This is a genomic window from Actinophytocola xanthii (assembly GCF_001921205.1).
Taxonomy (GTDB): Bacteria; Actinomycetota; Actinomycetes; order Mycobacteriales; family Pseudonocardiaceae; genus Actinophytocola; species Actinophytocola xanthii.
The window spans coordinates 1-46,396 of record NZ_MSIE01000038.1 but is presented as its reverse complement, the minus strand read 5'-3'; the positions used below and the strand labels follow the sequence as shown (position 1 = coordinate 46,396).

The 46,396-nt window shown below is 72.2% G+C and carries 49 protein-coding genes and 1 pseudogene; 34 read left to right on the top strand and 16 right to left on the bottom strand.

Annotated elements, in window-relative coordinates:
* Both BU204_RS20845 and BU204_RS20840 read left to right on the top strand, forming a co-directional pair.
* Window positions 1-1,102, top strand: a 1,102-nt coding sequence (locus BU204_RS20845) for an ABC transporter permease (RefSeq protein ID WP_075127397.1), incomplete at its 5' end; no start/stop codon positions are given.
* Window positions 1,102-2,142, top strand: a complete 1,041-nt coding sequence (locus tag BU204_RS20840) for an ABC transporter ATP-binding protein (protein WP_075127384.1) — start codon at window positions 1,102-1,104, stop codon at window positions 2,140-2,142. The genes BU204_RS20845 and BU204_RS20840, both read left to right, overlap by 1 nt.
* Here BU204_RS20840 and BU204_RS20835 read toward each other — a convergent pair.
* Genes BU204_RS20835 through BU204_RS20825 form a run of 3 tightly spaced genes read right to left on the bottom strand, consistent with a single transcriptional unit; the run spans window position 2,126 to window position 5,147 of the window.
* Window positions 2,126-3,019 carry an ABC transporter permease subunit gene (locus BU204_RS20835; RefSeq protein WP_332888583.1) on the bottom strand — a complete coding sequence of 298 codons (894 nt, stop codon included), beginning with the start codon at window positions 3,017-3,019 and terminating at the stop codon, window positions 2,126-2,128. The genes BU204_RS20840 and BU204_RS20835 overlap by 17 nt on opposite strands.
* On the bottom strand, window positions 3,016-4,035 hold the full coding sequence (locus tag BU204_RS20830) for an ABC transporter ATP-binding protein (protein WP_075127395.1): 1,020 nt from the start codon (window positions 4,033-4,035) through the stop codon (window positions 3,016-3,018). The genes BU204_RS20835 and BU204_RS20830 overlap by 4 nt, the downstream gene beginning before the upstream one ends.
* A gap of 14 nt (window positions 4,036-4,049) precedes the next feature.
* Window positions 4,050-5,147: a LolA family protein gene (locus BU204_RS20825; RefSeq protein WP_075127383.1), complete on the bottom strand. Its 1,098-nt coding sequence runs from the start codon at window positions 5,145-5,147 to the stop codon at window positions 4,050-4,052.
* 149 nt (window positions 5,148-5,296) lie between these two features.
* On the opposite strand from BU204_RS20825, the gene BU204_RS20820 reads away from it, so the two are divergent.
* Genes BU204_RS20820 through BU204_RS20810 form a run of 3 tightly spaced genes read left to right on the top strand, consistent with a single transcriptional unit; the run spans window position 5,297 to window position 8,114 of the window.
* Window positions 5,297-6,013 carry a response regulator transcription factor gene (locus tag BU204_RS20820; RefSeq protein WP_075127394.1) on the top strand — a complete coding sequence of 239 codons (717 nt, stop codon included), beginning with the start codon at window positions 5,297-5,299 and terminating at the stop codon, window positions 6,011-6,013.
* The gene (locus tag BU204_RS20815) at window positions 6,010-7,356 is read left to right on the top strand and encodes a sensor histidine kinase (RefSeq protein WP_332888582.1); all 1,347 of its coding nucleotides are present in this window, start codon (window positions 6,010-6,012) and stop codon (window positions 7,354-7,356) included. The genes BU204_RS20820 and BU204_RS20815 overlap by 4 nt, the downstream gene beginning before the upstream one ends.
* Window positions 7,353-8,114 (top strand): (deoxy)nucleoside triphosphate pyrophosphohydrolase, encoded by a 762-nt coding sequence (locus BU204_RS20810; protein ID WP_083661480.1) that lies wholly within the window; start codon window positions 7,353-7,355, stop codon window positions 8,112-8,114. The genes BU204_RS20815 and BU204_RS20810 overlap by 4 nt, the downstream gene beginning before the upstream one ends.
* Before the next feature lie 22 nt (window positions 8,115-8,136).
* On the opposite strand, the gene trpS is transcribed toward BU204_RS20810, so the two are convergent.
* On the bottom strand, window positions 8,137-9,114 hold the full coding sequence (gene trpS / locus BU204_RS20805) for a tryptophan--tRNA ligase (protein WP_075127382.1): 978 nt from the start codon (window positions 9,112-9,114) through the stop codon (window positions 8,137-8,139).
* A 169-nt stretch (window positions 9,115-9,283) separates the two neighbouring features.
* On the bottom strand, window positions 9,284-9,460 hold the full coding sequence (locus BU204_RS40820; protein ID WP_198942936.1) for a hypothetical protein: 177 nt from the start codon (window positions 9,458-9,460) through the stop codon (window positions 9,284-9,286).
* 161 nt (window positions 9,461-9,621) lie between these two features.
* Here BU204_RS40820 and typA point away from each other — a divergent pair, with 161 nt between their 5' ends.
* From typA to BU204_RS20760, 9 genes are all read left to right on the top strand, one after another.
* Entirely contained in the window at window positions 9,622-11,526 is a 1,905-nt protein-coding gene (gene typA, locus BU204_RS20800) for a translational GTPase TypA (protein WP_075127381.1), read from the top strand.
* A 144-nt stretch (window positions 11,527-11,670) separates the two neighbouring features.
* The gene (locus BU204_RS20795) at window positions 11,671-13,365 is read left to right on the top strand and encodes an ABC transporter family substrate-binding protein (RefSeq protein WP_075127391.1); all 1,695 of its coding nucleotides are present in this window, start codon (window positions 11,671-11,673) and stop codon (window positions 13,363-13,365) included.
* A 422-nt stretch (window positions 13,366-13,787) separates the two neighbouring features.
* Window positions 13,788-15,515 carry a peptide ABC transporter substrate-binding protein gene (locus BU204_RS20790; RefSeq protein ID WP_233160438.1) on the top strand — a complete coding sequence of 576 codons (1,728 nt, stop codon included), beginning with the start codon at window positions 13,788-13,790 and terminating at the stop codon, window positions 15,513-15,515.
* A gap of 70 nt (window positions 15,516-15,585) precedes the next feature.
* Window positions 15,586-16,518 (top strand): ABC transporter permease, encoded by a 933-nt coding sequence (locus BU204_RS20785; RefSeq protein ID WP_075127380.1) that lies wholly within the window; start codon window positions 15,586-15,588, stop codon window positions 16,516-16,518.
* A gap of 10 nt (window positions 16,519-16,528) precedes the next feature.
* Complete coding sequence (locus tag BU204_RS20780) at window positions 16,529-17,509, top strand: ABC transporter permease (RefSeq protein WP_083661477.1); 981 nt, start codon at window positions 16,529-16,531, stop codon at window positions 17,507-17,509.
* A 12-nt stretch (window positions 17,510-17,521) separates the two neighbouring features.
* Window positions 17,522-18,592 (top strand): ABC transporter ATP-binding protein, encoded by a 1,071-nt coding sequence (locus tag BU204_RS40815; protein WP_075127379.1) that lies wholly within the window; start codon window positions 17,522-17,524, stop codon window positions 18,590-18,592.
* Window positions 18,589-19,650 carry an ABC transporter ATP-binding protein gene (locus tag BU204_RS40810; protein ID WP_075127378.1) on the top strand — a complete coding sequence of 354 codons (1,062 nt, stop codon included), beginning with the start codon at window positions 18,589-18,591 and terminating at the stop codon, window positions 19,648-19,650. The genes BU204_RS40815 and BU204_RS40810 overlap by 4 nt, the downstream gene beginning before the upstream one ends.
* A 30-nt stretch (window positions 19,651-19,680) precedes the next feature.
* Window positions 19,681-20,526 carry an N-acetyl-1-D-myo-inositol-2-amino-2-deoxy-alpha-D-glucopyranoside deacetylase gene (mshB, locus tag BU204_RS20765; RefSeq protein ID WP_075127377.1) on the top strand — a complete coding sequence of 282 codons (846 nt, stop codon included), beginning with the start codon at window positions 19,681-19,683 and terminating at the stop codon, window positions 20,524-20,526.
* Window positions 20,526-20,975 (top strand): hypothetical protein, encoded by a 450-nt coding sequence (locus BU204_RS20760; RefSeq protein ID WP_233160437.1) that lies wholly within the window; start codon window positions 20,526-20,528, stop codon window positions 20,973-20,975. Before mshB ends, BU204_RS20760 begins: the two co-directional genes overlap by 1 nt.
* Here BU204_RS20760 and BU204_RS20755 read toward each other — a convergent pair.
* Window positions 20,970-21,500 (bottom strand): hypothetical protein, encoded by a 531-nt coding sequence (locus BU204_RS20755; protein WP_143229622.1) that lies wholly within the window; start codon window positions 21,498-21,500, stop codon window positions 20,970-20,972. The genes BU204_RS20760 and BU204_RS20755 overlap by 6 nt on opposite strands.
* Before the next feature lie 328 nt (window positions 21,501-21,828).
* Between BU204_RS20755 and BU204_RS20750 the strand changes: the two genes are divergently transcribed.
* The 4 genes from BU204_RS20750 to dapC all read left to right on the top strand — a co-directional run bounded on the left by BU204_RS20750 (window position 21,829) and on the right by dapC (window position 24,439).
* Window positions 21,829-22,671: a helix-turn-helix domain-containing protein gene (locus tag BU204_RS20750; RefSeq protein ID WP_075127387.1), complete on the top strand. Its 843-nt coding sequence runs from the start codon at window positions 21,829-21,831 to the stop codon at window positions 22,669-22,671.
* Window positions 22,672-22,684: 13 nt separating this feature from the next.
* Window positions 22,685-22,864, top strand: coding sequence for a DUF397 domain-containing protein (locus BU204_RS20745; protein WP_075127375.1), 180 nt, complete (start codon window positions 22,685-22,687; stop codon window positions 22,862-22,864).
* Window positions 22,865-23,027: 163 nt separating this feature from the next.
* Window positions 23,028-23,354 (top strand): ferredoxin, encoded by a 327-nt coding sequence (fdxA, locus tag BU204_RS20740; RefSeq protein WP_075127374.1) that lies wholly within the window; start codon window positions 23,028-23,030, stop codon window positions 23,352-23,354.
* On the top strand, window positions 23,351-24,439 hold the full coding sequence (gene dapC, locus BU204_RS20735; protein WP_075127373.1) for a succinyldiaminopimelate transaminase: 1,089 nt from the start codon (window positions 23,351-23,353) through the stop codon (window positions 24,437-24,439). The genes fdxA and dapC overlap by 4 nt, the downstream gene beginning before the upstream one ends.
* Window positions 24,440-24,443: 4 nt before the next feature.
* Here dapC and dapD read toward each other — a convergent pair whose 3' ends face one another.
* The 3 genes from dapD to BU204_RS20720 are packed head-to-tail and all read right to left on the bottom strand — an operon-like array spanning window position 24,444 to window position 26,845.
* Window positions 24,444-25,433 (bottom strand): 2,3,4,5-tetrahydropyridine-2,6-dicarboxylate N-succinyltransferase, encoded by a 990-nt coding sequence (gene dapD / locus BU204_RS20730; protein ID WP_075127372.1) that lies wholly within the window; start codon window positions 25,431-25,433, stop codon window positions 24,444-24,446.
* Between the two features lie 10 nt (window positions 25,434-25,443).
* Window positions 25,444-26,340 (bottom strand): hypothetical protein, encoded by an 897-nt coding sequence (locus BU204_RS20725; protein ID WP_075127371.1) that lies wholly within the window; start codon window positions 26,338-26,340, stop codon window positions 25,444-25,446.
* Window positions 26,341-26,350: 10 nt separating this feature from the next.
* Window positions 26,351-26,845: a SigE family RNA polymerase sigma factor gene (locus BU204_RS20720; RefSeq protein ID WP_075127370.1), complete on the bottom strand. Its 495-nt coding sequence runs from the start codon at window positions 26,843-26,845 to the stop codon at window positions 26,351-26,353.
* A gap of 82 nt (window positions 26,846-26,927) precedes the next feature.
* Between BU204_RS20720 and dapE the strand changes: the two genes are divergently transcribed.
* A complete protein-coding gene (dapE, locus tag BU204_RS20715; protein ID WP_075127386.1) occupies window positions 26,928-27,995 on the top strand; it encodes a succinyl-diaminopimelate desuccinylase in 1,068 nt (355 codons plus the stop codon).
* Here dapE and BU204_RS20710 read toward each other — a convergent pair.
* Window positions 27,992-28,498: a hypothetical protein gene (locus BU204_RS20710; RefSeq protein ID WP_075127369.1), complete on the bottom strand. Its 507-nt coding sequence runs from the start codon at window positions 28,496-28,498 to the stop codon at window positions 27,992-27,994. The two genes, dapE and BU204_RS20710, sit on opposite strands and share 4 nt — an antisense overlap.
* A 40-nt stretch (window positions 28,499-28,538) precedes the next feature.
* On the opposite strand from BU204_RS20710, the gene BU204_RS20705 reads away from it, so the two are divergent.
* The 5 genes from BU204_RS20705 (at window position 28,539) to BU204_RS20685 (ending at window position 32,187) form a co-directional block, all read left to right on the top strand.
* The gene (locus tag BU204_RS20705; RefSeq protein WP_143229623.1) at window positions 28,539-29,318 is read left to right on the top strand and encodes an LOG family protein; all 780 of its coding nucleotides are present in this window, start codon (window positions 28,539-28,541) and stop codon (window positions 29,316-29,318) included.
* Window positions 29,319-29,454: 136 nt separating this feature from the next.
* Window positions 29,455-30,270, top strand: a complete 816-nt coding sequence (gene folP, locus BU204_RS20700) for a dihydropteroate synthase (protein WP_198942938.1) — start codon at window positions 29,455-29,457, stop codon at window positions 30,268-30,270.
* On the top strand, window positions 30,270-31,196 hold the full coding sequence (locus BU204_RS20695) for a glucosyl-3-phosphoglycerate synthase (RefSeq protein ID WP_075127366.1): 927 nt from the start codon (window positions 30,270-30,272) through the stop codon (window positions 31,194-31,196). Before folP ends, BU204_RS20695 begins: the two co-directional genes overlap by 1 nt.
* Window positions 31,197-31,231: 35 nt before the next feature.
* Window positions 31,232-31,621: a DivIVA domain-containing protein gene (locus BU204_RS20690; RefSeq protein ID WP_083661474.1), complete on the top strand. Its 390-nt coding sequence runs from the start codon at window positions 31,232-31,234 to the stop codon at window positions 31,619-31,621.
* Window positions 31,618-32,187 (top strand): DNA-3-methyladenine glycosylase I, encoded by a 570-nt coding sequence (locus BU204_RS20685; RefSeq protein ID WP_075127365.1) that lies wholly within the window; start codon window positions 31,618-31,620, stop codon window positions 32,185-32,187. The genes BU204_RS20690 and BU204_RS20685 overlap by 4 nt, the downstream gene beginning before the upstream one ends.
* A 12-nt stretch (window positions 32,188-32,199) precedes the next feature.
* Here the strand turns inward: BU204_RS20685 and BU204_RS20680 are convergent, their stop codons facing one another.
* Window positions 32,200-32,841 carry a DUF4245 domain-containing protein gene (locus tag BU204_RS20680; protein WP_075127364.1) on the bottom strand — a complete coding sequence of 214 codons (642 nt, stop codon included), beginning with the start codon at window positions 32,839-32,841 and terminating at the stop codon, window positions 32,200-32,202.
* Window positions 32,842-32,924: 83 nt separating this feature from the next.
* Between BU204_RS20680 and glpX the strand changes: the two genes are divergently transcribed.
* The 6 genes and pseudogenes from glpX to BU204_RS20650 all read left to right on the top strand — a co-directional run.
* The gene (gene glpX, locus BU204_RS20675; RefSeq protein ID WP_075127363.1) at window positions 32,925-33,989 is read left to right on the top strand and encodes a class II fructose-bisphosphatase; all 1,065 of its coding nucleotides are present in this window, start codon (window positions 32,925-32,927) and stop codon (window positions 33,987-33,989) included.
* 63 nt (window positions 33,990-34,052) lie between these two features.
* Window positions 34,053-34,682 (top strand): L,D-transpeptidase, encoded by a 630-nt coding sequence (locus tag BU204_RS20670; protein ID WP_075127362.1) that lies wholly within the window; start codon window positions 34,053-34,055, stop codon window positions 34,680-34,682.
* Window positions 34,683-34,758: 76 nt separating this feature from the next.
* Window positions 34,759-35,289: a L,D-transpeptidase gene (locus BU204_RS20665; RefSeq protein ID WP_143229621.1), complete on the top strand. Its 531-nt coding sequence runs from the start codon at window positions 34,759-34,761 to the stop codon at window positions 35,287-35,289.
* A 136-nt stretch (window positions 35,290-35,425) separates the two neighbouring features.
* Window positions 35,426-36,250 carry a hypothetical protein gene (locus BU204_RS20660; RefSeq protein WP_143229620.1) on the top strand — a complete coding sequence of 275 codons (825 nt, stop codon included), beginning with the start codon at window positions 35,426-35,428 and terminating at the stop codon, window positions 36,248-36,250.
* A 24-nt stretch (window positions 36,251-36,274) separates the two neighbouring features.
* Entirely contained in the window at window positions 36,275-36,472 is a 198-nt protein-coding gene (locus BU204_RS20655; protein WP_075127360.1) for a hypothetical protein, read from the top strand.
* Window positions 36,473-36,928: 456 nt separating this feature from the next.
* Window positions 36,929-37,301, top strand: a pseudogene (locus tag BU204_RS20650) (transposase); the annotation flags it as partial.
* Window positions 37,302-37,330: 29 nt separating this feature from the next.
* Here BU204_RS20650 and BU204_RS20645 read toward each other — a convergent pair.
* Window positions 37,331-38,323, bottom strand: a complete 993-nt coding sequence (locus BU204_RS20645; RefSeq protein WP_075127359.1) for an NAD(P)/FAD-dependent oxidoreductase — start codon at window positions 38,321-38,323, stop codon at window positions 37,331-37,333.
* A 119-nt stretch (window positions 38,324-38,442) separates the two neighbouring features.
* On the opposite strand from BU204_RS20645, the gene BU204_RS20640 reads away from it, so the two are divergent.
* Window positions 38,443-39,801, top strand: coding sequence for a class II fumarate hydratase (locus BU204_RS20640; protein ID WP_408608028.1), 1,359 nt, complete (start codon window positions 38,443-38,445; stop codon window positions 39,799-39,801).
* Here BU204_RS20640 and BU204_RS20635 read toward each other — a convergent pair.
* Window positions 39,743-40,651: a DMT family transporter gene (locus BU204_RS20635; RefSeq protein ID WP_075127357.1), complete on the bottom strand. Its 909-nt coding sequence runs from the start codon at window positions 40,649-40,651 to the stop codon at window positions 39,743-39,745. The two genes, BU204_RS20640 and BU204_RS20635, sit on opposite strands and share 59 nt — an antisense overlap.
* A gap of 47 nt (window positions 40,652-40,698) precedes the next feature.
* On the opposite strand from BU204_RS20635, the gene pdxR reads away from it, so the two are divergent.
* On the top strand, window positions 40,699-42,060 hold the full coding sequence (gene pdxR, locus BU204_RS20630; protein WP_075127356.1) for a MocR-like pyridoxine biosynthesis transcription factor PdxR: 1,362 nt from the start codon (window positions 40,699-40,701) through the stop codon (window positions 42,058-42,060).
* On the opposite strand, the gene BU204_RS20625 is transcribed toward pdxR, so the two are convergent.
* Genes BU204_RS20625 through BU204_RS20615 form a run of 3 tightly spaced genes read right to left on the bottom strand, consistent with a single transcriptional unit; the run spans window position 42,044 to window position 44,207 of the window.
* Window positions 42,044-43,102, bottom strand: coding sequence for a MerR family transcriptional regulator (locus tag BU204_RS20625; RefSeq protein ID WP_075127355.1), 1,059 nt, complete (start codon window positions 43,100-43,102; stop codon window positions 42,044-42,046). The genes pdxR and BU204_RS20625 overlap by 17 nt on opposite strands.
* Before the next feature lie 57 nt (window positions 43,103-43,159).
* Window positions 43,160-43,336, bottom strand: coding sequence for a DUF397 domain-containing protein (locus BU204_RS20620; protein WP_075127354.1), 177 nt, complete (start codon window positions 43,334-43,336; stop codon window positions 43,160-43,162).
* A 22-nt stretch (window positions 43,337-43,358) separates the two neighbouring features.
* Complete coding sequence (locus BU204_RS20615) at window positions 43,359-44,207, bottom strand: helix-turn-helix domain-containing protein (protein ID WP_075127353.1); 849 nt, start codon at window positions 44,205-44,207, stop codon at window positions 43,359-43,361.
* 104 nt (window positions 44,208-44,311) lie between these two features.
* Between BU204_RS20615 and BU204_RS20610 the strand changes: the two genes are divergently transcribed.
* Window positions 44,312-45,838, top strand: coding sequence for an ATP-dependent DNA ligase (locus BU204_RS20610; RefSeq protein WP_075127352.1), 1,527 nt, complete (start codon window positions 44,312-44,314; stop codon window positions 45,836-45,838).
* A gap of 190 nt (window positions 45,839-46,028) precedes the next feature.
* On the top strand, window positions 46,029-46,355 hold the full coding sequence (locus BU204_RS38420) for a hypothetical protein (RefSeq protein WP_083661473.1): 327 nt from the start codon (window positions 46,029-46,031) through the stop codon (window positions 46,353-46,355).
* Window positions 46,356-46,396: the final 41 nt, after the last annotated feature.

Genomic DNA, 46,396 nt, shown 5'->3' with positions numbered 1-46,396 from the left:
CACCTCGGTGACGCTGCCCGCCCTCACCCCCGCGCTGACCTCGGCCGCCGCCGTCGTGTTCCTGTTCTGCGCGACCAGCTTCGGGGTGGTGCTGATCCTCGGCGGCTCCCGGTACCGGACGCTGGAGACCGAGATCTACCTGCGTACCGTCGAGCTGCTCGACCTGTCCGGGGCGGCGGCGCTCTCGCTGGTGCAGGTGGCGGCTGTGGTGGCGGCGCTGTCGGTCGGCGCGCTGGCCCGGCGCCGCCGGGAGACGGCGCTGGCGCTGCGGGCGACCTCGACCGTCGCCGGCCGCCCCCAGGGCCCGCTGGCCTGGGCGGCGGTGGCCGCGGCGCTGGGCGTGGTCGTCCTGCTGGTCGTGCCGGTCGCGGTGCTGGTGTACCGGTCGCTCGGCGACGGGTTGGCCGGGTACCGGGCGCTGACCGGGTTCGGCTACGCCGGGTCGTTGCAGGTCTCCGGGCTGTCGGCGGCGATGAACTCCCTGCGTGCGGCAACCGACGCGACGCTGCTCGCGGTACTGCTCGGCACCCTGGCCAGCGTCGTGCTGGTGTCGCTCTCGCGTGGACGCGCCCGGCGGGGGCTGGTCGAGGCGCTCGACACGGCGCTGATGCTGCCGCTCGGGGTGTCCGCGGTCACCGTGGGTTTCGGGTACCTGGTGACGCTCGACCTGCTGCCCGGGGACCTGCGGACCTCGCCGGCGCTGGTGCCGTTGGCCCAGGCGCTGGTGGTGACCCCCCTGGTGATCAGAATGCTGCTGCCGGTGCTGCGGTCGATCGACACCCGGCTCCGGCAGGCCGCGGCCGCGCTGGGTGCCTCGCCGGCCCGGGTGTGGCGGGAGGTCGACCTGCCGGTGGCCGGCCGGACCCTGCTGACCGCGACCGCGTTCGGCTACGTCGTCGCGCTCGGCGAGTTCGGCGCGACGAGCTTCCTGGCCCGGCCGGACACGGCGACGCTGCCGGTCGCGATCGCCCGGCTGATCTCCCGGCCGGGTGAGCTGAACAACCAGATGGCGTACGCGGCGTGCACGCTGCTGATCGTGGTGACCGTGCTGGCGGCGGCCCTGGTCGAGTCGGTCGGCCGGGCGAGGGTCGGGGAGTTCTGATGGCGCTCGCGGTGTCCGGGCTGTCGGTCCACTACGGGTCGCTGGCGGCGGTGGCCGAGGTGGACCTGGCGGTCGCCGACGGCGAGGTGCTGGCGCTGCTCGGGCCGTCCGGGTGCGGCAAGTCGACGCTGCTGCGCGCGGTGGCGGGCCTCGAGCCGGCCACCGGCCGGGTCCGCTGGGACGGAACCGATCTCGCCGGCGTGCCGGTCCACCGCCGCGAGTTCGGCCTGGTCTTCCAGGACGGTCAGCTGTTCCCGCACCGGGACGTGGCCGGCAACGTGGCGTTCGGCCTGCGGATGCGGCGGCTGCCCGATCGCGCGACCCGGACCGCGGAGCTGCTGGAGCTGGTGGGCCTCGCCGGCTACGAGCGCCGACGGGTGACCGAGCTGTCCGGCGGCGAGCAGCAGCGGGTCGCACTGGCCAGGGCACTCGCGCCCCGGCCGCGACTGCTGCTGCTCGACGAACCGCTGTCCGCGCTGGACCGCGCGCTGCGCGAGCAGCTGGCGCTCGACCTCGCCCGGGTGCTGCGGGTGGCCGGCACGACGGCGCTGGTGGTCACCCACGACCACGACGAGGCGTTCACGCTCGCCGACCGCGTGGCGCTGATGCGGGCCGGCCGGATCACCCAGGTCGGGCCGCCGGCCGAGGTCTGGCGCCGGCCGGTGGACGAGGACACGGCACGCTTCCTCGGCTGCACCAGGGTCGTCGAGGCCACCGTCGAGTCCGGCGTCGCCCGCTGCCCGGTGGGGGAGGTCGCGCTCCCCTGGGCCCCACCGGGCGAGGTGCGGCTCGGCCTGCGCCCCACCGCCCTGCGCACCAGCCCGGACACCGGGGTCGCCGGCGAGGTGGTGGAGCGGGTCCACCGCCGCGACCACGTCCGGCTCCGGGTCCGCCTGGCGGCGGGCCCGCTGGCCGGCACGCTCGTCGACGCCGTGGCGGGCGTGACCGACCCCGCCGACGAGGGCAGCCCGGTCCACCTGGTGCTCGACCAGGACGGCGTCGCGCTGCTCCCCGCCGAAGGGCTCAGCCGTCCCGGCTGACCATGCGGGCCAGCGCCAGCGAGTAGCCGATCAGGATGTAGCAGAGCGCGCGGAGCAGACCCTCGGTCAGGCCGTCGGTGGGCATCGGGTCGCGGATGATGTCCCCCAGGCTCTCCCAGCTCGCGTTGATCAGCACCGGGTGCAGCCAGCTCAGCGACTCCAGCGCGTTGAGCACGGTGAACGTGATGATGCCGCCGGTGGCGGCGGCCAGGACCACCAGCGGGTGGTCGGTCCAGGTGGAGATGGCCAACGCGACCGCGGCGACCGCCCAGACCTGCACGGTCACCAGCAGCGCCAGCAGCGCGACCCGGCCAAGCGACGGCCAGAACGGCAGCGTGGTGCCCGACATCGTGAGCATGCCGTCGCCGCCGAGCAGCACAAGCCCGCACAGCACGGCGCTCACCGAGATGACGACCACGGCGAGCAGGCACAGCGTGGCCACGCCGAACGCCTTGACCGCGAGCAACCGGGCCCGGCTCACCGGGGCGAGCATCAGGTTGCGCAGCCCGCCGGTGGCGGCCTCGCCGGCTATCGCGTCCGCCGCCCACATCGCCCCGACCAGCGGGAGCAGCATCGCGAGCGTGAGCAGCAGCACGAAGACCGGCAGGATCAGCCCGTTGCCCTCGAGGAGCGCGGCGATGCCCTCGACAGCCGAGCCGCCGGGGCCGGCGCCCTGGTCCGGCATCCCGGCGGCCACCGAGATGCTCACCCCGGCGATCACCGGGACCAGCGCGAGCAGACCGAGCGCGACCAGCGTCCTCGGTCGGCGCAGCATGAACCGGACCTCCGAGCGCAGCAGCCGGCCCAATGGAGCGCGGCTCCTGGTCGTGGTCAGCACGGCGGGCATGGCCGCCGCTCCCACGGTTCCGGTGGTCACTGCGGTGCCTCCTCGTCGTGCAGCTCCTCCACGTCGGAGAGCCGGGCCTCGTTGGTCTCCGCCTCGGTGAGCCGGGCGAACAGGTCCTCGAGACCGGTGCGTTGACGCCGCACCTCGTGCACCGCGACGCCGGCCCCGACCAGGGTCGCGACGACCTCGGGCGCGGTGGTCGCGGTCAGGTCGACGTGCACGCCGTCCGGTGTGGACCGGGCGGGCATCCGGTTGTCCCGCAACGCGTCGACGGCGACCTCGACGTCGGGTGTGGACACCAGCAGGCCGGCCCCGCCGGCCTCGAGCAGCTCCCGCAGCTCACCCTGAGCCACGACCGAACCCCGGTGCAGCACGGCGACGTGCGTACAGGTCGCCTCGACCTCGGCCAGCAGGTGCGAGGACACCAGCACCGTGGTGCCGGCCGCGTGCAGGTCGGCGATGACCGCCCGCACCTCGCGGGTGCCGGCCGGGTCCAGCCCGTTGGTGGGCTCGTCGAGCACGACGAGGCGCCGGGGCAGCAGCAGCGCGGCGGCGAGCCCGAGGCGCTGCTTCATGCCCAGCGAGTAGCCGCGGTAGCGGCGGCCGGCGGCGGCGCTCAGCCCGACCCGCTCCAGCGCCTCCCCCACGGCCCGGGGGATGTCCGGCGTGGCCAGCCGCGGTTCCGCGGCCGCACAGCGGGTCAGGTTCTCCCGGCCGGACAGGAACGGGTGGAAGCCCGGCCCCTCGACCAGCGCACCCACCTCGGGCAGCGCCCACGCCGCCCCGTCCGGCAGCCGGTGTCCCAGCAGCTCCACCGAACCGGCCGTCGGGGTGACCAGGCCGAGCAGCATCCGGATCGTGGTGGTCTTCCCGGACCCGTTGGGTCCGAGCATGCCCAGCACCGCGCCGACCGGTACCTCGAGGTCGACGCGGTCGACCGCGACCGTCTTGCCGTACACCTTGCGCAGCCCGGTGGTCCTGGCCGCCAAACCGGCGGGGGCCCCCGCGGCGACTGCCGCGGGGGCCTCCTCCTCCCCGATAACCATGCCGGTCACGGTAGTCACTTCAGCTGCTCGGCAGCCTCGATGACCACCTGCTCGGGCACGAAGCCGACGGCGACCTTCCCGTCCTCGGTGACCAGGGCCGTGCCGACCTTGGTCTCGATCACGTAGCCGGTGCCGAACTCGCCGCTGACCTGCTTGCCGAGCGACCCGAGCAGCTCGAGCGGGTTCTGCCCCTCGACGACGAGGTCCCTGCCCTCACCGCGGGGGGTGGGCATGGTCAGCGCGCCCTCGGGCAGCGTGCCGGTGGCCACGATGTCCCAGCCCTCGCCGTAGGTGGCGAAGTCCAGCTCACCGAAGACGTCCTCGGGCGTGCGGCCCCGGGGCGCCTGGTCGGGCTTCTCCTCGGTGACCTCGGCCCCGGCCGGCGGCGTGAAGCGGAACAGCCCCGCGTCCTGCGTGCCGTCGGCGAACTCGGTGAACCCGACCTTCAGCGCCGGGTCGGCCTGCCCGTTGGCGAGCACCTCGAGCTGCAGCGGAACGCGCGTCTCGGAGTCGACCGAGACCCGCACCTCGCGCAGCAGGGTCCGCTCGGTGGGCTTGGGGCTCAGCACGAGCTGGTAGACCGGCCGCTCGGCGACCCTGGCCGTGCCGTCGACCACGACCGAGCTGTGCGCCCGCATCGCGTTCACGATCTCGCGGGCGGCGGTCGCCGGGTCGGCGAGGCGGCTCTCCAGCGGCTTGTCCGCGTGCTCACCCTTGGCCGCGTCGTGCGGCACCTTGGTGACCGAACGCTCGGTGGAGTTCCAGATCCACACGGTCGAGCCGTCGTCGATCACGGTGGTCTCGTTGCCGTTGCCGGCCATCTGGACCCGGTGCTTGCCCTGGCCGTCGGTGAAGACCCGGATGTCTCCCTCGCCGGCCGTGCCCGGCAGGCCCGGGATGGGCAGGCCGAGGTCGTTCTCCATGGCCACCGTCCCGGACAGCGCCGGTACCTCGGCGCTGAGCACCGACTCCACCAGCTCGTCCGCGCCGATCGCCGGCAGGGCGGGCGGAGCCTCTCCGGCACCGGCCGGCGAGGCCAGCAGCACCAGCCCGGCCACGCCCGCGACGGTCCCGGCCGCCGCGACCGAGAGCACGGTCTTCTTGGTTTCCATCAGGCACCCCTTGTTTCAGCTCCATGTTGTTCCCGTGCCATTGAGATTGCCCCACTGCTACTGAGATGACGCTGAGAGCGAACCTCAGGCTGAGAACGCGCTGAGAGTTCACCCACGGGCTGGGCAGGGGACCGGGCATGCTGTTCCCCATGAAACCGCGGGTGCTGGTGGTGGACGACGAGCCGGGAGTGCGCCGGGCCCTGCAGCGGGGGCTGACCGCCGAGGGCATGGAGGTCGTCGTCGCGGGAGACGGGCCGAGCGCGCTGGACATCGCGCGCACCGGGGCGTTCGACGTGGTCCTGCTGGACATCATGCTGCCCGGCCTGTCCGGCTACCGCGTGCTACAGCAGCTGCGTGCGGAGGGCGTGACAACGCCGGTGCTGCTGGTGTCGGCCAAGGACGGGGAGATCGACCAGGCCGACGGCCTCGACCTCGGCGCGGACGGGTACCTGGTCAAGCCGTTCTCGTTCGTGGTGCTCGTCGCGCAGGTCCGGGCGGTGCTGCGGCGCGGGGCGGGCGACGGCGCGGAGCGGCGGCTGCGGGTGGGCGAGCTGGTGGTGGACCGGGCCATGCGCGAGGTGCGCTACTCCGGCGAGGTCGTGCCGCTCTCGCCGCGGGAGTTCGCCGTGCTCGAGGTGCTCGCCAGCCGGGCGGGTGCCGTGGTCACCAAGGACGAGCTGCTGCGTGCGGTCTGGGGCGACGAGCTCGCCGCCACCCGGAACGCGGTCGAGGTCTACGTCGGCTACCTGCGCCGCAAGCTGGACGCGGCCGGGGCCGGCGGGATCGTGCGCACCGTGCGCGGCCACGGCTACGTCGCCTCCAGCAGTGAGCTGGACGCGGTGCTCGAAACCGGTCGCGGCCGTTGAGGGGTGCGCTCGGGCGGGTCGTGGGGCTGCTGTGGCTGCGCCGGACGCTGCGTTTCCGGATCACCATGGTCGCCACGGCCGCGACGCTGGCCGGGCTGCTCGTCCTGGCCGCCCAGACCAGCCAGCTGATCGGGCCGCTGCTGGTCAGCTCGGCGGACGCCCAGCTCGAGTCGATCCTCGACGAGGCCGTGGACAGCGTCCGGGAGGGCGCCGCGCCCTCCGCGGACGCGGTCGGCGTGCGCGCGCGGGTGCTGGACACCGCCGGCGCCCCGGTCGACGGCCAGCCCCGGATCCCGCTGACCCCCGAGGAGCTCCGCTCGCTCAAGGCCGGCACCCCGGTCCTGCGCTCGGTCGACCCGCCGCTGCGCTGGGTCGGGACGGTGACCAGCGACCCCGCCGGCCGGCAACGCCTGGTGATCGTGGGCACCACGCTGACCGGGTACTTCGTCGCCCAGGACCGCGCGCTGAACTGGCTGCTGGTCGCGGCCCTGATCGGCTCGGCCGTGACCGGGACCGCCACCTGGTTCGCGGTGCTGTCCTCGCTGCGCCCGGTGGAGCGGCTGCGGGGCGCCGCGACCCGGCTGCCGCCCGGCCACCGGCTGCCGCTGCCCAGCGCGCACGACGAGCTGCGCTCGCTGGCCGCGGCGTTGAACGGCCTGCTGGCCCGCCGCGACGAGGCCACCGAGCGGCTGCGCCGGTTCACCGGCGACGCCGCCCACGAGCTGCGCTCACCGGTCACCTCGATCCGCGTACAGGCCGAGGTCGCGGTGGTCAACCCGGACCCCGACCTCGCCCACGAGGTGCTCGCCGACGTCGTGCACGAGTCGGAGCGGCTGTCGGCGCTGGTCGAGGGCCTGCTCACGCTGGCGCGCTCGGACGCGGGCGAGATCCCCGCGGCCCAGCCGGTGGACGTGTGCGCGGCGGCGAGGGCGGCGGTGGCCAGGGCGGCCCCGGGCGGGCCGGTGGTCACGGCGAGCACCCCGACCACGGCCTGCTGGGTGTCGGCCGCGCCGGCCGAGGTGGACCTGGTGCTGGACAACCTGCTGCGCAACGCCGTCCGGCACGGTCGGGCGATGGTCGCCGTCTCGGTGCTGCCGCGGGCGGGCGCGGTCTGGCTGGTAGTCGACGACGACGGCGCGGGTGTGCCCGAGGAGCACCGCCAACGGGTGTTCGACCGGTTCTACCGGGTGCAGGACCACCGCTCCCGCGACTCCGGCGGTGTCGGTCTCGGGCTGGCCCTGGTCGCCGAGGTCGTGCGGCGCCGGGGCGGCACGGTGTCGGTCGCCGAGTCCCCCGAGGGCGGTGCCCGCTTCCAGGTCCGGTGGCGGGCCATGCGGACATGACCGGCTCCGTGCTGCGGCAGACCGTGTTGGTCGACGCGCCTGCCCGGGCCGTCTCGGCCGCGTTGACCGAGCGGGCGCTGTTCGGCGGCACCGGGGTGCTCGCCCCGGGGGACGAGCTCCCCGTCCTGCTGGCCCGGTTGCGGGTCGCCGAGTCGTCCGTGGACGAGCTGCGGCTCGTGCCGGTCGGCGGGTGGGGCCTCTCGCTCTCCCTGCGGCTGGCGCCGACCGGCGCGGGGGTCCTCGTGACCTGCACGGCGTCCTGGCGACGCCCGGGCATGGCAGCACGGCGGCCGGTGCTGGCACTGCTCGGCTCGCTCGTGGAGACCGTGCGGGAGCGGGCTGTCGCCCTGGCTGGGGCGGACCTCGTGGTGGGCGCGGCCATCGTGCGCGGCGGCGCCCTGCTCGCCCAGCAGCGCGCCTACCCCGCCGCCGCGGCCGGCCGCTGGGAGCTGCCCGGTGGCCGGGTCGAACCGGGCGAGGCCCCGGTGGCGGCGCTGGCCCGGGAGTGCGTCGAGGAGCTCGGGGTCGAGATCCAGGTGGGCGAACCCGTCGGCCCGGACGTGGTGGTGCCGGGCGGCGCCGTGCTGCGCGTGCACGGCGCCACGCTCGCCGACCCCGCCGCGACCCCGCACCCCTTCGACCACCACGCGCTGCGCTGGCTCACCGCGGGTGAGCTGGGCACGGTGGACTGGCTGCCGGCCGACCGGGTCCTCGTCCCGGCCCTGCGCAGGCTGCTGCGCGCGCCGGAGCACGGCTGAACACGGCCGAGCACGCCTGCGCTCACCCCACGCCGGCCAGCCGGAGCACGGTCGACAACCGGTGGGCGCCGCGCTCGGAGGCGAGCTCGGCGCCGCGCCGGCGTACCCGGTCGAGTTCGGGCTGGTCGTCGAGCAGCTCGCGGGTGCGTTCGCGGACCGGCCGCAGCTCCTCGACCACCGCCTCGGCGACCGCCTCCTTCAGCCGGCCGTAGGAGCTGAACCCCTCGGCGATCTCGCGGACGTCACGACCGGTGCAGGCGGCCAGGACCTCCAGCAGGTTGGCCACGCCGGGCTGCTCGGCCGGCCGGTACTCCACCCGCCCCAGGCCGTCGGTCACCGCCCGGCGCACCTTGCGGCGGAGCAGGTCCGGCTCGTCCATGACGAACAGCACCCCGGCCGCGTCCACGGCCGACTTGTCCATCTTCCTGGCCGGGTCGGACAGGTCCCTGACCCGCGCCGCCGCCGGGGGCGTCACCGCCCGCGGCACCACCAGGGCGTCGCCGAAGGTGCTGTTGAACCGTCTCGCCAGCGCGCGTGCCAGCTCGACGTGCTGGGCCTGGTCCTCGCCGACCGGGACCTCGTCGGCGCCCTGGAGCAGGATGTCCGCCGCCATCAGCACCGGGTAGGTGAACAGCCCCACCCGTACCGGGGTCTCGACCAGCTCGCGAGTCGCGCTCTTCTCCTTGAACTGGGTCATCCGCGCGGCCTCGCCGAACGAGCAGGTGCACTCGAGGACCCAGGTCAACGGTCCGAGCTGGGGCAGCAGGTCCGACTGCACGAAGACCCGGTCCGGATCGATGCCCGAGGCCACGAGCAGCGCGAGCAGCTCGCGGGTGCGGTGGCGCAGCCGCTGGGGGTGGTAGGCGCCGGTCATCCCGTGCAGGTCGCTGACGAAGTAGAGGTCGCCCGGGGCACCCTCCCGCGCCCAGCGGCGGACCGCGCCGAGGTAGTTGCCGAGATGGGCGGGGCCGGACGGGGTGATGGCGGACAGGCGGGGCATCGGCTCCTCCTTCGGGTGCTCGCCCGACCCGGAGGCCCGTGCATGACGAAGGCCGCCCGACTTCGGGCGGCCTGGTCTGGGAAACGTGCGCGTGTCAGGGCCGCCGGTCGACGGCCCACCAGCGGAGGTGGCTGAGATCACGCATGAGGTTCATCCTAGCGGCTCCGCATCAGGCGGCCTTGCCGAGTTCGGCCTTGCTGGCCTTGGCCTTCGCCTTCTTGAGGGCGAGAACCGGGCATCGCTTGCACCGGGAGGAGGACCGGCAGCACTTCTTCTTGACCTTGCCGGCCTTCATCAGCTTGCGCACCTTGTCCGCGGGGGACTTGGGGCCCTTCTTCTTGCCCAACCTGCACTCCAACTCGTTCCGGGAGACCTAAGGTTAGGCTGCACTTCCCTCGGGGCGCCACCCGCGGCAGCTATCCTGGACGCGCCGCGACCACACCGTCTCCGCGCGCAACCAACGATGCCGTTCGCGTAACAGCCAAGCCATGAAACAGGAGCACGTGCGTGCCTGCCACCGATACCGGGGCGCCTGCGATCGCCAGGACCGACCTCCGCAACGTCGCGATCGTCGCGCACGTCGACCACGGTAAGACCACCCTTGTCGACGCCATGCTCCGCCAGTCCGGGGCCTTCTCGGCCAGGGCGGAGCCGGTCGACCGCGTGATGGACTCCGGTGAGCTCGAGCGGGAGAAGGGCATCACCATCCTCGCCAAGAACACCGCCGTCCGCCGGGAGACCCCCACCGGGCCGATCACCATCAACGTGATCGACACCCCAGGCCACGCGGACTTCGGCGGCGAGGTCGAGCGCGGGCTGTCCATGGTGGACGGCGTGCTGCTGCTCGTCGACGCGAGCGAGGGACCGCTGCCACAGACCCGCTTCGTGCTGCGCAAGACGCTGGCCGCCGGGCTGCCGGTGGTACTGGTGGTGAACAAGGTCGACCGGGCCGACGCGCGGATCGCCGAGGTCGTCTCCGAGACCCACGACCTGCTCCTCGACCTGGCCACCGAGCTCGACCACCTCGACGCCAACATCCTCGACCTGCCGGTCGTCTACGCCTCGGCCCGCGCGGGCCGCGCGAGCCTCACCCAGCCCGCGGACGGCGGGCTGCCCGACAACGACACGCTCGACCCGCTGTTCGACACCCTTCTCGAGCACGTGCCACCGCCGTCGGGCGACCCCGAGGCCCCGCTGCGGGCGCTGGTCACCAACCTGGACGCCTCCAGCTTCCTCGGCCGGATCGCGCTGTGCCGGGTGCACGCCGGCACCATCCGCAAGGGCCAGACGGTGGCCTGGTGCCGTGCCGACGGCAGCGTCACCTCGGTCCGCATCACCGAGCTGCTGCTCACCGAGGCACTCGAGCGCATGCCGGCCCAGCGCGCCGAGGCCGGTGACATCGTCGCCATCGCCGGCATCCCGGACATCACGATCGGCGACACGCTCGCCGACCCCGACGACCCTCAGCCGCTGCCGCGGATCAGCGTCGACGAGCCGGCGATCTCGGTCACGATCGGCGTGAACACCTCGCCGCTCGCCGGCCGGGGCGGCGGCAAGAAGCTGACCGCGCGGCTGCTGAAGAACCGGCTGGACGCCGAGCTGATCGGCAACGTGTCAGTGCGCGTGCTGCCCACCGAGCGGCCGGACACCTGGGAGGTCCAGGGCCGTGGCGAGCTGGCGCTCGCGATCCTGGTCGAGACCATGCGCCGGGAGGGCTTCGAGCTCACCGTCGGCCGCCCCGAGGTCGTCACCCGCACGGTCGACGGCACCCTCTGCGAGCCCTTCGAGCGGCTCACCGTGGACGTCCCCGAGGAGCACCTCGGCGCGGTCACCCAGCTGCTGGCCGCCCGCAAGGGCCGGCTGGAGCACATGGGCGGGCACGGAACCGGCCGGGTCAAGGTCGAGTACGTGGTCCCCTCGCGCGGCCTGATCGGCTTCCGCACCGACTTCCTCACCGAGACCAGGGGCACTGGCATCGCCAACGCCATCTTCGAGGGCTACTTCCCCTGGGCCGGCCAGATCCGCGGCCGGCACTCCGGCTCGCTCGTCGCCGACCGGACCGGCACCGTCACCAGCTACGCGATGCTCCAGCTCGCCGACCGCGGCACGTTCTTCGTCGAGCCGGGCGCCGACGTCTACGAGGGCATGGTCGTCGGCGAGAACCCCCGTGCCGAGGACCTCGACGTGAACGTGACCCGGGAGAAGAAGCTCACCAACATGCGCTCCTCCACCGGCGACGAGCTCGAGCGGCTCGCTCGGCCGCGGCGGCTGGTGCTCGAGGAGGCGCTGGAGTTCTGCGCACCCGACGAGTGCGTCGAGGTCTCGCCGGACGTGGTGCGGATCCGCAAGGTCATTCTCGACAGCGTCCAGCGCGCCAGGGCGCGCTCCCGCGAGAAGTCCCGCGACGCCTGACGGGAACCGCCGGCCGCCCCCGCACGTCACCTGAACGAGGGAGTGCGGGGGCGGTCTGGCATCGTCGGGCCGAGCAACGAGAACCGGTGGCGAGCGGTGGGGTCGAGCCGGTACCGGTGGCGGCTCGTGGGGAGGGTGAACCGGATGGCGCGCAGGACGATCGCGGTGCTGGCGCTGACGGTGGTGCTCGCCGCGGCCGCCTGCACGCCGGCGCCCCGGTTGGTGGAGACCCCGGTGACCAGCCCGGTCACCGACCAGGTCGACACCCGTGAGGTCGTCGTCGGCGTGAGCAGCGTGGCCGGCGGCTACAACCCCCACCAGATCACCGACCAGTCGGCGATCACCACCGCCCTGGCCAACCTCGTGCTGCCCTCGGTGTTCCGCAGCGGCCCCGACGGCATCCCCCGGCTGGACCGCACGGTGATGTCCTCCGCCACGGTGACCTCCTACGACCCGTACACGGTGACCTACCGGATCCGCTCGGACGCCTCCTGGTCGGACACCGCCCCGGTGGCCGCGGAGGACTTCGTCTACCTGTGGCAGCAGGTGACCGACTCCCCCGGCGCCATCGACGCGGCGGGCTACCGCCTGATCAGCGACATCAACGCCCGGGACGCGGGCAAGGTGGTCGAGGTCGTCTTCGCCCAGCCCTACCCGGGCTGGCGTTCGCTGTTCACCAACCTGCTGCCCGCTCACCTGCTCAAGGACGCCCCGGGCGGCTGGGACGGCGCGCTGCAGACCAACTTCCCGGCGACCGCCGGGCCGTACGCGGTCAAGGCGCTGGACACCGACCGCGGCGAGATCGTGCTGGAGCGCAGCGACCGCTACTGGGAGGAACCGCCCGTCCTGGACCGGATCGTGCTGCGCCGGGCGGACCAGTCCGGCATCGTGGACGCGCTCGACGCCGGTCACGACCAGCTGGCGCTGGCCAGGATGGACGCGGTCGGCGTCGACCTGGTGGGCGAGCTGTCCCCGGCGGTGCCGACCCGGACCGTCCCGCGGCCGAGCGTGTCCACACTGGTCATCCGGCCGGACCGGCCGCAGCTGACCGAGCTCCTGGTGCGCCAGGCGATCGTCGCGCTGCTGGACCGGGACCAGCTGGTCACCGCGGGCACCGGAACCGGCCCGGCGGCCGCGCTGCGGGCCGACGCGCAGGTGCTCGCACCGTCCCTGCCGGGCTACCGCAGCACGGTGCCGACCGCCGCCGGCACCGCGACGCCGGCGCGGCACGACCCCGCACTGGCCGAGCAGCTGCTGACCCAGGCCGGCTACACCCGCGCCTCCTCCGGCTGGGTGCGCGACGGGCAGCCGCTGGACATCGTCGTCGGCGCCGCGGAGGAGCGTGAGCCGGCCCGCCGGATCGCCGAGGACGTGCGTCGTCAGCTGGTCGCCGCGGGCATCGCGACCGAGGTGCTGACCCTTCCGGCCGACGAACTGTACGGGCAGCTCAGCGACACGGGCGGGAACACCGGGGACGCGAACACCCTCGACCTCGCCGTGATCTCGCAGCCCGTGGGGGGCGACCAGGCGACGACGCTCGCCACGAACTTCGGCTGCGCCGCGAGCGGCGAGGACGGCCAGCGCAGCGCGGCCAACCCGCTCGGCTTCTGCGACCCCGCCATCCAGCCCACGATGGACGCGGCCCTGAGTGGCGCACTCTCCGTCACCGACGCCCTGGCCGCGGTCGAACCCATCCTCTGGCGCGCGGCCGTCTCGGTGCCGTTGTTCCAGGAGGCCGAGACGCTCGCCGTCCGGCCGGAGGTGTCCAACGTGTCGCTCGGCCCACCGCTCGTTGGTCCATTCGCCGGGGCGACCGCCTGGCGCCGCGCCGCCGGTTGACCCGCGGCCCCGTCCGTCCGGCCACCTTCCGGACACCTCCAGGCAAAGTGGACGGATCGGGTGAGCACCCGACGAAAGTAGGGTCGACCTGGGGAAGTTGCCGCCTGGTAGTCGCCGTGTCGCAGCGCGCCACCAGCGTGTCACCCTTTGGTCACGATCGAGCGGGAGTGCGTGACGGGGCATTGCGGAGTTCCTACCGTCCTGCAACGGCGCGTCGGCGACGTGGCTCTGGCGCGTCACAAGATCACTGACACGAGGGTTCCATGACGACGTGCACCTGACGAGAAGAGACGATCACTCGACCGCTATGGTGCCGCCCCGACTGGCCCCGACCGCACGATGATCATCTGCTCCGTGCACGATGTGTCACGACAACGAAGGAGCACATCCCGCCAAGGGGTGCTCGCTCATGGAGGATCGACTTGAGCAGAACAAAATCCGTCCTGCTGCGTGCGGCGGCCGGGTTGGCGGCGGCCAGCCTGGTGCTGTCCGCCTGCTCCCAGCAGAGCAACACGGGAACCGACGAGGACTCCGGCGGCGGGGACAACAAGCCCTCGTCCGGCTACCCGGAGGTGGAGAACACCGACATCTCCGAGGGCAAGCCGGGCGGCACCTTCCGGCTGGGCATCGTGGAGCCGGTGGCCATCGACCCGTACAACGCGCAGGAGTCCGAGGGCATCCTGGTCGCCGCGTACCTGTTCACCGGGCTCACCCACACCACGCCCGACGGCGAGACCGAGCCGGCCGTGGCGGAGAGCTGGGAGAGCAACGAAGACTGCTCCGAGTGGACCTTCAACCTGAAGACGGGCACCAAGTTCCACGACGGTGAGGAGGTCACCTCGGCCTCCTTCAAGCGGGGCTGGGAGCGCGTCGTCGCGAAGGCCTCGGCCTCTGACGTGGCGTACCACTTCGACCAGATCGAGGGCTACGAGGAGCTCAACGGCGGCACCGCGAACGCGCTCTCGGGCGTGGACGCGAGCGACCCGGCCGTGCTGAAGGTCAAGCTGGCCAAGCCGAGCTGCGAGTTCTACATCCGCACCGCGCACACGGCGTTCAGCCCGATGCCGAAGGCCGCCGGGGCCGCCCAGAACCAGAAGTTCAACGACCAGCCGATCGGCAACGGCCCGTTCATGATGGACGGCCCGTGGCAGCACGACGCCGGTATCAAGCTCAAGCGGTTCGACGACTACGGCGCCGCCGACAAGGCGTACCTGGACGCGGTCGAGATCACCATCCTGGTCGGTGACGAGACCGCGCAGCAGAAGGAGCTGGACGGCCTCAACAACGGCCAGTTCGACTGGGCCCGCATCCCACCGAACCAGCTGAAGACCACCCGCGAGAAGTACGAGGCGCAGGACGGCTGGATCTCGAAGAAGACCTTCGGCATCGACTTCCTGCTGGTCGCGGCGACCAAGGCGCCGATGGACGACGTGAAGGCCCGCAAGGCCGTCTCGATGGCCATCGACCGCGACGCGATCATCAACGGCGTCTTCGACGGTTCTCGCGCGCCGGCCACGTCGTTCGTGCCCGGTGGCTTCAAGGATGCCTACCAGCCCGACGTGTGCGATGCCTGCAAGTACGACCCCGAGAAGGCCAAGCAGCTGGCCAAGGAGGCCGGTCTGACCGAGGGCACCGAGCTGAACTTCCAGTTCAACACCGGTGGCGGCCACGAGGAGTGGACCGCCGCGGTCAAGCAGCAGCTGGAGAAGAACCTCGGCCTGAAGGTCAACTACTCGGGCGTGGAGTTCAGCGACATGCTGGAGAACCAGCAGCAGCCGAACTCGACGGGCATCTACCGCCTGTCCTGGGGTGCGGACTACGCGACCCCGGGCAACTTCCTGCAGCCGCTGTTCTCGACCGAGGCGATCGGGACCGACGACCCGAACGCCCCGGCTCTCGGTGACAACCGCGGTCGGTACTCGAACCCCGAGTTCGACGACCTGGTGGACGAGGCAACGGCCACCAAGGACGAGGCGGAGCGGACCGACCTGTACCGGCAGGCCGAGAAGATCGCCATCGGTGACGACCTCGCCAACATCCCGATGTTCGAGCGCCAGCAGTTCCGCGCGTTCGACAGCAAGAAGTGGGCGAACGCCGGGTTCATGGACTTCCACGAGAACCCGCCGCTGAACCTCATCTACCAGAAGTAAGCACGCGCTACGGTGGCCGGCGGCCTCTGACGAGGTCGCCGGCCACTCCCACGAGGAGGTCCGACCGGCAGTGGGAAAGTTCATCACCCGCAGGCTCGCCCACGCCGTCCTGGTTATCGTCGCGGCGACGTTCCTGATCTACCTCGGGCTCTTCGCCATCGGTGACCCGTTCGCTTCCAGCGGCGAGAAGACGGTGCCACCGGAGATCCAGGAGGCGCTGCGCGAGAAGTTCGGCATGGACCAGCCGTTCTTCGTGCAGTACCTGACCTACCTGCAGAACATGTTCACGTTCGACTTCGGCGTCGACTTCGAGCAGCGGCGCGACGTCGCCGACATGCTCGCGAACGCCGTACCGGCGACCGCCCGCCTCGCGCTGTTCGCGATCGCCATCGAGATCATCATCGGTCTCACCGCCGGCATCATCGCCGCGGTGTCCCAGTACACCTTCCGCGACGTGCTGATCACGGTCATCACCACGCTGGGCATCGGCATCCCGGTGTTCGTCGTCGGCATCGGCCTGCGGGCCGGGCTCTCCGGCGAGTGGATCTTCCCCGCCGTGCCGCGCAGCTTCACCATCGAGGTGCCCTGGTACCAGGAAGTGATCCTGCCCGCCATCACGCTGGCGATCATCGACGCGGCCTTCATCGCCCGCCTCATGCGCGGCTCGATGCTCGAGGTCATGCGCGCCGACTACGTCCGCACCGCCCGCGCGAAGGGCCTGTCCGAGCGCAAGGTGATCGGCAAGCACGCGCTGCGCAACTCGATCATCCCTGTGGTCACCTACACCGGCGTCAGCCTGGGCGTGCTGCTCGGCGGCGCGCTCATCACCGAGACGATCTTCGAGTACCAGGGCGTCGGCTACCTGCTCGTCCGAGCGATCAGCCAGCAGAACGCACCCGTGATCGTGCCGATCGTCGTCTTCGCCGTGCTGACGTTCGTTGCGCTCTCCACGCTGGTCGACATCCTGTACGCCTACCTCGATCCGCGGATCAGGCTGCACTGAGGGAGGACCCGTGACAACACCACCCCAGAGCGGGCACGAGCCGGACACCCAGGTCCCCGCCCAGGCACTGATCACCCAGTTCGAGGCGCCGGAACCCCTGGTCGAGGAGACCACGGAGGCCCCGGCCATCAAGGGCGGGCGCCGGCGCACGGGTCAGATCCGGGACATCTGGAAGCGCTTCCGCCGCAACAAGCTCGCCGTCGTCGGCCTCGCGGTGGTCGGCTTCCTGATGGTCATCGCCATCCTGCAGCCGTTCATCTCGCCGTACGACCCGATGGAACAGAACCTGCTGAACACCAGGAAGCCGCCGTCGGGGAACCACTTCTTCGGCACCGACATCCTCGGCCGGGACATGTTCTCCGGGATCCTCTACGGCGTGAAGCTGGCGATGATCGTCGGCTGGAGCGTGATGGTCCTGTCGCTGATCGTCGGTGTCGCGCTGGGCGCCATCGCCGGGTTCCGGGGCAAGGCCGTCGACTCGATCATCATGCGGGTCACCGACATCGTGCTGGCCTTCCCCTCGCTGATCGGCGCGATCCTCGTCGTGCAGATCTTCGGCAACGGCATCTGGCAGGTGATCATCGCGCTGGTCCTGCTGAGCTGGCCGACCGCGGCCCGGCTGATGCGGGGGTCCACCCTGTCGCTGCGCGAGTCCGAGTACGTCGAGGCCGCCCGGTCCATCGGCGCGTCCGACACCCGCATCGTGACCAGGCACGTCCTGCCCAACGCGATCGCACCGACGCTGATCTACTCGTTCAGCCACATCGGGGTCGCGATCGTCGCGATGGCCTCCCTGGCCTTCCTCGGGATCGGCGTGCCGGCCGACATCCCCGAGTGGGGCACGATGATCGCCGACGCGGTGCCCTCGTTGAACGTCGAGGGCGAGTCCCACATGTGGATCTTCCCGAGCCTCGCGATCGTGGTGACCACGCTGGCCTTCGCGTTCGTCGCCGACGGGTTGCGCGATTCCATCGACCCGAAGCTTCGTTAGGAGATCCCGCGCATGGCGCGCAACGACAGCACGACGGACTTCCAGCTCGACGGTCCGGCGGCACCGCTGCTCGAGGTCGACGATCTCCGGGTGCACTTCAAGACCGACAAGGGCGTGGTCAAGGCCGTCGACGGGGTCAGCTGGCACGTCGAGGAGGGCGAGACGCTCGCCATCGTCGGCGAGTCCGGCTCCGGCAAGTCCGTGTCCGCGATGAGCATCCTCGGCCTGGTGCCGACCCCACCGGCGACCTTCCCCTCCGGCGACATCCGGCTGCGCGGCCGCTCGATCCTGAAGATGCCGGAGAAGCAGCAGCGCAAGCTGCGCGGCAGCGAGATCGCGATGATCTTCCAGGACCCGCTGACCGCGCTCAACCCGGTGTTCCGGGTGGGCGACCAGATCGCCGAGATGATCAGGACCCACCAGCAGGTGACCAAGACCGTCGCCCGGCGCAAGGTGCTCGACCTGCTCGGCGAGGTCGGCATCCCCAACCCTGCGGTGCGGATCAACCAGTACCCGCACGAGTTCTCCGGCGGCATGCGCCAGCGCGCGATGATCGCGATGGCGCTGGCCAACGACCCCAAGGTGCTGCTCGCCGACGAGCCGACGACGGCACTGGACGTGACCATCCAGGCGCAGATCATGCTGCTGCTGGAGAAGCTGCGCCAGGACCGGAACACCGCGATCGTGCTGATCACCCACGACCTCGGTCTGGTGGCCAGCCACGCCGACCGGATCAACGTGATGTACGCCGGGCGGATCGTCGAGGCCGGCAGCTGCGACGACGTGTTCTACCGCCCGCAGCACGCCTACACCTTCGGCCTGCTGTCCAGCCTCGCCAGGATGGACAAGAAGCGGCAGACCAGGCTGCTACCGATCAAGGGCGTGCCGCCGAGCCTGTCCCGGGTCCCCCCGGGCTGCCCGTTCCACCCGCGCTGCCGGTTCGCCACCGAGGCCTGTGTCGAGGCCGTCCCCACGCTCGAGACGGTCAAGCTGGTGGACATGGCCGACGGCGGGCTGCACCGGGCCGCGTGCATCCACAGCGACCAGGTCGAGATGGCCTTCCAGGAAAGGGTTGTCGAATGACCGAGCCCAGCTCCGCGTCCTCCGGCGCCGGGACCGCTCTCGGCGAGGCACCCGTGCTCGAGGTGACCGACCTGGTCAAGCACTTCCCGATCCGGGGCGGGCTGATGGGCCGGCGGCCGAGCGGCTTCGTGCAGGCCGTCAACGGCATCTCGCTGAACGTCGGCCGCGGGCAGACCGTGGCCCTGGTTGGCGAGTCCGGCTGTGGCAAGTCGACCACGGCCAGGGCGATCCTCCGGCTGATCGAGCCGACCAGCGGCTCGATCCGGCTGGATGGCGTGGACGTGATGTCGCTCGGCACCGGCGAGCTCCGCCGGGCGAGGCGGGACATGCAGATCGTGTTCCAGGACCCGTACGCCTCGCTCAACCCCCGGATGACCATCCGGCAGATCCTGAGCGAGAAGTACCAGCTGTTCGGCAGCGAGGTCACGAACTCCACGATCTCCGACCTGCTGGACATGGTCGGCCTCGCCGAGGAGTACGCCGACCGCTACCCGCACGAGTTCTCCGGTGGACAGCGCCAGCGCGTCGGCATCGCCAGGGCGATCGCGCTCAACCCCAAGTTCGTCGTGCTCGACGAGCCGGTCTCCGCCCTCGACGTGTCGATCCAGGCGCAGATCATCAACCTGCTCGAGGACCTGCAGGACGAGCTCAGCCTGACCTACCTGTTCATCGCGCACGACCTCTCGGTGGTGCGCCACATCGCCGACCGGGTCGCCGTGATGTACCTGGGGAGCGTGGTGGAGATCGCCGACCGGGACGACCTGTTCGACCGGCCGCACCACCCCTACACCCAGGCGCTGATCTCCGCGGTGCCGATCCCCGACCCGCGACTGGAGCGTCAGCGGGAGCGGATCGTGCTGCGCGGCGACGTGCCCAACCCGGCCAACCCGCCGTCGGGCTGCCGGTTCCGGACCCGCTGCTGGAAGTTCGAGCAGCTGTCGGAGACCGACGCGCGGCGCTGCATCGAGGAGCCGCCGCCGCTCTACGAGGTGGCCGGCAACCCGGGCCACGGCGCGGCGTGTCACTATGCGTCCCTGCGCGACGTGGTGCGCGCATAAACGGGACCGCCTAACAGGACCAACCGCCTCATGACACTGTCCGCCGCACCCCGGCTGCTGCTCGTGCACGCCCACCCGGACGACGAGAGCCTGTGGACCGGGGGAACGATTGCCCGCTACGCCGCGGCGGGGGTGCAGGTGACGCTGGTCACGTGCACGCTGGGCGAGGAGGGCGAGATCATTCCCGACTCGCTGCGCGACCTCGCCGCGGACAAGGCCGACCAGCTCGGCGGGTACCGGATCGGCGAGCTGCGCTCGGCCTGCGCGGCGCTGGGCGTGTCCGACCACCGCTGGCTGGGCGGGCCTGGCCGCTGGCGGGACTCGGGCATGGCGGGTGTCGCCGCCAACGGTCACCCGCGGGCGTTCGCCGCCGGTGACCGGGGCGAGCAGGCGGCCGTGCTGGCCGAGGTGCTGGCGGAGGTGCGCCCGCAGGTGGTGGTCACCTACGGCCCGGACGGCGGCTATGGCCACCCCGACCACATCCGGGCCCACGAGATCACCATGGACGCCTGCGCGGCGAGCGGCGAGGTCGCCAGGGTGTTCCACGCCGTGACCTCCCGGCGGGCCACCGAGGAGGGGGTGGCCGCGCTGGCGGCCGCACCGGACCTGCCCTTCCGCCTGCCGGAGCCGGGCGAGCTGCCGGTCACCGACGACGCGCTGATCACCACGACCGTCTCGGTCGCCGACGTGCTCTCGATCAAGCTGCGAGCCCTGCGGGCGCACTCCACCCAGATCAGCGTGTGGCAGTCCAGCGACGGGGCGCACTGCTACGCCCTGTCCAACGGCATCGCCCAGCCGGTGCCGCCGGCGGAGTTCTACGTGCTGGCCACCGGTGACCCGGTGGGCGCGGACGCGGACCTGTTCGGCGGTCTGTGATGGCGGCCGCGACGCCGGTCCGCACGGCCCGCCAGCCCGCGGCGGGGCCGGCGCGGCTGCCGGTGCCGGACCGGCTGTTCCTGGCGCTGCTGGTGTTCGACGCGGCGGTGCTCGCGGTGGTGGAGCTGGTGTTCCTCCCGCTGTCGTTCGACGGGTATCTGCTGCCGAACCTGGACGGGTTCCCGCTGCCGTTGACGCAGCTGGTGGCCGCGGTGACCACGCCCCTGCTGGTGGCCAGGGCCGGCGAGCTCTCCCCGCGGCCGCTGGTCGCGTCGGCGCCGCTGGTCGCCTGGATCGTGGTCGTCGCGGGGGTCGGCCTGTTCGGACCGGGTGGGGACGTCCTGCTGACCGCGGACTGGCGGTCGCTGCTGCTGTTCGCCTGCGGAGCCCTGCCCTCGGCCGTCGTACTCGGCCGGGTGCTGGCCACCGCACTTGGTGGACCGTCATGAGCGCGACCGCCACCGGCGGCGGGCCGCGGTCCTGGTCCGGTCCGGCGGCCCGGTCAGCCTGAGCGGAGGCGCTGGGGTACCGCGGGCGTCGGCCTCGTCGAGCCTGTGCTGCCACCGCCAGTACTCGATGGCGATGTCCCAGTCGGCGGGGTGGATGCCGTCCAGGTAGTGCCGCAGCTCGGCTACGGAGTACCACCGCCGGTCGGCCGCCCGTTCGACGACACCGCCCGTGAGCGCGGCGAGCTGCTCGGCCTCGGCCTCGTCGGTGCTGTAGTGCACGGCCCGCCCGCCGACGAGGACGGTGTGCACGGTGACCGCTGGCGGGCGCCGTGCGGCCACCAGGATCAACGCGAGTCCCCACCCGGCGACCAGCACTCCCAACACCCACGGAGCGGTGGCCCAGATGCCCCTGAGGTGCGGTTCGAGCAGCTGCGCGGTCTCGATGATCGCCTTCACCGCGCCCGCGCTGTAGACCATCGCGACGACAGCGCGCGCGAGCCCGCGAAGCAGTCCTGACCAGAACACGGCGGGCTAGTGGTGACCCGGCGAGCGCGGCGCGGGATGAACAGCCGCGCCCGCCGGGGGCCGGGTCGGTCGGCGCGTTCTCTGCCCGACAGCGGTCATGGCGTTCCTTCACTAGTTCGCCGACTGGGTGGCCGGTGGGCCGACGCGGTCGTCCTCACGCTGTCGGCCCACCGGCCCGGTCCCCACCGTGGGGCGCACCGGTTCCGGAGGAACCTGGAACGGCGGAGACCTAAAGGCACGGTACAACTAGACATGTCCATCTGTGTCTGTCCTAACGGGTGATGCGCGTTCGCTCCACTTCGGGCAGGATGTGGTCACCGACAGACAGATGGACGGCAAGGAGCGTGGCGGGGTGGCCACTCAGAACCCTCAGCGCGTCGAGCTCGGCGAGACGCTCCGGCATGCCCGGCTCGCCGCCGAACTGGCGCCCGGCCAGGTGGAACAGGAGCTGGGCTGGTATCCCGGCAAGGTGTCGCGAGTGGAGCGCGGAGATCGGGTTCCGGTCCGGGCCGAGGTCGCGAGGCTTGCCGAGCTTTATCACCTTGAGGCCGGCGAGACGGAGCGCCTGCACCTGCTGGCGGATGCTGCGCGAAAGCGAGAATCCCCCGCACGGGTGGCCGACTTCGCCCAGTCCTACATCGCCATGGAGCGCGCCGCCGTCGAGGTCGACTACTACGACGCCGAACTGGTCTGGGGTGCGATGCAGACCGAGCGCTACGCCCGGGCGGTTCTCTCGAAGTCGCGCAAGCAGGACGTCGAGGCGAGCGTCCCAGACCGGATGAGCCGCCGTCGACTGTTGACTCGCGAAGACGCTCCTCGGGTCCGTGTTCTGCTCGGCGAAGCGGTGCTACATCGTCTGGTCGGTGGCGAGGAGGCCCTGGTGGAGCAACTCCACGATCTCTTGAGGGTCTCCGAGTTGTCGTCCGCTCAGGTGCGAATCCTGCCATTCTCGGTCGGCGCTCACCGCGCGATGGGTGTCGGATTCGTACGTCTGCGACTCGAGCGTCCGGCCATCAGCCGCGTCTACATCGAGGGCCTCACGGACGCCACCTACATCGCGGATCCGGACGAGGTGGCGATCTACGAGCAAGACTTCGACGACCTGTGGTCCATCGCGCTCGACGACGGTGACTCTGCGAACATCCTGCGCAGGCGCATCGGAACCAACTGACGGAGGGACAACGATGGATCAACCCGGGGTGTGGAGGAAGTCATCGAGGTCGGAGGGCGCGAGCAACTGCGTCGAGCTGGCCTGGGCGGGGGCGGTGCGGGACAGCAAGAACCCGACAGGCCCCACGCTGACCGCGCCGCTCGGCGGCCTGCTGGACGCGGTGAAGGCCGACCGGCTGAACGCGGCCCGCTGACGAACGCGAGAGGCCCTGCCCCAGCCCGGGCAGGGCCTCTCGCGTTGTCGATCACACTGGACGGCACCACGATGGTGGTGCTCGGCAGCCGAGGGGGATACTAGCGACAGCCGGTAGCCTCCGCTTGCAGGCGAAACCTCACAGGAAGAAGCAGGAGAACGCAGTGACCTATGTGATCGCCGAGCCCTGCATCGATTTGCTCGACAAAGCGTGCATCGAAGAGTGCCCGGTCGACTGCATCTACGAAGGGGACCGGATGCTCTACATCCACCCCGACGAGTGCGTGGACTGCGGCGCCTGCGAGCCGGTCTGCCCGGTCGAGGCCATCTACTACGAGGACGACGTGCCCGACCAGTGGAAGGACTACACCAAGGCCAACGTCGACTTCTTCGACGAGCTCGGCTCGCCGGGCGGGGCGGCGAAGGTCGGCAAGGTGGCCGCCGACCCGCAGTGGATCAAGGACCTGCCGCCGGTGCAGCACGACGAGTGACCCCCGCGCTCCCCACCTTCCCCTGGGACTCGCTCGCGGAGGCCAAGTCCCTGGCCGCCGGTCATCCGGACGGCGTGGTCGACCTGTCGGTGGGCACGCCCGTCGACCCGGTGCCGCCGGTGGTCCAGGAGGCCCTGACGACCGCCGCCGCGGCCCCCGGCTACCCCACCACGCACGGCACGCCGGAGCTGCGGGCTGCGGCCGCCGCCGCGCTGGAGCGGCGGCACGGGGTCACCGTCCCCGCCGAGGACGTGTTGCCGACGATCGGCTCCAAGGAGCTGGTCGCCTGGCTGCCGACGCTGCTCGGGCTGGGCTCGGCGGACACGGTCGTCATCCCCGAGCTGTCCTACCCCACCTACGAGGTCGGGGCGAAGCTCGCCGGGGCGTCGGTGGTGCGCGCGGACGGTCTGCTCGCGCTCGGGCCAGCACGGCCCGGCCTGGTCTGGGTGAACTCCCCGGGCAACCCCACCGGCCGAGTCCTGCCCGTCGAGCACCTGCGCAAGGTGGTGGCCTGGACCAGGGAGCGCGGCTCGGTCCTCGCCTCCGACGAGTGCTACCTGACGCTGGGATACGGGACGGAGCCCGAGCCGCTGTCGGTGCTGCACCCCTCGGTCTGTGACGGGGACCTCACCGGCCTGCTGGCCGTGCACTCGCTGTCGAAGTCCTCGAGCCTGGCCGGCTACCGCGCCGGGTTCGTCACCGGCGACCCCGAGCTCGTCGCGCGCCTGCTCGCGACCCGCAAGCACGCCGGCATGATGGTTCCCCGCCCCGTCCAGGCGGCGATGACCGCGGCGCTGTCCGACGACACCCATGTCGCCGAGCAGCGGTCCCGGTTCGCCGCCCGGCGAGCGGTGCTGCGCGAGGCGCTGGAGGGCGCGGGGTTCCGGATCGACCACTCGGAGGCAGGCCTCTACCTGTGGGCCACCCGCGACGAGCCGGCCTGGGAGACCGTCTCCTGGCTGGCCACCCGGGGCGTGCTGGTCGCCCCCGGCACCTTCTACGGCCCGGCGGGCGAACGCCACGTCCGCGTCGCGCTGACCGCCACCGACGAGCGCGTGGCCCAGGTCTCCCGACGCCTGGCCTGAGCCCTCAGTTCGCGTGCAGGGCGGCGTTGAGCTGGACGCCGGCGCCGGTTCTGGCCACGACCTCGACCGCCCCGGTGGTCGAGTTCCGGCGGAACAGCAGCCCCGGCTGGCCGGACAGCTCGCGGGCCTTGACCAGCCGGCCGTCCGGCAGGGTCACCTTGGTGCCCGTCGTGACGTAGAGCCCGGCCTCGACGACGCAGCCGTCGCCGAGTGAGATCCCCACCCCCGCGTTCGCCCCGATCAGGCAGCCGCTGCCGATCGAGATCGTCTCCTTGCCGCCGCCGGAGAGCGTGCCCATGATCGAGGCGCCGCCGCCGACGTCCGACCCGTCGCCGACGACCACGCCGGCGGAGATCCGCCCCTCGACCATCGATGCGCCGAGCGTGCCGGCGTTGAAGTTCACGAAACCCTCGTGCATGACCGTCGTGCCGGTCGACAGGTGGGCCCCGAGCCGCACCCGGTCCGCGTCGGCGATCCGCACCCCGGCCGGCACCACGTAGTCGACCATCCGCGGGAACTTGTCCACGCCGTACACGGTCACCGGCCCCCGGGCCCGCAGCCGCAGCCGGGTAGCCGCGAAGCCCTCCACGCGGCACGGGCCGTAGTTGGTCCACACGACGTTGGCCAGCACGCCGAACAGCCCGTCGAGGTTGAGCCCGTGCGGCCGCACCAGCCGGGTCGACAGCAGGTGCAGCCGCAGGTAGGCGTCGTAGGCGTCGGCGGGCGGATCGGCGAGCGAGATGATCCCGCAGCGCACCGCCACCACCTCCACGGCCCGGTCCTCGTCCGGGCCGAGCAGCGCCGAGACCCCGTTCCCCAGCTCGTCGACGGCCTCCTGCTCGGACAGGCGCCGGGTACCCGGCACGCGGCCGTCGTCGAGCTTGGGGTGCGGGAACCACGTGTCCAGGACGGTGCCGTCGTCGGCGATGGTCGCGAGACCGACCCCCTGGGCTCCGGCGTTCTCGTGGGCGATCTTCTCCTCGGCGCTGCTCACCCGGGAGAGGTTAGTCGAGGTGGAACTGGTCCTCGGTGGCCAGTTCGGCCAGCCGCTCGGCGCCGATCGGCAGCGCGGTCAGCGCGGGCTTCCCGGTCACCTCGTAGTCGAGGTTCTGGGCCACCATCACCACCGTGCCGTCCTCGTGGCGGTAGCCGGCCCACTGGTCGAACTGGTCGCCGCCGCTCCAGACGCCCACCCGCTTGCCGTCGACCGCCACCTCGGTGCAGGTGCCCTGCATCCCCCAGAGGGTCTCGGACAGGTCACACCCGTCCCCGGTGACCGTGTTCCCCGGCGTGGTGACCTGGATCATCAGCTGTCCGACCCGGTCGCCCTGCACGAGCGGGGTGCTGGCCATGTACTCCCAGATCTCGACATCCCCCTGCCCCCAGTCGGCGAACTGGGCCTGGTGGTACTTCAACTCGCCGTGCCAGCCTTCGGGCGCGGGCAGGTCGGGCGTGGTGTAGCCGTCCGGTGCGGCGCCGATCACCGACTCGAGCAGGGTGGCGCCCTTGTCGAAGCGCGGCCCGGAGCTCGCCGTGCGGTCGGTCTGCCCGTCCGGCCACTCGGGCTTCGACTCGTCGGCGGGAGGCGCGTCCGACTGCCCGGCCGTGCCCCTGGGGAGGTCGCTCTCGGGGGTCGCGCTGATCACGTCCGACGACGGGTTCTGTCCCGCGCCCACCTGCAGCCCACCGCCCCCGCCATCCGAACCCGGCGAGCCGATCAGCACGGCGCCGACCACCAGCGCGGTGACCGAGGCGGCGCTGCCCGCGCCGGCCCACAGCGCCCGGCGCCGCCGGCCGTCCCGCTTCGCCGCGTCCAGCACCGGCCCGTCGCTCATCGGTGGCGGTGCCGGGGTGGCGTCCATCACCCCGTGCAGGGCGTTCCTGAAGTCGTTCTCGTTCATGTTTCTCCGATCAGAATGTTGCTGTGGGAACCAGGGCGCGCAGCGCGTCGAGGCCGCGGGCGGTCTGGCTCTTGACGGTGCCGGCCGTGGTGCTCATGGCCGCGGCGGTGTCCTCGACGGACATGTCCTCCCAGTAGCGCAGGACCAGCGCCGCGCGCTGGCGCGGTGGGACCGTGCGCAGCGCGTGCAGCAGCACCAGGCGGTCCTCGACCACCCGTGGCGGTTCCGAGCGATCCCCCAGCTGCTGGTCGCCGGCCGGTCGTTCCCGGTGGAAGAAGCCGCGCCTGTTCTCGTCGAGGAAGGTGCGGACGAGGATCCGGCGGGTGTAGGCATCCAGGGCCTCGCGCCCGGAGACGCGGTTCCACGCGCGGTAGAGCTTCACGAACGTGTTCTGGACCAGGTCCTCCGCCCGGTGCCAGTCGCCGCATAGCAGGTAGGCGGTCCCCCGAAAGGCGCTCGACCGGCTTGCGAAGTAGTCGGTGAACCCCTGGTCACGATCATTCATGAAACCTCCTGGGCGTTGGTCACGCAGTAGTCACGCGGGGTCCCGCCTGCCGGGTTGCACGGCCGGTACCGTTTCCTCCGTGATCGCCGCGCTGGACCTGACCGCCGACCCCGTCGACCTGACCGCCCGGCTGGTCGACATGCCCAGCGTGTCCGGCGAGGAGGGCGAGCTGGCCGCGGCCGTCGAGGTCGCGCTCGACGCGCTGGACCACCTCGAGGTCGTCCGCTCGGGCAACACCGTGCTGGCCCGCACCTCGCTGCGCCGGCCCTCCCGGGTGGTGCTGGCCGGTCACCTGGACACGGTGCCGGTCAACGCCAACCTGCCGTCCCGACGCACCGCCGAGCACCTGCACGGGCTGGGCAGCGTCGACATGAAGGGTGGCGACGCGGTGATGCTGCACCTCGCCGCCACCGTCACCGCGCCCCGGCACGACCTCACCTTCGTGTTCTACGACTGCGAGGAGGTCGAGGCGTCCCGCAACGGCCTCGGGCGGATAGAGCGGGAGCTGCCGGAGTGGCTGACCGGCGACCTGGCGATCGTGTGCGAGCCGTCGAACGCGGTTGTCGAGGCCGGCTGCCAGGGCACGATGCGGATCGAGCTGCGCGCCACCGGCCGCCGGGCGCACACCGCACGGGCCTGGATGGGCGTCAACGCCATCCACGCGCTCGGCCCCGCGCTGGCCCTGCTCGAGGAGTACCGGCCGCGGGAGGTGGACATCGACGGCTGCCGCTACCGGGAAGGGTTGCAGGCGGTGCGGGTGTCCGGCGGCGTGAGCGGCAACGTCGTACCGGACGAGGCGGTGCTGACGGTGAACTTCCGGTTCGCCCCCGACCGCTCGGTCCGCGAGGCGGAGGCCCACCTGCGGGAGGTGTTCGCGCGGACCGGCCTCGTGCTGACCGTCACCGACCACGCCGCCGGTGCCCTGCCCGGTCTGTCCGCACCGGCCGCGGCGGAGCTGGTGGCCGCGGCGGGTGGCGAGCCGGTGGCCAAGCTCGGCTGGACGGACGTCGCCCGCTTCGCCGCGCTCGGCCTGCCGGCGGTCAACTTCGGCCCCGGCGATCCCACCCTGGCCCACACCCAGGAGGAACACGTGCCGATCGCCCAGATCCACCGCTGTGCCGAGGTGCTGACCCGATTCCTGGCGCGCTAACGCCTGAGCTCGCTGGCGCGGCCGCCGTGCAGTGCGGCGAGCCCCAGCGCGGCCAGCAGCGTCAGCCAGCGGCCGGCGGCCGACTCGTAGTCCTCCGACTCGTACCAGCCGTCCGGCTCGACGCCGCCCACGAGCAGGATGGCGAGCGCCGTGAGCAGCGCCAGCACGACCAGCACGACGTGCCCCACCCGTCCGGCCTCACCGAGGAAGACCGCGAGGCTGCCGAGCGCGGTCGCCACGACCAGCACCAGCGCCGCGACGGGTTGCCAGCCGTCGGAGGTCATGCCCCACAGACTGCCCAGGTCGCCGACGGAAGCGCCGTCGCCCGGGGCGGTGCGCCACGTGGTCGCGGTCAGGACCAGCATGGCCCCGGCGACGGTGGCGGCGAGCACCGCCTGCCGCAGGCCCGAGGCACTGGCCTGCTGACGTCGGTCGAGCTGGTCGAGCTGCCGGCGCAGCGCCCGCAGGGAGCTCTGGAGCTCGTCAATCCGGTCTTCCGCCATTCCGGTCACGGTAGATGGACCTACACTCGCGCGGGTGACTATCGAGCAATCCGCCGACCGCCCCGACGACGAGGAGCACCCGCGGGAGAAGCAGCGCGGCCCGGTGGTGCTGCGCCGCTCGCGCAGGGAAGAGGACACCACCACCGACCAGCGACTGCTGGACTCCCGCGGCCCTGCCGACTGGGTGCACACCGACCCGTGGCGGGTGCTGCGCATCCAGGCCGAGTTCGTCGAGGGGTTCGGCGCGCTCGCCGAGGTGCCGCGCGCGGTGACCGTGTTCGGCTCCGCCCGCACCGGCCGCGACCACCCGGAGTACCAGCTGGGGATGCGGATCGGCGCGGCCCTGGCCGACGCCGGGTACGCCGCGATGACCGGCGGCGGGCCGGGGGTGATGGAGGCGGTCAACCGGGGCTGCTCCGAGGCCGGCGGCCTGTCGATCGGCCTGGGCATCGAACTGCCGTTCGAGCAGGGCCTCAACCCGTGGGTCGACCTCGGCGTGAACTTCCGCTACTTCTTCACCCGCAAGACGATGTTCGTGAAGTACGCCCAGGCGTTCATCTGTCTGCCCGGCGGCTTCGGCACCCTGGACGAGCTGTTCGAGGCGCTCACCCTGGTGCAGACCAAGAAGGTCACCAAGTTCCCGGTGGTCCTGTTCGGACGGTCCTACTGGGGCGGTCTGTACGACTGGGTGCACGACACCGTCTACAAGGAAGGCAAGATCGGCGAGAAGGACATGGCTCTCCTGCACGTGACCGACGACGTCGACGACGCCATCCGCGTAGTGGAAGAGGCCTACCAGGCCTGGATCGAAGTGCACTAGGCGCGTTTCGCGGGTGTCACCTTTTGTGACCGGGGTGTATCGCGCGGCGTTTCCGGGCTGAGGGCGTGGCACCATCGGCGTCGTGCGGACACTTGGTTTTGGTGATCGGGCGGTGGCTACCGACCGTGCCCTGGTGATGGGGATCGTCAACCGCACCAGGGACTCCTTCTACGACCGCGGCACCACCTTCGACGAGCGGGCCGCGCTGGCGGCGGTCGACCGCCTGGTCGCCGAGGGCGCCGACATCGTCGACATCGGCGGTGTGCGGGCCGGCGCGCACGGCGAGCGGGTGGACGTCGACGAGGAGCTGCGCCGGGTCGTGCCGGTGGTCGAACAGGTCCGTGAGCGGCATCCCGACCTGGTCATCAGCGTGGACACCTGGCGGCACGAGGTCGCTCGGGCCGTATGCGCGGCCGGCGCCGACCTGGTCAACGACACGTGGGCGGGTGCGGACCCCCGGCTGGCCGAGGTGGCCGCCGAGTTCGGCGTCGGCATGGTCTGCTCGCACACCGGTGGCGTCGCTCCGCGGACCGACCCCCACCGGGTGCGGTACCTGGACGTGGTCGCCGAGGTGGTGGCCGAGCTGGTCGCGCGAGCCGAGCACGTCGTGTCGCTCGGCGTTCCGGCCGACCGGGTGCTCATCGACCCCACCCACGACTTCGGCAAGAACACCTGGCACGGCCTCGCGCTGCTGCGTCGGGTCGACGAGCTCGTGGGCACCGGCTGGCCGGTGCTCATGGCGTTGTCCAACAAGGACTTCATCGGGGAGACCCTGGGCGTGGGACTGGAGGACCGGGTGGACGGAACACTGGCGGCGACCTCGGTAGCGGCACTGGCCGGCGCCCGGGTCTTCCGTGCGCACGAGGTGCGCCGGACCAGGCAGGTTGTCGAGATGGTCGCGAGCATCGCGGGCACGCGTCCGCCTGCCCGCTGCCTGCGGGCGCTGGCCTGATGGACGCGGCCGCGCGGGACTGGTTCGCCTCGCGGACCTGGCAGAGTGTCGAGTGGACGGTCGCGGACCTGGTGGCCGCCAAGGGTTCTCGCACCGTGAGCGTCGTACTGCCGGCGCTGAACGAGGAGGCGACGGTAGGCGACGTCATCGCCTCGATCCGCCCCCTGGTCGGTACGCTCGTGGACGAGCTGGTGGTGATCGACTCGGGGTCGACCGACCGCACGGTCGAGGTCGCCCTCGCCGCCGGCGCGCGGGTGGTGCTCCGCACCGACGTTCTGACCGAGCTGGAACCCCTGCCGGGCAAGGGTGAGGTGCTGTGGCGCTCGCTCGCCGCGACCAGTGGCGACCTGCTCGCGTTCGTCGACTCCGACCTCGTGGACCCGGACCCCGCGTTCGTGCCGACTCTGCTCGGACCGCTGCTCCTGCAACCCGAAGTCCAGCTGGTGAAGGGCTTCTACCGCCGCCCGCTGTCTACTGAGGATGCCTCGGTCGGCTCCGGTGGCGGGCGGGTGACCGAGCTGATGGCCCGACCTCTGCTTTCGGCGCTGCGTCCCGAGCTCTCCGGGATCATCCAGCCGCTGTCCGGCGAGTACGCGGGCACCCGTGAGCTGCTCGAGGCGGTGCCGTTCGCCTCGGGCTACGGCGTGGAGATCGGGCTGCTGCTCGACGCGCACCGCCTGGTCGGGCTGCCCGGCATCGCCCAGGTCAACCTCGGCGTGCGCCGCCACCGCAACCAGCCGCTGGCCGCGCTCGGGCTGATGGCCCGCCAGATCCTGAGCACGGCGCTGGGCCGGTGCGGCCTGCTGCCCGGTGACACGCCCGGCGAGCTCACCCAGTTCGTGCAGGTGGCCGGGGAGTGGCTGCCGGACACCGCCGGCGTGCACGTCACCGACCGGCCGCCCATGCGCGAGCTCCTCGTGCGCTGAGGGTCCGCCGCCACGGGTGTGCGACGATCCCTCTCGTGACCACCGCACTGATCTACCTGGTCGTCATGATCCTCGTGGCAGCCGTGGTGTTCCTGCTCGCCTCGGTCGTGTTCGGCCGAGGTGAGGAGCTGCCGGCGCTGCCGCCGGGGGCGTCGCCGACCCGGCTGCCCGCCTCGGACATCACCCCCGAGGACGTGCGGGACGTCCGCTTCCAGCTGGTGCTCCGCGGCTACAAGATGTCCGAGGTCGACTGGGTGCTGCGCCGGGTGGAGGGCGAGCTCGCCGACCTGCGGTCCGAGGTGGCCGAGCTGCGGCGGCGGCTGGCGGAGACCGAGGGCGTCGAGGACCGGGAGCGCGTCCTCGAGCCGCCGGCCGAGCCCACCGCGGAGGCCGCGGAGCCAGCGGTCGGGCCGGACCGGGCATGACGGCCCCGCTCGGCCCGGACGGCCGCCCGCGATGCGGTTGGGGCAACTCGGCGGACATCTACGTCGCCTACCACGACGAGGAGTGGGGCGTCCCGCTGCACGGGGAGCGGGAGCTGTACGAACGGCTGACGCTGGAAGCCTTCCAGTCCGGGCTGTCCTGGCTCACGATCCTGCGCAAGCGCGAGGGCTTCCGCCGCGCCTTCGCCGGCTTCGCCCCGGAGCTGGTCGCCCAGTTCGACGACGACGACGTCGCCCGGCTGATGGCCGACACCTCGATCGTCCGCAACCGCGCGAAGATCAATGCCGCGGTCACCAACGCCAGGGCCATCGCTGAGCTCGACCGGCCGCTGGACGAGCTGCTCTGGTCGTTCGCGCCGGACCCGGCCACTCGCCCGCGCCCGGCGACGCCGGCGGAGGTGCCGGCCAGCACCCGTGAGTCCACCGCGATGGCCAAGGAGCTCAAGCGGCGCGGGTTCGCCTTCGTCGGCCCCACCACCGCCTACGCGCTGATGCAGGCCACCGGCATGGTCGACGACCACGTCCAGGGGTGCTGGCGGGCCAGCTGAAAACGTGCGGGATCAGGGCCTCGGCAGCGGCTCCGCCTCGAGGACGGCGGTGGCCAGCACCCGGAACTCGTCCTCGTCACCCGAGCCGGTGATCACCGTGACCGCTCCGGCCACGGTCGTCGCCCAGGCCACCTCGTCCCGCCGGGAGGGGTAGGTCCGCCACTCGGCCCCGCCGACCTCCACGGACCCGGTGTCGGCCGCGGCCTCACCGGTCTCGGCGGCCACCACCTCGGCGAGGTCTCCGCCCGACTGGCCGAGCTGGACGTAGCGCCCGGCCGGGGTCAGCCAGCCCACCCGGATCACGACGTCGGCCCTGGCACCGGTTCCGACCGGGGCGGTGGAGGACGAGTTGGCCCGCCAGCCGCCGGGCAGCGCGGGCCGCCGGAGCGGGAAGCCCACCGTCCGAACCGCGTCGTCCAGCTTCGCCGAGACGTCCACCGAGGGCGCGGTGTCCGGGGACACGTCGGGACCGCCGGGATCGAACGAGCAGCCGCGGGTCACCGTCACGATCAGGCCGACGATCGCCAGCAGCACGGCGACGGCACCGACCATGTCACGCATCCGCAACCCGGCCCGGCCCGGGCGCTGGGGCTGCCCACCCGGGTCCACCTCTCGGTCCACCACGCGCCCATCCTCGCAGGTGGTGGAGATCATGCTCACTCGTCCCCGTGTCCCACCGTCTGGGAGGATCGAGGGGACCTTGCTGGGGGAGACGCGGGGAGACACCGGGAGGCGGTATGACCCAGTCCGACCAGCCGACGACCACGCGCCGGCGCGAGGCGCCGGACCGCAATCTCGCCCTCGAACTGGTCCGGGTGACCGAGGCGGCGGCGATGGCGGCCGGCCGCTGGGTCGGTCGGGGCGACAAGAACGGTGGGGACGGCGCCGCCGTCGACGCCATGCGCAAGCTGATCGGCACCGTCTCGATGCGCGGCGTCGTGGTGATCGGGGAGGGCGAGAAGGACCAGGCCCCGATGCTCTACAACGGCGAGGAGGTCGGCAACGGGGACGGCCCCGAGTGCGACGTGGCGGTCGACCCGATCGACGGGACGACGCTGATGGCGAAGGGGATGCCCAACGCGATCGCCGTGCTCGCGGCCACCGAGCGGGGCGCGATGTTCGACCCGTCGGCGGTGTTCTACATGGAGAAGCTCGCCGTCGGCCCGGAGGCCGCCGACGTCGTCGACCTGACCGCGCCGATCGCCGAGAACATCCGCCGGGTGGCCCGCGCCAAGCAGACCGACGTCTCCGACGTGACCGTGTGCATCCTCGACCGGGAGCGGCACACCGACCACATCCGCGCCGTGCGCGACGCCGGCGCCCGGATCCACTTCATCTCCGACGGCGACGTCGCCGGCGCGATCTCCGCGGCGCGGCCGAACACCGGCGTGGACCTGCTGTTCGGGATCGGCGGAACGCCGGAGGGCATCATCGCGGCCTGCGCGCTCAAGTGCATGGGCGGTGCGATGCAGGCCAGGCTCTGGCCCAAGGACGACGAGGAGCGGGAGAAGGCGGTCGGCGCCGGTCACGACCTGGACCGGGTGCTGTTCACCGACGACCTGGTCAGCGGCGACAACGCGTTCTTCTGCGCGACCGGCATCACCGACGGCGACCTCCTGCGCGGGGTGCACTACCGCAGCGGCGGCTGCACGACCCAGTCGATCGTGATGCGGTCGAAGTCCGGCACCGTGCGCATGATCGACGGCTTCCACCGGCTGACCAAGCTGCGCGAGTACTCGACGGTCGACTTCGACCGCATCGAGCGAGCCATCGAGGACGACCCGATCCCGCCGCTGCCCTGACGTTCGGGTAACGGTCTCGCCCGGACGAGCAACGTGGACGGTCCTCGAGGCGTCTTTACCTGTATGCGGACCAGCACGGTGCTCGTGACCCTGACGGCCGGTGCCACCCTCCTGTCCGCCTCAGCCTCGGCGGCCTCGGCGGGTGCGCCGTCGTCCGCGGGCCAGGTGGTCGCGGCGGCGCCGGCACCACCGCCGGTCTCGCCCGCCCCCGCCCCGACCGCTCCCCCGTCGACAACGACCCCGACGACGACCCCGACGACCCCGGTGACCACCTTCCCCCCGCTGCCGACGGTCGCCGAGGCCGAGGTGACGATCACCAAGACGGTGCCGCCGCCACCCCCGGGCGTCCCCTGCGACGGCGGCACGGACGCCTGCATCGACCTGTCGGCGAACCAGTCCTGGCTGCTGTCCGACGGCGGGGTGGACTACGGACCGGTGCCGATCACCCACGGCCGCCCGGGGTGGGAGACCCCGCCCGGCACGTTCTCCGTGGGGTGGAAGGACATCGACCACCTGAGCAGCGAGTTCGACAACGCGCCGATGCCGTACTCGGTGTTCTTCAACGGCGGTATCGCCTTCCACGAGGGCAGCCTGACCGACCTGTCGCACGGCTGCATCCACCTGTCGAACGCCGCCGCGCAGACCTATTACGAGGCTCTCCAGGTGGGCGACACCGTGCAGGTGGTTCCGTAGTCAGGGCGCGCCCTCGATCCGCTGCAACCTCCCTGGCCTCCTCCGCGTGGGCTAATGGTGACAAGCGGAGGTGCTCATGGTCCTGGCTCGGTTCCTGGTGGTCACGGCGGCGGTGGCCTGCCTGGCGTCCTGTTCGGCGGAGGCCGCGCCCGGCGGCTCGCCCCGGCAGGCGTCCGCCCCGGTGGCCTCGTCCCCCGCCAGCTCTTCCCCCGCCAGCTCAACGGCCCCGTCGACCACGACGCCGCCGCCCCCACCGCCCCCACCGTGCGCGGCGAACGTCCGCGCGTGTGTGAGCCTCTCGAGCAGGCAGGCCTGGCTGCTGCGGGGCGGACGCGTCGAGTACGGCCCGGTTCCCATCTCCCACGGCGGCCGGGCCAACCCGACCCCGACCGGGACCTACCCGGTCTCGTGGAAGGACGAGGAGAACACCAGCAGCATCTACGGCACACCCATGCCGTACTCGGTGTTCTTCGCCCCCGGTGGCATCGCCTTCCACCAGGGCGACCTCGCCACCGACTCGCACGGCTGCGTACGCCTCTCGATGGCGGCGGCGCGGGCCTTCTTCACCTCGCTTCAGCCGGGCGAGACAGTGCAGGTTTTGCCATAGCCCATCCGTGGTATTGTGATTTCATCCGGTCCCACACCATCTGGGCCCAGGAATGATCAAGAATACTGTGGGGGACATCCCGGTGGGGGCCGGGTGGCAGATATTCTGATGTCAAATACTGGGGAGTATTTTTCTGATGAGATCACTGACAAGGTCGCGCACGCGACGCATCGCCCACCTCGCGGTCGGAATGGCACTTTTCAGCCTGACCGCCATCTCGACCGCGGGCACCGCGTCGGCCGAGCCAGCACCCGAACCAGTGACCGCCAAGGAGCGCGCCGCGGCGGCAGCCGCGAAATCATGGGGAGAACGTCCGGGGGATTTCGTGGCGCTGGAACGCGCCATCACCGAGGCCGGCGGGGACAGCCTGCGGTTCAACGCACCCGCGGTGGGCCTGCGGAACGCCACGGCGCACCAGGTGCAGGCCGCGTACCGGGACGTTCCCATCAACGCCTTCGCCGTGACGGGGGCCTGGTACCACACGCAGGACCAGTACGGCGAGTGGTGGACGGCCATGGGGAACTGGAACTTCCGGGACGACTACGTCAACGGTTCCAACCCCGACGACGCCTCGGGCCTCGCCACCGACGACGTGGACAAGAACTGCTGGCAGAACGACGGCGACACGCTGTCGGCCTACGACTACCAGAACAACTACTACGACCAGACGTACCGACACACGGCAACCGTCAACGAAAGCGTGTGGCAGATTCGTGATCGGACGCAGGGATTCGTCCTCAAGTCGGACCACGGTACCCATCTCCTGCATTTCCGGCGCATCGGGTACGGCTGCGACAACAAAATGGTGGCCGGCTATCACTTCGAGCACAACCAGGACGGTGACGCTTCCAGCTGGGGCGTTTCCATCTCGGTCGGCGTGATGAGCCTCAGCTACAGCGGCGACGCCGGCGATACTCTCAAGAAATCCACGCCGGTTTTCTACAACAACCCGCCCAGCTAACACCGTTGTGGCACCCTGACGAACATGACTGAACGCAGCACGACGTCGGCGAGGGCGTTCGGCAACGGCGCCCTCGCCGTCGCACTCCTTGTCCTGATCCTGGACATGATTGCGCCCAGCAGCAAGGAATGGATGCCCCCCGTCGTCATCTCGCTCACCGTGATCGGCGTAGGCCTGCGCCTCGAGGCCGCCCTGCGGGAACACAGCGCCACCCGCGGCTGAACCGTCGCTCTCGTCGCCACGTGGGGACGCCTGCCAACGCCCCGAGGCGGTGCGCTGCCGGTCGCGCTGGCCCGTAGGCACGATCCGCGTGCCGCCGCTACCGCGACCTCCTGTCCGCCGTGCCGCGTACCGGCACCCGCGCTACCCCCGTTACCTTCTTCGTAGTTCCTGATCATGGAGCTGTGGTCGCCAGGCTCGGCATGACCAACGCCCCCAGTCGAACCCATGATCCAGGGGTGGTGTCACCGGGTCTGGTGGCATCCGAGGGACCGCTGATAGGGACACGGCCACCGCAAGGTAGGCCTCGTCGTAACGTGGGTGCCGGCCATCGATTCCCAACCTGGTGACCACGTGGGACGAGCGAATGGCATCGTGGATGAGCAGCGGTTTCGGGGTTTCCTGGGCCTGGATGTCGGCAAGGACGCCCATCATGCGGTCGGTCTCGACCCGGACGGCAAACGGCTGCATGACGGCCCTCTTGCCGGGGTCCTGACCTCGATGCCCGGCATCGACGTCAGGACCGCAGCCCGCATCCTCCTCGGGATCGGCGACGCCTCCAACTTCGCCAGCTCCGCCCACCTCGCCGCCTACGCCGGCATCGCCCCGGTCACCCGCAGCTCCGGCACCAGCATCAAGGGCGAACATCCAGCCCGAACCGGCAACCGGAAGCTGAAAACGAGCGTTCTTCCTGGCCGCGTTCGCAGCCCTGCACGACCCCCACCAGCAGGGCCTACTACGACCGCAAACGAGCCGAGGGCTCTACGCCATGCTCCGCAACGGCACCCACTACCGCCACCCCGAACCCACTCCACTCCCCACAGCGGCTTGACAACCACATAGGGACACCCCCCGGGCGGCTCAGGCGACGTCGCTGGAGTGGCCGGGGAACAGGTGCGCCTCCGGGTTGAGGTCGACCGCGATGTTGTTCACCGCGGTGGCGGCCTCGCCGAAGCCGGTGGCGATCAGCTTGACCTTGCCGGGGTAGGCGGCGATGTCGCCGGCGGCGTAGATGCGGTCGCGGGCGGTCTTCATCGTGGTGTCGACGCTGACCGCGCGGCGGACGATCTCCAGGCCCCACGACTCGATCGGCCCGAGGTCGGCGGTGAAGCCGAGCGCGGCCACCACGGTCTGCGCGGGCAGCACGACCGGCGCCGGGTCCGACTTCACCTCCAGTTCGACCTCGGCCAGTGCGCCGGCGGAGTCTCCGCGCAGGGCGACCACCTCGGCGTCGGTGATGATCGGTACGCCGAGCTCGCGCACCTGGCGGACCGTCGCGGCGAACGCGCGGAACTTGTTGCGGCGGTGGACGAGCGTGACGCTGCGGGCGATCGGGTGCAGCGACAGCGCCCAGTCGAAAGCCGAGTCGCCACCGCCGACGATGACGATGTCCTGGTCCCGCAACGGTTCCAGCTCCGGTACGAAGTGGACGACGCCGCGCCCCAGCCAGCCGTCGCCGGCCGGCAGCGGGCGCGGGGTGAACTCGCCCATGCCGGCGGTGATCAGCACGGCGCCGGTCCGCACGACCGCCCCGCCGATGTCGACCTCGTACTTACCGTCCACTTCGGACAGGGTGCGGGCCGCCCGACCGAGCAGGTACGTCGGCTTGAACTGGTCGGCCTGCTCGACGAGCGCTGCGACCAGATCGCGGCCGAGCACCGACGGGAACCCGGCCACGTCGAAGATCTGCTTCTCCGGGTACATGGCGGTGACCTGCCCGCCCGGCTCGGGCAGGGAGTCGACGACCGCGGTGCGGAGCTCGCGGAACCCGGCGTAGTAGGCGGCGAAGAGCCCTGTCGGCCCCGCGCCGACGATCAGTAGGTCTACCTCGGACGGTGTCTCGGCGGAACTCATGCACACCTACCCATCGCGGAGAGTGGCCAGCACCACCACAAGCTACCCGCGCGGCGCTCGCCGTGGCAGGCCAGACTGAATACGTGACCGAGAATCAGTTCAGGATTGAGCACGACACGATGGGCGAGGTCAGGGTTCCGGCCGAGGCGCTCTGGCGGGCCCAGACCCAACGCGCCGTCGAGAACTTCCCCATCTCCGGTCGCGGCCTGGAGCGTGCCCAGATCCGCGCGCTCGGCCTGCTCAAGGCGGCGGCGGCTCGGGTCAACCAGCGCCTCGGCGTGCTGGACGAGGACCTCGCCGGGGCCATCGCCGCCGCGGCCGAGGAGGTCGCCGACGGGCGGCACGACGCGCACTTCCCGATCGACGTCTTCCAGACCGGCTCCGGTACCTCGTCGAACATGAACGCCAACGAGGTCATCGCCACGCTCGCGAGCCGCGCGCTCGGCCGGGAGGTGCACCCCAACGACCACGTCAACGCCTCGCAGTCGTCCAACGACACCTTCCCCACCACGATCCACATCGCCGCCACCGAGGCCGTCGTGCGCGACGTGCTACCGGCGCTGGACCACCTCGCCGCCACAATCGAGCGGCGTGCCGGCGAATGGGCCGAGGTCGTGAAGTCCGGGCGCACCCACCTCATGGACGCGGTGCCGGTGACGCTCGGGCAGGAGGCGGGGGCGTGGGCGGCCCAGGTGCGCTACGGCATCGAACGGCTCCGGGACACGCTGCCCCGGCTCGGCGAGCTCCCCATCGGCGGGACCGCGGTGGGCAGCGGGCTCAACGCCCCCGAGGGCTTCGGCGCTGCGGTGGCCCAGGAGCTGGCGTCGCTGACCGACCTGCCGCTCACCGAGGCCCGCGACCACTTCGAGGCCCAGGCCGCCCAGGACGGCGTCGTCGAGGTCTCCGGTCAGCTCCGCACCCTCGCCGTGTCGCTGTACAAGGTGGCCAACGACGTGCGCTGGTTGGGCTCGGGGCCGCGGACAGGGCTCGGCGAGCTCGCGCTGCCGGACCTTCAGCCGGGCAGCTCGATCATGCCCGGCAAGGTGAACCCGGTGATCCCCGAGGCGACGATGATGGTCGTCGCCCAGGTGATCGGCAACGACGCCGCGGTGGCCTTCGCCGGCAGCCAGGGCAACTTCCAGCTCAACGTGATGCTGCCGGTCATCGCGCGCAACGTCCTCGAGTCGGCCCGGCTGCTGGCCGCGGTGTCCAGGCTGTTGGCGGACAAGGTCTTCGAGGGTGTCGAGGCCCAGGTGGACCGGATGCGGGAGTACGCCGAGTCCTCCCCCTCGATCGTCACGCCGCTCAACCGCTACCTCGGCTACGAGGAGGCCGCGTCGATCGCCAAGCAGTCGCTGGCCGAGCGCCGGACGATCCGCGAGGTCGTGCTGGAGCGCGGCCACGTCGAGTCGGGCAAGCTCACCGAACAGCAGCTGGACGAGGCGCTGGACGTGCTGCGGATGGCGCGCGGCGGCTGAGCCCGAGTACGCAGCCGGCGGCGACGACCAGCGCGCCGCCGGCCGCCACCGCGGTCGGCTCCTGACGCCCGAGCAGGACCGCGGCGACCAGCCCGGCCACCGGCATCAGTCCGATCAGCACCCCCGCGCGGTCGGCCCCGAGCACCGCGACGCCGGTGTACCAGCAGCCGAACGCGACGGCGGTGACCAGCGTGCCGAGCACGACGATCGTCAGCACCTCGGTCCCGGTCGGCGCCGGCCAGGCGTCGGTTCCCAGCCACAGCGTCGACAGCAGCGCGCCGCCGACCGCCGACCCCGCGCACGCCCAGAACGAGGCGGTCACCGCGCCGAGCCTGCGCACGACACCCACACCGCCCAGAGTGAACAGGACCTCGCAGGCCACCACGAGCACGGCCAGCAGCAGCCCCGGCCCGTGCCAGGACCCGCCGCCGGACAGCACGACCACCCCGAGCCCGACCAGGGCGGCGCCCAGCAGGGCGACCACCGCGGGTCGCCGTCCGGCCAGCAGGGGCGCCGCGACCGCGAGTACCAGCGGGCTCGCCCCGAGCATGGCCGCGACGAAGCCCGGCGTCGCGTACCGCTGGGCGACCAGGACCGCGGCGTTGAACCCGAGCGAGCCGGCACCGACCATCAGGAGGAGCCCGGCGAGGTCGCGCGGGGACGGCAGCCGGACCCGTCCGCGCAGCCAGCCGAGCAGCAGCACCGCGCCGATGCCGTAGCGGAGCGCCTGGGCGGAGAGCACCGGGTAGCCGTCGAGCAGCCCGGTGACCGGGACCGACGCTCCGACGAGGATGGTCGCGGCGGCGGCGAGGCCGGCCGCGGTCCGGGGCGAGGTGGGAGGGGTGGTCACCCCGTCAGCCTCTCGATCACGGTGGCCCAGACGTAAGCTCCACTTCGATGACAACCAACTGGTCCACTTTGCGTGAGCTGCTGCTCCCGACGGCCGGACCGCGGGGGCGTCGGGTGGAGTCGGCCCTGCGCACGGCCATCCGGGAGGGGCAGCTGGCGCCCGGTGTGCGCCTGCCCTCCAGCCGCGACCTGGCCAGCCAGCTGGGGGTCGCGCGCGGCACGGTGACCGCCGCCTACACCCAGCTCGTCGCCGAGGGGTACCTGACCAGCCGGCGCGGGTCGGGCACGCGGGTCGCGACCGGTCTCGAGCGGGCCGCCCCGCGCCCGGAACCGGCCCCGGCGCCGCCGCGCTGGCGGTTCGACCTGCGGCCTGGCCTGCCGGCGCTGAGCGCGTTCCCGCGCGGCGAGTGGCTGGCCGCGACCCGCTCGGCCCTGGCCGAGCTGCCCGACGACTCCCTGGGCTACCCCGACCCCGCCGGCCTGGCCGAGCTGCGGGCTGAGCTGGCCGGCTACCTCGGCCGGGTCCGCGCGGTCACCGCCACCGCCGAGGACGTCGTGGTCACCCACGGCGCCGCGGAGGGGCTGTCGTTGCTCGCGGCGTTGCTCGGCGGGCGGATCGGGCTCGAGGTGCCCGGTCACCCCGACCAGTTCCCGCTGGTGGCGGCGGCCGGGGCGACGCCGGTCCCGGTGCCGGTGGACGAGCACGGGGTCGTCGTCGACGGGCTCGGTGACTGCCGCGCGGTCGTCGTCACCGCCGCGCACCAGTTCCCGCTCGGGGTCGCCCTGCACCCGGCGCGCCGGCACGCCCTGCTGGCCTGGGCCCGCGAGTACGACGGCGTGGTCGTCGAGGACGACTACGACGCCGAGCACCGCTACGACCGGCCGGCGCTGCGGGCGATGCAGGCAATGGACCCGACGCGCGTCGCCTACGTCGGCAGCGTCAGCAAGACGCTGGCGCCGGCGCTGCGCCTGGGCTGGCTGGTGCTGCCGCCGGCCCTGCGCACGGCGGCGGTGCGGCACAAGCGGCTCACCGATCTCGGCTGCTCACCGCTGCCCCAGGCCGCGTTCGCGCGCCTGCTCGCCTCCGGCGGCTACGACCGCCACCTGCGCCGGACCAGGGCGATATACCGGGCCCGCCGCGACGCGCTGCTGACCGCGCTGGCCGAGCATCTCCCGGCCTGGCGGGCGGTGGGCGTCGCGGCGGGCCTGCACGTGGTCCTGCGGCTCCCCGACGGCATGGACGACGCGCTGCTCACCGGGCGGCTGGCCGAGCGGGGGATCAACGCGGTGGCCCTGTCGGCCTACGCCGACGACCCCCCGTATCCGGGCCTCGTGCTCGGCTACGCGGCGACCACGCCGGACCGGCTGCGGGCGGCGGTGGCCGAGATCGCGGCTACGCCGCCGCGGTGATGTCGGCGACCACGCAGCTGATGTTGTCCGGTCCGCCGGCCCGGTTCGCCAGCTCCACCAGGCGCTCGACCGCCTCGTGCGGGGTGTCGACGGTGGCCAGCACCTCGCGGAGGGTGTCCTGCTCCAGCACCGTGTGCAGCCCGTCGGAGCACAGCAGGTACCGGTCGCCGGCCCGGACGTCGTGCAGGTCGACGTCCGGCTCCCCCGCGCCGGTGAGCGCCCGCAGCAGGATCGAGCGCTGCGGGTGGGCGGCGACCTCGTCCTCGGTGAGCCGCCCCTCCTCGACCAGGGACTGGGCCACGGTGTGGTCGTTGGTGATCCGGAACAGGGTGCCCTCGCGCAGCAGGTAGGCCCGGGAGTCCCCGACGTGCACCAGGCCGAGCCGGGAGCCGGACCAGAGCAGCGCGGTCAGCGTGGTGCCGCTGTCGCGCTCGGCGTCGTCGGCGAGCAGGTCCCGAACCGCCGCGCCGGCCTGGCGATCGGCCTCGGCCATGACGTTGAGCAGGTCACCGGCGGGCACGGCGGCGTCCAGCTCCCGCAGCGCGTCGATGGCCACGGCGCTGGCCGCGTCCCCCTTGCGGCCGTAGCCGTCGGCGACGGCCAGCAGCCGGCTCCCGGCGTAGGCGCGGTCCTGCTGGGCGGGGCGGACCAGCCCGCGGTCGGTCCGTGCGGCGTAGGTGATCGTGAGCGGCTGTTCTGGCATGGCGAACTCCTCCTCGGACAGGTGCGCGACGAGCACGGCGGCGAGCTCCCGCCGTGCCGCGGTGTCCGACTCGACCCCGCGCCAGTAGCCGGCGACCGCGTCGGCGGCCTCCCGACCCGGCAGCTCGCAGACTCTCCTGATCAGCGCGAGCGGCATGCCCAGCCGACGCAGCCAGGCGACCAGCCTGGCCCGCTCGAGCTGCTCGACCTCGTAGAGCCGGTACCCGGTGACGGGGTCGACCCTCGCCGGCCGGAGCAGGCCGAGCTCGTCGTAGAGCCGCAGCGCCTTGGGGGAGAGCCGGGACGCCCTGGCGAACGCCCCGATCGTCAGCGGTGCCATCGCCACCTCCCTCGTACTGGGACGCACTCCACGGTGGAGCCTGCCCCATGGGGAAGGTCAACTCCGGCTGGTGGTGAGCAGCGCGGTGAGGGCGTCGGCGGGGACGGTGAGCACCGGGCCGGGGTGCTTGGAGTCGCGGAGGAGGGCGAGGTGGCCGACCTTCGCCACCTCGACGCAGATGTTGCTGTCGCTGCTGCGGCTGCTCCTGCGCCACCGCGGCTCCGTTGCTGGCATGCCTGTGCTCCTGCGTTCTTCGCTAGCTCAGCTCGGCGACGATCGCCTCGAGCAGTGCGGCGGTGGCGGCCGGGCTGAGCGCGACGTTGAGGATGTTGCGCAGCGCGAGCCGGTATCGGGAGACGTCCGACTCGTCCTCCAGGAACGTCGCGGTGACCTGGCCCTCCACGTGCACCACGTCGGGCTCGTCGGCCAGCTCCAAGACCATGAACGAACCGCGCAGGCCGGCGTTCGCTCCCGCGCTGAACGGGACCGCCCGCAGCACGATGTTGGGGCGTTCGGCGATGGTCAGCAGGTGCCGCACCTGCCGCAGCATCAGACCGGGTCCGCCGACCGGCATGCGCAGGGCGGCCTCGTGGACGACCGCGAGGTACTGCGGTGCCGTCGAGCGGGTGAGCACGGTCTGGCGTCCCATCCGGGAGGCCACCAGGTTGTCCAGCTCGGCTGCGGACAGGCTCTCGTCGGTGCCGTGCAGCACGGCCTCGCAGTACTCGCCGGTCTGCAGCAGACCGGGTACCAGCAGCGAGGCGTAGTGCTGGATCCGCGCCGCGCGGTTCTCGTAGTCGATCAGCATCCGCCAGAGCTTGGGAAGCCCCGCCTGGCGCTGCCACCACCCCTTCTGGTCGCCGCGGCGGAGCAGGTCCAGCAGCTCCTGGCGGCGCACCGAGGGAACCTGGTAGTAGCCGAGCAGGGTGGCCACGTCGTCGGCCTGCAGCCCGCTGTGGCCGGTCTCGATGCGGCTGATCTTGCTGGCCGACACCCCGAGGGTCCGACCCACCTCGACGCAGCTCAGGCCGCGTTCCTCGCGCAGCCGGCGCAGCTCGGCGGCGACGGTCCGGGAGCGGACCGACGTGTGGGGGTTCCCAGTCATGATTCCGATACTCGCCAGCCTTCGACCACGCCGCAATCACACGATCGAGAAGGCCCTGACCAGGGACAACGCAGACTGTCGGGGTCCGAGTGCATGATTGTCGGGTGCTGCTCTCCGACGTCGTGACCACCTCGGCCGAGGTCTCCTCGACCCGCTCCCGGCTGGCCAAGGTGGACGCCCTGGCCGGGCTGCTCCGCCGCGCCGGCGACCAGGTCGGCACGGTCGTCTCGTTCCTCATCGGCACGCCGAGGCAGGGTCGGATCGGCGCCGGCTGGCGCACGCTGGTCGACCTGCGCGTCCCTCCGGCGACCGAGCCGGGGCTCACCGTCGCCGCCGTGGACGAGACGCTCGGCGAGGTCGCCCGGACCAGCGGCAAGGGGTCGGCGGCGCGGCGCGGCGCCCTGCTCGGCGAGCTGTTCGGGGCGGCCACGGAGGCCGAGCAGACCTTCCTCGTCCGCCTGCTCACCGGCGAGCTGCGGCAGGGCGCGCTGGAAGGGGTCATGCTCGACGCGGTCGCCACCGCGGCTGAGGTGGGCAAGGAGGAGGTGCGGCGGGCGTTCATGCTCTCCGGCCGGCTGCCCGCCACCGCGGCGGCCGCCCTGACCGGGGGCGCGCCGGCACTCGCCGAGTTCGGGCTGCGGGTCGGGCGGGCCATCCGGCCGATGCTGGCCTCGCCGGGCGAGTCGCTCGCCGAGGCGCTGGGCATGGGGGCGTGCTCGGTGGAGTTCAAGCTGGACGGCGCCCGGATCCAGGTGCACAAGGACGGCGACGAGGTGCACGTGTTCACCCGGACGCTGCGGGAGATCACCGGCTCGGTGCCGGAGCTGGTCGACCTCGTGCGCGGCCTGCCGTGCCGGACGGTGGTGCTGGACGGCGAGACGCTCGCTCTCGACGACGACGGCCGGCCCCGCCCCTTCCAGGAGACGATGAGCCGCTTCGGCGCCACCAACGAGCGCGAGCTGCTGTTGCACCCGTACTTCTTCGACTGCGTACACCTCGACGGCGCCGACCTGGTCGACGCACCGCTGCGGGAGCGCAACGCCGCGCTGCACAGGGCGGTCGGGGATGCGTTGGTGATCCCCGGCGCGCTCGAGCCGAGCGAGGAGGAGGCCGAGCAGGTCCTGGCCGACGCCCTCGACGCCGGCCACGAGGGCGTGGTGGTCAAGTCGCTTGAGTCGACCTACCAGGCCGGTCGGCGGGGCAAGGCCTGGCGCAAGATCAAACCGGTGCACACGCTCGACCTGGTCGTGCTGGCCGCCGAATGGGGCCACGGCCGGCGCACCGGCTACCTGTCCAACCTCCACCTGGGCGCCCGCGACCCGGACGGCGGCCCCCCGATCATGGTCGGCAAGACGTTCAAGGGCCTCACCGACGAGCTGCTCGCCTGGCAGACCTCGGAGTTCCCGGCCTACGAGAGCCACCGCACCGACTGGGCGGTGCACCTGCGCCCCCACCTGGTCGTCGAGATAGCCCTCGACGGCGTGCAGGTCAGCCCCCGCTACGAGGGCGGCGTCGCCCTCCGCTTCGCCCGCGTGGTCCGCTACCGCCCCGACAAGAGCCCCCCTGAAGCCGACACGATCGACGCGGTCCGCGCCCTGCTGCCGAGGTCGAGAACCGAAGGCGGGGAGTGATGCGCCTGGACGACTGGCACCGGTTCGACGACGACGAGGTTCCCAGCCCGACGCTGGTCGCCGCCTGGGTGGCACTGGAGCTCGTTCCCAGCGAACGGGTCCCGCTGTGGGCCGCGCGGTGGCTCGTTGAGGGTTCGACGGGGAGGACCTCAGGACCCTGGCAGGCCTCGGCGGAGCCGATGCTGCCGAGGTGCACGAGGTTCTGCCCGCCGCTCTCGCCGACTGCGCCGTACCGGTCCCGCACCCGGTTGTCGCGACGGCCCAGGTGGCGTTCGACAGGCTCGCCCGGATGCAGACCGCACACCAGGCCGGCGAGCGGTGGGTTCTGGACAAGGTCCGCGAGATCGTGTCCGACGCCGACTCCGACCACGCCCGCGGCGTCATCGACCTTCCCCTTGGCCGGATAGCCCACCTCGCCGACGAGTGGGGCGCGGACTGGAGCCGGCCACGGCACGAGCTCGAACAGGAGATCCGGGATGCGTGCCGGGCACAACTCGCCGCCGGCCGGAGGACCTAGACGAGTAAGTCCTAACTGATTCAGTGGTCGTAGGCGGTCAG

Coding starts and splice junctions, on each gene's coding strand:
- trpS (WP_075127382.1), bottom strand. CDS start 9,114: ATGCCCCGCCTGTCCGCCATCACCCCGTCCGGCCCCGCCCATCTCGGC.
- BU204_RS20695 (WP_075127366.1), top strand. CDS start 30,270: ATGGACGCGGCCGCGCGGGACTGGTTCGCCTCGCGGACCTGGCAGAGT.
- BU204_RS40815 (WP_075127379.1), top strand. CDS start 17,522: ATGGCGCGCAACGACAGCACGACGGACTTCCAGCTCGACGGTCCGGCG.
- BU204_RS20745 (WP_075127375.1), top strand. CDS start 22,685: ATGGATCAACCCGGGGTGTGGAGGAAGTCATCGAGGTCGGAGGGCGCG.
- BU204_RS20825 (WP_075127383.1), bottom strand. CDS start 5,147: ATGGAAACCAAGAAGACCGTGCTCTCGGTCGCGGCGGCCGGGACCGTC.
- BU204_RS20760 (WP_233160437.1), top strand. CDS start 20,526: ATGGCGGCCGCGACGCCGGTCCGCACGGCCCGCCAGCCCGCGGCGGGG.
- BU204_RS20810 (WP_083661480.1), top strand. CDS start 7,353: ATGACCGGCTCCGTGCTGCGGCAGACCGTGTTGGTCGACGCGCCTGCC.
- BU204_RS20720 (WP_075127370.1), bottom strand. CDS start 26,845: ATGAATGATCGTGACCAGGGGTTCACCGACTACTTCGCAAGCCGGTCG.
- BU204_RS20615 (WP_075127353.1), bottom strand. CDS start 44,207: ATGACTGGGAACCCCCACACGTCGGTCCGCTCCCGGACCGTCGCCGCC.
- BU204_RS20640 (WP_408608028.1), top strand. CDS start 38,443: ATGGGCGAGGTCAGGGTTCCGGCCGAGGCGCTCTGGCGGGCCCAGACC.
- BU204_RS20660 (WP_143229620.1), top strand. CDS start 35,426: ATGAGATCACTGACAAGGTCGCGCACGCGACGCATCGCCCACCTCGCG.
- BU204_RS20725 (WP_075127371.1), bottom strand. CDS start 26,340: ATGAACGAGAACGACTTCAGGAACGCCCTGCACGGGGTGATGGACGCC.
- BU204_RS20795 (WP_075127391.1), top strand. CDS start 11,671: ATGGCGCGCAGGACGATCGCGGTGCTGGCGCTGACGGTGGTGCTCGCC.
- BU204_RS20840 (WP_075127384.1), top strand. CDS start 1,102: ATGGCGCTCGCGGTGTCCGGGCTGTCGGTCCACTACGGGTCGCTGGCG.
- BU204_RS20625 (WP_075127355.1), bottom strand. CDS start 43,102: ATGGCACCGCTGACGATCGGGGCGTTCGCCAGGGCGTCCCGGCTCTCC.
- BU204_RS20750 (WP_075127387.1), top strand. CDS start 21,829: ATGGACGGCAAGGAGCGTGGCGGGGTGGCCACTCAGAACCCTCAGCGC.
- mshB (WP_075127377.1), top strand. CDS start 19,681: ATGACACTGTCCGCCGCACCCCGGCTGCTGCTCGTGCACGCCCACCCG.
- BU204_RS20820 (WP_075127394.1), top strand. CDS start 5,297: ATGAAACCGCGGGTGCTGGTGGTGGACGACGAGCCGGGAGTGCGCCGG.
- BU204_RS40810 (WP_075127378.1), top strand. CDS start 18,589: ATGACCGAGCCCAGCTCCGCGTCCTCCGGCGCCGGGACCGCTCTCGGC.
- BU204_RS20830 (WP_075127395.1), bottom strand. CDS start 4,035: ATGGTTATCGGGGAGGAGGAGGCCCCCGCGGCAGTCGCCGCGGGGGCC.
- folP (WP_198942938.1), top strand. CDS start 29,455: ATGGGGATCGTCAACCGCACCAGGGACTCCTTCTACGACCGCGGCACC.
- BU204_RS20680 (WP_075127364.1), bottom strand. CDS start 32,841: ATGATCTCCACCACCTGCGAGGATGGGCGCGTGGTGGACCGAGAGGTG.
- pdxR (WP_075127356.1), top strand. CDS start 40,699: ATGACAACCAACTGGTCCACTTTGCGTGAGCTGCTGCTCCCGACGGCC.
- BU204_RS20710 (WP_075127369.1), bottom strand. CDS start 28,498: ATGGCGGAAGACCGGATTGACGAGCTCCAGAGCTCCCTGCGGGCGCTG.
- BU204_RS20655 (WP_075127360.1), top strand. CDS start 36,275: ATGACTGAACGCAGCACGACGTCGGCGAGGGCGTTCGGCAACGGCGCC.
- BU204_RS20620 (WP_075127354.1), bottom strand. CDS start 43,336: ATGCCAGCAACGGAGCCGCGGTGGCGCAGGAGCAGCCGCAGCAGCGAC.
- BU204_RS20670 (WP_075127362.1), top strand. CDS start 34,053: ATGCGGACCAGCACGGTGCTCGTGACCCTGACGGCCGGTGCCACCCTC.
- BU204_RS20645 (WP_075127359.1), bottom strand. CDS start 38,323: ATGAGTTCCGCCGAGACACCGTCCGAGGTAGACCTACTGATCGTCGGC.
- glpX (WP_075127363.1), top strand. CDS start 32,925: ATGACCCAGTCCGACCAGCCGACGACCACGCGCCGGCGCGAGGCGCCG.
- BU204_RS20665 (WP_143229621.1), top strand. CDS start 34,759: ATGGTCCTGGCTCGGTTCCTGGTGGTCACGGCGGCGGTGGCCTGCCTG.
- BU204_RS20685 (WP_075127365.1), top strand. CDS start 31,618: ATGACGGCCCCGCTCGGCCCGGACGGCCGCCCGCGATGCGGTTGGGGC.